Source organism: Sanguibacter sp. Z1732 (assembly GCF_051020515.1).
GTDB lineage: Bacteria > Actinomycetota > Actinomycetes > Actinomycetales > Beutenbergiaceae > CALKWS01.
The window spans coordinates 3,209,733-3,266,658 of the sequence record NZ_CP194857.1; the positions used below are offsets into that span (position 1 = coordinate 3,209,733).

The following is a 56,926-nucleotide window of genomic DNA, read 5'->3' on the forward strand; positions in this document are numbered from 1 at the left end:
GGCCGGGGAGGGGGTCTGCTTCGTCAACGCACCTCCCGGGTACGCGCAGCGACCGGTCAACACCGGCTGGTTCGCCGCCTTCGATCACCTAGCGGACAGCCCGGGCACGGGATCGAGGGGCGTCACGTATGCCCGGGGCGGGCAACGGTTGGCGGGATCCACGTTCGACCCCTCGGGGTTATTCCGGTTCAACGCGGTGCAGCGCTGGCTCGACGACCTCGGCGTGGGCGTGGCCGAGATCCACGGGCACGTGTCCGGACTGCAGGACAGGGTGCTGGCCGGCCTGGTGCAGCATCCGGGCATCCTCGCCGGAGCCGAACTCATCCCAGCGGCCGGGTGCGACCGTGGGCACTTCCTCACCTACCGCACCCCGGCAGCGGGCCAGATCGCACGCACCCTCGCCGAACGGGGTGTGTTGGTGGATCACCGCGCCGACCGGTTGCGCCTGGGACTGGGGGTGTACCACGACGAGGAGGACGTGGACCGGCTGATCAAGGAGTTCGGCAGGGTCTGAGGCGCTGAGCTTCTATGCTTCGGTTGCGCTAATCGTCCGCCAGCCTTATCGCCACCTCTGTTCGCCAGTGCGATGGGTCGGGGTCATCGTCCGGTCCATCAAGCATGGACTCGACGCGTCCGCCAAAGACATCCCGATCCTTGCCCTCCTCGCGATCCATCCGGAGTCCCTGTCGCGCGATCCAATCGATCAGCGCCCCATTCCCTTGAGTACCGTTCTCCACACCGGTGAAGAGCAACGAGGCGTACCGCCCCGCGGGCAGCACCCCGGCGACGATGCGTTCATCGCCCCGCTCAGGCCCGGGCACCGGAAAACCGACGGTGATGTCGAGGTCGGTGTCCATATCAATGACGTGATAGCGGACCAGGGGGGCTCCGGTCGCCTCCATTCCCCGCGTCGCCAGCCATGCCGCCGCCTCGTCCACGCACGGGGGTATCACCGAGCCCAGTTCCTGCATGGGAACCCGGGTGCGGACTCCCACGTAGTACTGCTCATCGCGCTGGGCAATCGTTGGTTGTGTGAACCGCATGATCTGCTCCCTCGGGTCAGTCGGAGCGCTCATGGCTCGGGCGGAATCAGCCCGGGAACCGGAATCGGGTCTGGCTGAACGGCGTGCCTTTGCTGAACGCGAGAATTTTTGTGGGCCGGACAGCGAACACCAGAACCGGTTCGGTTCCGGGCTCCGGGTCGCTCCCCGGGTGGGCGAAACCGCCGCTCACCACGTCGTAGGGCCAGTCGAGCTCGGCCAGCCAGCGGTCCGCGAGCCGGTGCAGCGTGGTGGGGTCGGCGACGCGCTCGGCGTCGCCCTCCACGGCTACGTCCAGCCCGGAGTTCATATCAGCGGTTCCGGTGCTCAGAACGCAGGTGGGGGAGCGGGCCAGGTTGACTGCCTTCTGCTCGGTGACGCCGGTGGCGAAGTAGAGGACCCGCTCGTGCCAGATCGCCGGCAACGGCACCGCATGTGGTCGCCCGTCCGCGCGCGTCGTGGAAAGCCAGAACATCTGCCGTTCCTGCAACACCGCGCTCACCTCACGCCAGGACGGAGGGCGGGCATCGGCATCGGAGTAGCGGCGGTCGAGTTCGGGTGCGGGCGTCGATTCGTTCATCCAGGTCCTCCGCGTTGTGATGGGGTGATGTGGTACTGACCCTGGCACGGGGCAGAACTCATCGCACTGACGAGAACAAGCCCGAGCCGGCCGACGTGGCTGGGCTGTTCGGTCGAATAGAATGTAGGTGGATGAGTCGGCCAGGCGGTCGCGTTGCGGAGAGATCCGTACCGAGGAACGTCCGGGCTCCACAGGGCAGGATGGTGGGTAACGCCCACCCGGGGTGACCCGCGGGACAGTGCAACAGAAAGTAAACCGCCGCATCTTGATGCGGTAAGGGTGAAACGGTGGTGTAAGAGACCACCAGCACACCGGGTGACCGGTGTGGCTAGGTAAACCCCATCCGGAGCAAGACCAGACAGGAAACACCTGAGGGCTGCCCGCCCGAGTTTCCGGGTAGGTCGCTGGAGGCCTGCGGTAACGCAGGTCCTAGATGGATGGCCGCCCCCGGGCGCACGCCCCGGCGACAGAACCCGGCGTACCGGCCGACTCATCCGCCCTCCGAGCCACCTGGTTCCGGCCCGCTCCGTTGTGCAGCGACCGGGCGTGCTACTCCACCGGCACATCGGTGATGCCGCTCCACAGGGTCGTGGTCGCGACCACGGCATCGACCTCGGCGCTCCGGTCCGGTTCCTCATCGTGGGCGTCCGGGCTGCGTCGTTCTCCGGCCGCGGCGTCATCGCCGGAATCGGGAGGAGTCTGCGGATGCTGCATCGGCGGTTCGGCAGGTTCGTCCGGATTGCTACAAGCCGCCGCGAGCAGGATCGCGGCCAGCATCACCGAGATCACGTTGCGGATGGAACGCTTCACTAGCACTGCCCCCTGAGAGTATTTGACCCCTGATCAGCGGAGCAGCGGCTCCGCGGCGCCGCAGTCTACCAACCGGGGACTACGGCGGGATCAGGGAGCCCCTCACACCGGCGCCCGCCCAACCCGTCGCTGCGGGTAGTGCGGCAGAGTTCCTCAGGCCTCTGCTTCGGCGGCCATGATCGCCGCCCCGATGATGCCGGCCTTGTTCCTCAGGTGAGCCGGCACGATCGGGGCATTGGTGGTCAGCAACGGCACGAACTTCTTGTGGTCCTTGCTGACTCCACCACCGAAGACGAACAGGTCCGGGGAGAAGAGCAACTCGACGTGGGTCATGTAGCGCTGCAGGTTCACCACCCACTGCTCATAGGACCACCCCATCTTGTCCTTCACACCGGAGGAGGCGATCTTCTCGGCGCTGTCGCCGTCCATGATCAGGTGGCCCAGTTCGGTGTTCGGCACCAGTACGGAGTTATGGATCAGCGCGCTACCGATCCCGGTGCCCAGCGTCAGCACCAGCACCACCCCGGGCACATCCTTGGCAGCCCCGTACCGCATCTCCGCGTACCCGGCGGCGTCCGCGTCATTGATGATGTGTGCTGCGCGGCCCGTGTGGGTTTCGACCACCTCGGCCAGGTTGGTGCCGACCCAGTCGGAGTGCATGTTCGCCGCGGTCGCGATCACGTCGTGCTGGACGACGCCCGGAAAGGTCACTCCGACCGGAACCTGCTCGGGCAGGTCGAATCGCTCCACGATCGTCCTCAGGATCAGCCCCACCGCCTCGGGTGTGGACTCCTTCGGGGTGGGGAGGCGGAACCGGTCCGTCAGGAACCTGCCGGTGTTCAGGTTGACGGGAGCGCCCTTGATTCCCGAACCGCCGATGTCGATACCGAAGCCGATGGCGTCCGCCTCGAGGGAATGTTCCATGGAGAGGTTCATGGTGGCCTTGTCGGTTCCTTTGCTCACGTGTGAAGGGAGCGTGCGTGGCAAACGCTATCCAGGCATCGCCGGTCCATGCCATAATCTAGCTTGCCATCAAAGGAGGTCGGTCGTGGCTGAGCACGCAGACGACTCCGTGGAACGCAAGTACTACTTCAACGTCAGCACCGGTAAGGTCGAACAGGGCTATGTCAGTGGCGTAAGCCACCGAATGGGGCCCTATGACACACCGGAGGAAGCCGCCCGTGCACTGAAGATCGCACGGGAGCGTAACGCTGAGTGGGAGGCCGAGGAGGAGCGTGAGCGCGCCTGGGCCGAAGGTGAGGATGATGACGGAGTGTAATCAGGCCGACCGGGACGGGATGCCCAGGCTGGGTCGGGCCATCGCGTTGCTGTGCGCGTTGGTGCTCGGTCTCGGCTTTGCCGCGCCCGCGCTCGCCGACCCCGGCGATGACGGTGGGCTGGACCTGAATCGGTACAGCAAGTGGACTCGCCCCCTCCAGGGCGTGGTGGTTGCACTGGACCCGGGGCACAACGGCGGCAACTTCGGCGATCTGCGCGCCATCTCCCAACGAGTCTCCGACGGCCGTGGCGGTTTCACGACCTGTGACACGCTCGGAACCTCCACCATGGACGGGTACACCGAACACGAACTCGCCTACGACGTGGCGCAGGTGCTGACCGAGCGGCTGGAGTACCTGGGCCGACGGTGCTGTCCACGCGTACCGACGACCACAGCATCGGGCCGTGCGTGGACGTGCGCGGGCGGTTCGCCGAGGACAACGACGTTGACATCCTGTTGTCGCTGCACGCCAGCAGCAACCAGGACCGCACCCGATCCGGGTTCCACGTGGCGGTGGCTGACCCGGCGCTCTCGCCGTCCCAGGACGGGCCCAGCCGGCAGCTCGCCGAAGCCGTCGTCGAGGGCATGGGTGCGGCCGGCCTACAGCCACACCCCGGGCTTGACGACGCCATCGCCGAACGCTCCGACCTGGCGACTCTGAACTTTGCGCGACGTCCCGCGGTGCAGGTGGAACTGGGCGAGATGCAGAACCCGGCCGATGCGGAGTTGATGACCTCGGCGCAGGGCCGACTCGCTTATGCCGAGGCACTGGCCGAGGGCGTGCTGCTCTGGCACGAGGGCCTCGACGCCGGTCGGAACTGAGCCCCGGAGGTCCGAGCCGGTAGGCTCTACTCCCAGTAGGTGTGCTCGGCCGCCGGGAACGACCCGTCCCGGACTTCAGCGGCGTAGGCCTGGGCCGCGTGCTTCAACTCGGTGCCGATCTGGGCGAACTGCTTGGAGAATCGCGGCGCCCAGGAACCCATACCGGCCATGTCCAACCAGACCAGCACCTGGCCGTCACACCCCGCACCGGCACCGATGCCGATGGTGGGGATGCGCAACTGGTCACTGATCCGTTGCGCCACCGGGGCCGGCACCATCTCCAGCACCACACCGATCACGCCGGCCTCCTGCAGGGCCAGCGCGTCGGCCAGCAGCGCCCCGGCGGCGTCCTCACCACGTCCCTGCACCCGCTTGCCGCCCAGGATGTTCTCCGACTGCGGCGTCAGACCCAGGTGCCCGAAGACGGGGATGCCGCCGTCGGTGAGGAGTTTGGCGTGGGCGGCGACCCGTCGTCCTCCTTCGATCTTCACCGCATGTGCTCCGCCTTCCTTGAGCATGCGCACGGCGGACTCCCACGCTTGCGTGGGAGAGGCCTCGTAGGAGCCGAACGGCAGATCGGCCACCACCATGGGGCGCGCGGTGGCCCGGGTCACCGCCCGGACGGCAGGGATGAGTTCGTCCATGGTGACCGGGATCGTATTGGGGTGGCCGAGCATATTGTCGCCGATGGAATCACCCACGAGCAGGATGTCGATCCCGGCCTCGTCGAAGATCCGAGCAGTCATCGCGTCGTAGGCGGTCAGCATGGTCAGTCGCTCACCGGCTGCCTTGGCGGCCTCCAGATGCTGCACCCGCACCCGCCTGGGGCGTCGGGCGTTCACCGCGGGCAGGGCAGAGGTGGGCTCGGTCGGCTCAGGCATGACGCCAGCCTACCGGGGTGCTTGCTCCCGGAAGCCGCCGGTGACGGGCAACCGTCGGTCCCGGCCGAAGGCCATCGAGGTCACCTTCGGTCCCAGGGGATACTGACGGCGCTTCCACTCCGCCTGGTCCACCAGCCTGACCACCAGGTCGACCACCTCGACCGCGAATCCCTCCTGCACGAGTCGGGCACGGCTCTGGTTCCGCTCCACATACGCTTCCAGCACCGCGTCGAGGACGGCGTAGTCGGGCAGGGAGTCGGTGTCGCGCTGATCGGGGCGCAATTCGGCGGAGGGTTCCTTGGTGATGGTGTTCTCCGGGATCGGTTCCACCTGCCCGTCCCGGCGGGCACGTTCGTTGCGGTAGCGGGCCAGTTCCCACACCCGCGACTTCGATACGTCCTTGATCGGCGCGAACCCGCCCACCGCGTCGCCGTAGATGGTGGAATAACCCACCGCGAGCTCGCTCTTGTTCCCCGGCGCGAGCACCAGATGATGCTCGCTGTTGGACACCGCCATCAGGATCAGTCCCCGAATGCGGGCCTGCAGGTTCTCCTCGGCCACCCCCTCCAGGCGCAGTTGAGCCTGGAAGGCATCGAAGAGGTCGACGATGCCAACCGTGCGGAAGTTCTGCTCCGGCATGCCCAACCGCTGGGCCAGGTCGGCGGCGTCGTCGCGGGAGTGCTCCGAGGAGTAGGCCGAGGGCATCGAGATCCCCACCACCGCCTCAGGGCCGAGTGCATCGGCTGCGATCGCGGCCACGAGTGCCGAATCGATGCCGCCGGACAGGCCCAGCACCACCGAGGCGAAGTTGTTCTTGCGCGCGTAGTCACCCAGGCCGAGCACGAGAGCCTGGTACATCTGATCCGGGTCCGAACCTGCGGGCGCCACAGCCTGCCCCGGACCCCCGGCCAGATCCACGGTCACGACCTCCTCACGGAACATCGAGGCCCGGGACAGGACCTGCCCACCGGCATCCACAGCGAAGGAGCCGCCGTCAAAGACCAGGTCGTCCTGACCGCCGATCAGGTTGACGTAGACCACCGGGCAGCCGAGCTCACCGGCTCTCCGGCCCACCAGTTCGGCGCGCTGATCGGTCTTGCCCCGTTCGTACGGGGAGCCGTTGAGCACCAGCAACCCGGCCAGGTCCGCTCCGGCCAGGTCCCCGATGACGTTGCCGTCGCGCCAGATGTCCTCACAGATCGCCAGACCGAGCCGGTGCGCACCGACCCGGATGATCCCCGCCTGCGTCCCGGGTGCGAAGATGCGGTACTCATCGAACACCCCGTAATTGGGTAGGTGCTGCTTGGTGTAGGTGTACTCGATCCCGCCGTGATGCAGCACCAGGGCGGTGTTCGTAGGCCGGCCGTCGGGGGCGGAGCCCAGGGACCCGACGACGACGGCGACCTCGCCCAAACCGTCGGCCTGCAGGTCCCGGGCCAACTCGGCCGCGCCGGCCTGGGCAGCCTCGCGAAAGGACGTGCGCAGCGCCAGGTCCTCGATCGGGTAACCCGTCAGGGCCATCTCCCCGAAGACCACCACGGTGGCGCCCTGGCGGGCGGCCGTGGCGGTGTGGGCACGCACCAGGGCGGCGTTGCCGTCCAGGTCCCCCACAGTCGGATTGACCTGGGCCATAGCGACGCGTAGTGCACTCATGCGGCCCATCGTAGAACGCATGAACCCGCGATGACCTGCCATGATGTAAACCCGCACGGTGGCCGACCCGGGCGGGCGGCCCGATCCGAGTGGAGGTGCCCCAACGATGGACCAGCAAGCCGAGCACGTCCTGCGGGTGGTGGAGGAACGAGACGTCCGATTCATCAGGTTGTGGTTCACCGACGTGCTGGGCACGTTGAAGTCGGTGGCGATCGCGCCGGCGGAGTTGGAGAACGCCTTCAGCGAGGGCATCGGATTCGATGGCAGTTCGATCCAGGGCCTGGCCCGGATCTCCGAATCGGACATGCTGGCCAGGCCGGATGCCTCGACCTTCCAGTTGCTTCCCGGCAGGGACAGCCCGCACACCGCACGGATCTTCTGCGACATCCTCACCCCGGAGGGGGAGCCGGCGCCGGCCGACCCACGAGCTGTCCTCAAGCGCGCTCTCGGCGTGGCCGCCGAGGACGGATTCACCTTCTACACCCACCCCGAGATCGAGTTCTACCTGTTCCACCTGAACGAGGACGAGACCGCACCGCTGGTGCCGGTGGATACTGCCGGGTACTTCGACCACGTGGCGCGCGGCCAGAAGGGGCACGACTTCAGACGTGAGGCGATCTCGCTGCTGGAGTCAATGGGCATCTCGGTGGAGTTCTCCCACCACGAGGCCGGCCCGGGTCAGAACGAGATCGACCTTCGCTATGCCGATGCCCTGTCCACGGCGGACAACATCATGACGTTTCGGACCCTGGTGAAGGAACTGGCCCTGGAACGAGATTTCCAGGCCACCTTCATGCCCAAACCGCTTCAGGGCGAGCCCGGGTCCGGGATGCATACGCACCTGTCCTTGTTCGAGGACGATGTGAACGCCTTTCACGCCCCGGGGGCCGAGTACCAGCTCTCGCCCACCGCGCGCTCCTTCATGGCCGGACTGCTGCGGCACAGTCACGAGATCGCGGCGGTGACCAACCAGTTCGTGAACTCCTACAAGCGCCTCTGGGGTGGGCGCGAGGCACCCAGCTATGTCTGTTGGGGTCACAACAATCGTTCGGCGCTGGTGCGGGTGCCGATGTACAAACCCCTCAAGGGCCAGTCGGTGCGGACCGAGTACCGCGGCCTGGACGCCGCCGCCAACCCATACCTGGCCTTCGCGGTGCTGTTGCGCGCGGGCCTGAAGGGGGTACAGGAGAAGTACGAGCTGCCCGAGGAGGCCGAGGACAACGTCTGGGCCTTGTCCGACGGGGAACGCCGAGCCCTCGGGATCGATCCGCTGCCGGGCAGCCTGGAGCAGGCCTGCCGGGTGATGGAGTCCTCCGAACTGGTGGCCGACACACTCGGGGAGTCGGTGTTCCAGTACTTCCTGGAGAACAAGTACCACGAGTGGGATGCCTACCGGGCCCAGGTCAGCCCGTTCGAGTTGTCCCGGATCGGGCTGATCTGACCGGGGGCAGTATCGGCTCGTCGGCGTCATCGCCACGGGACCGATCGCCTGCCCCGGTGGATAAGGAGATGTGATGCGCACGGAGTCGCCCACGCGGCTGCTGGCGCGTGCAGGGTTCACCGATATCGGGCGTGCCCGGCAATTGTTCGCAGACCCGGTACTGGCACCGCTGCTGGAGCGTGGCGCGGAACCTTCCGCGCCCGACGCCGGTGCCCTGGCTGATTTGGTGGCCGAACTGGGCAGGGTGGCGGATCCGGATCTCGCCCTGCTCAGTTTGGTGCGGCTGGTCGAGGCGGCGGCCGAGCGGGAACCGTTGTATGAGCTGCTCTCGGAGGCAGCGCCGGTGCGATCGCGATTGCTCGCCGTGCTGGGTGGGTCGGCGGCTCTGGGGGACTGGCTGGTGGCGCACCCGGTGGCGGTGCAGATGCTCAGCGGCGCCGGTGAGAGATTGCAGATGCCCGCAGAGCGGGTCCGACGGCGACTACTCACCGCAGCCGGCGCCGACCCCGACGATGCGGTCCCCGTGGGCGCCAGCCCGGGGGAGGGGGCACTGGATTCCTGGCGCGGCGTGCCTACCGGCGCGAACTCATGCTGATCGCGTCCGAGGACCTGACCGCGCCGGATCCCGAGGCCCTGCAGCCCCAGGTGTCAGCGGCATTGAGCGACCTGGCCGCCGCCGCGTTGGAAGGCGCGCTGGCGCTGGCCCGGGCCGAACTGGGGGACCAGGCCCGCGATGTCCGCCTCGCGGTGCTGGGAATGGGAAAGTCCGGGGGGCGCGAGCTCAACTACGTCTCCGACGTGGATGTGATCTACGTGGTGGAACCGGCCGGGGACCGCACCGAGGACGACGCGGTGCGGGTCGGCGCCAAACTGGCCGCCGCGCTGGCGAAGATGTGCTCGCGGCCGGCGAAGGAGCCACCTCTGTGGGAGGTTGATGCCGCCCTGCGGCCGGAGGGTAAGAACGGGCCGCTGGTGCGCACGCTGGCCTCGCACGTGACCTACTACGAACGGTGGGCGAAGACCTGGGAATTCCAGGCCCTGCTCAAGGCACGCCCGGCGGCCGGGGATGCCGAGCTGGGCCGGGCGTACGTGGAGGCCCTGGCACCGATGGTGTGGGAGGCGGTGAACCGGGAGAACTTCGTGGAGGATTCCCAGGCGATGCGTCGCGGGTGGAGGAGCACGTACCTGCCGCGGAGGCGGACCGGCAGATCAAGCTGGGCCGCGGGGGGCTGCGGGACGTGGAGTTCACCGTTCAGTTGCTGCAGTTGGTGCACGGGCGTCTGGATCCCGACCTGCGCTCGGCCAACACCCTGGAGGCGTTGGCCGAGTTGTCCGCGGCTGGGTACGTGGGCCGCGATCACGCTGTGGAACTGGGGGAGTGTTACCGCTTCCTCCGGCTCCTGGAGCACCGGATCCAGTTGCACCGGATGCGACGAACACACCTGTTTCCCACTGCGGAGGAGGATCTGCGCCGGCTGGCCCGGTCGCTGGGACACGGCGGCACCGGGGTGGAGGAGTTGACCGAGCGGTGGCGCACCACGCGGGTGCGGGTGCGACAACTGCACAAGGAGTTGTTCTACCGGCCGCTGCTTCCGGCCACAGCACGGCTGTCGGCCGATGAGGCGGGGCTCTCACCGGAGTCGGCCGCGGCCCGCCTGGCGGCGATCGGCTACCGCGACCCTGCCGGTGCGCTACGGCACATCGCCGCGCTGTCCACCGGGTACTCCCGTCGCGCCAAGATCCAACGGCAATTGCTGCCGGTGCTGCTGGGCTGGTTCGCCGAGGGCGCCGATCCGGACCAGGGACTGTTGTCCTTCCGGAAACTCTCCGAGGAACTGGGTGCCACCCACTGGTACCTGAAGATGCTGCGCGATTCGGGCGTGGCCGGTAAGCGCCTGGCCCAGTTGCTCTCGGGTAGTAAGTACGTGGCCGCGAATCTCATCCGCTCACCCGACTCGGTGGCCTGGCTGGGCGACGACGCCGAGTTGCGCCCCCGTTCACTGGAGTCGCTCTGGCAGAGCCTGGACGCGATGCTGCAGCGACGGGAGGACCCGGAGGGCGCCACCAGAACGGTGCGTTACATCCGTCGGCGGGAGCTGACCCGGGGCGCGATCGCGGACGTGTTGCACGGCGTACGAGTAGAGGCGATGAGTGAGATCATCGCCCCCGCGGCGGATCTCGCCCTTCGAGGTGCACTACGGATCGCCACACTGGAAACCGCACCGCAGATGGGCCTGGAGACCGACCCCGGCGAATTCCTCATCGTGGCGATGGGCCGCCTCGGTGGCCAGGAGGTGGGGTATGCCTCCGATGCCGATGTACTGTTCGTCCACGAGCCGCACCCGGGCGTCGATGAGCAGTTGGCCCAGAAGTGGGCCCTGACCGTTGCCGGTCGCGTCCGCAGCCTGCTCGGTTCAACCGAGTCCGAACCAGCACTACCGGTCGACGCCGCCTTGCGCCCGGAGGGCAAGAACGGGCCGATGGTGCGCACACTGTCCTCCTACGCCGAGTACTACCAGCGCTGGGCCCAGGGGTGGGAGCGCCAGGCGCTGCTACGCGCCCGCCCCCGGTGGCAGGCAACAGCGAGCTCGCGCGAGCCTTCACCGACATGATCGACCCGTTGCGCTATCCCGAGGGAGGCCTGGATGGGTCCGAGGTGCGCGAACTGCGCCGGATCAAGGCCCGGGTGGAGGATGAGCGAATGCCCCGGGGGGTCTCCTCCGCCCACCACCTGAAACTGGGCCGCGGTGGCCTGTCCGACGTGGAGTGGACGGTGCAGTTGTTCCAACTCCAGCACGGCCACGCTGTCTCGGGCCTGCGCGAGACCGAGACGCTCGGGCCGCTGCGGGCCGCCCGGGACGCGGACCTGATCAGCCCTGGCGATGAAGCCAGGATGCGCGAGGCCTGGGAGTTGGCCTCACGCCTGCGCAACGCGAACGTGCTGGCCACCGGCCGGCCGAATCTGCAGCGGGTCGACGTGTTTCCCGCTGGTGAGGAGCTGACCGTGGCCTCTCGATTGATGGGATACAGCCCCGGTCACGCGACGGACCTGGAAGCCGATTGGCTACGCGCGCGCCTCCCGACGATGCCGCACGGTGGTGGAGCGCCTCTTCTTCGGCTGAGCCGGCCGCCGTCGCGGTCAGAGCCCGTATTCCTCCAGGAGCCGCAGCCACACCTCACTGATCGTGGGGAAGGCGGGGACCGCATGCCATAGCCGATCCAGCCCCACCTGTCCCACCACGGCGATGGTGGCGGCGTGTAGGAGATCGGACGCAGCCGGGCCCACAAATGTCGCGCCCACCACCACTCGGCGCTCCGGATCGATCACCAGGCGGGCAGCACCGCTGCCTGCGGCCTGGCCCGCACCCGCCAGGGAGGCTCCGGCGACCTGGTCCATCCCCACCGTCACCACTTCGGTGGTCAAGCCTGCTCGCTGCGCCTGTTCCTCGGTGTACCCCACGGCGGCCACCTCCGGGCGGGTGAAGATCACCTGGGGCTCCCCTGCGCCGGCGGATCTGGCCCGCAGCGGGCTCCATGGAGCGACCGGCTCGGCGTCGGAGCCGGCGCCGGGGCTCGGCGGCACCGAACCGGTGGGCGATCACGTCTCCGACCACCCGGGCGACGTACTTGCCCTGGTGGGTGGTGTGTGTGGCGCCGGTGACGTCCCCGGCGGCGTACAGCCAGTCGCCCTCGATGCGGCGAACCCGCCCGGTCTCATCGGTGGCGAGTGTCTCGTGCTCGGCCAACCCGATGCTGTCCAGGCCCAGGCCACCGGTGCGCGGCCGGCGCCCGGTGGCTACGAGAACCTCAGCAGCCCGGACCCGCCCGGCAGCATCGGTATCCAGCAGCACGCCGTCGTCGGTTCTCTGCACACCGGTCACGGAGGTATCCAGATGCACCCGTACACCCATAGCGCCCAGGCTCTCCGCGACTGCGGCGCCGGCGAACGGTTCGGTACCGGACAGCAGCCGGCCGCCCCGCACCAGCATCGTGACCTGGCAACCCAGATCCGCCAGCGCGGTCGCCATCTCGGCGGCGACCACGCCCCCACCGATCACCGCCACGGAGTCGGGCACCTCGCGTAGTTCAGTGACTTCCCGATTCGTCCACGGACCGGCGCTCCGCAGGCCCGGGAGATCCGGGACGAAAGGACCGGAGCCGGTGGCGACTACCACGGCGTGGTTGGCCTGCAGGATGAGGTCATCCGCACCACCGCTGCCACCGACACGGACCCGGCGGACCCCGTCGATGCTGCCGTGCCCCCGGACCAGATCCAGCCCGGCATCGGCAAGCCACTGCACATGGGCCGCATCGTCCCAGTGCTGGGTGAACTCATCACGGCCGGCCAGCGCTGCCCGCACGTCCACCCCGCCGGTGATCGCCTCCGTGGCCCCCGGGACCGATCGGGCAGCCGCCAGCGCCGCACCCGGTCGCAGCAGTGCCTTGGACGGCATACACGCCCAGTAGGAGCACTCGCCGCCGACCAACTCATGTTCCACCACGGCCACGCTCAAGCCGGACCGGGCTGCCCGGTCGGCGGCATTCTCACCGACCGGGCCGGCCCCCCCACGACGACGTCGTAGGTTCTGTGCTCTGGCATCGCCAGCCTCCAAGGGGTGCTCCCACCCCATGATGGTCCAGGTCACGGCGCTCCGCGCGGTCAGGCAGCGGGCTCGCTGCGCTCACTCCTCACAGGTGGTGCTTGGTCGCGACCTGTGTGCGGGGCTCGCTGCGCTCACTCCTCACAGGTCGTAATACAGGGCGAACTCGTGGGGGTGGGGGCGCTGGCGCAACGAATCGATCTCCTCGGTGCGCTTGTATTCGATCCAGGTCTCGATCAGGTCCGGGGTGAAGACGTCGCCCTCGGTGAGGTAGTCGTGATCATCGGCAAGTGCGGCGAGGGCGCCCTCCAGGGAGGCTGGAACCTGGGCGATCGCGTTGTGCTCCTCCGGCGGCAGTTCGTACAGGTCCTTGTCGATGGGCTCGGGGGGTTCGATGCGGTTGCGGATGCCGTCCAGACCGGCCATCAGCATCGCCGAGAACGCCAGGTACGGGTTCGCTGAGGGTCGGGCACGCGGAACTCCACGCGCTTGGACTTCGGGGAACTACCCGTGATCGGGATGCGGATGCAGGCCGAGCGGTTGCGGGCCGAGTAGACCAGGTTCACCGGTGCCTCGAAGCCGGGGACCAAGCGGCGGAAGGAGTTCGTGGACGGGTTGGTGAAGGCCACCAACGACGGTGCGTGGGACAGGAGCCCGCCGATGTACCAGCGGGCGGTGTCCGACAGGCCGCCGTATCCCTGTTCGTCGAAGAACAGCGGTTCGCCGTCCTTCCACAGCGACTGGTGGGAGTGCATACCGGACCCGTTGTCCCCATACAGGGGCTTGGGCATGAACGTAGCGGACTTACCGTTGTGCCAGGCGACGTTCTTGACGATGTACTTGAACTTCATCAGGTCATCGGCTGCAGCACGCAGCGTGTTGAACTTGTAGTTGATCTCCTGCTGTCCGGCGGTGCCGACCTCGTGGTGGGCGCGTTCGGGGACCAACCCGACCTCGCGGAGCATCGAGACCATGGAGTCACGCAGGTCGGCGAACTGGTCGTTCGGCGGCACCGGGAAGTACCCGCCCTTGTAGCGCGTCTTGTAGCCGAGGTTGCCGCCCTCCTCCTCGCGACCGGTGTTCCACGCTGCTTCGACGGAGTCGATGTGATAGAAGCCGGAGTGCTGGGTGGTGCCGTAGCGGATGTCATCGAACAAGTAGAACTCCGCCTCCGGCCCGAAGAAGACCGTGTCGGCGATTCCGGTGGAGTTCAGGAAGGCCTCGGCCTTGGCGGCGACGTTGCGGGGATCGCGGGAGTAGGGCTCATCGGTGAACGGGTCCACGATGGAGAAGTTGACCACCAGGGTCTTGTGCGTCCGGAACGGGTCCACGAATGCGCTGGAGACATCCGGGACCAGTTTCATGTCGGACTCATGGATGGCCTGGAACCCACGGATGGAGGACCCGTCGAACATCAGGCCATCGGAGAAGGCGCCCTCCTCGAACGCTTCCACCGGGATGTTGAAGTGCTGCATCACCCCCGGCAGGTCGCAGAACCGGACGTCGACGAACTCCACGCCTTCGTCCTTGGTGAATGCGATGGCTTCTTCAGCGCTGCTGAACATGCGGGCTTCTCCTTGATTGATGAGACCCATACGGGGTGCTTTACGGCAATGCGAGTGTTATGGCTTGGGCATTATATTCACATGGTGCGGTGTTTAGGTATAGCAGGCGTGGCGTTGAGGTTGGTCGGGTCAATCTGCCGGGTCCGTGCAGGTGGAGGAGGTAGCCGGAGGGGTCGTACTACCGTGGAGCGGTGACGAGCGAGCCTACTGAGCATCAGAACCTGGAGCGCCCCCCGGCGCGGAACTTCTGGGGCCGTCGGGTGCTGGCGATCCTGGTGGACTGGTTCGCCTCGATGGCCGTCGCGCTGGTGTTCTTCGCAGGGGATCCGCTGGCGAACCTGGTGATCTTCGCCGTCACCACGTGGGTGCTGCAGGCCACCCTGGGCACCACCATCGGGCACCGACTGGTGGGCGTGGCCACCCGGACCGAGCAGGGGACCACACCCGGATTCCGGCGCGCCCTGATCCGCACGGTGGCCCTCTGCCTGTTGTTCCCGCCGATCGTCACCGATGCGCACGGCCGCGGCTTGCACGAACGCTGGTCCGGGACCCACATCGTGCCGTTGCGCTGAGGTCGCAGCCAACAGGTGCGCGACCGAGGGGGGAACGGCCGGCGGGTCGCAGGCGAAGTCCGGACAGGTAGCGCGCCAGGACCGACGACGAGGAGTCGCCTCGCTGGTGATCCCGGCCGCCTGCGCGATGTTATCTGCCTCGCATCCCCTTGCGGTCCGGCCGCATCTTGGTGATGTCGACGCCCTTGGGTATGGGCAGGCGGCCTGAGCGCAGTGCCCGCAGCCGCTTGGACACCTCCGCCACCTCGACCTTGGTCAGTTTCGGCTTCTGCCGCTGGACCTTCTTGGCGATCTTGGGCAGCGGGATCTGGCCCTCCTCGCGGCCGCACTGCAGCAGGATGATCGGGACGTTCGGCAGCACCCGGGCCACCTTGCGGCGCTCGGCCTCGAGCAGCCGCTTCAGCCGGTGCGGCGGGCCCTCTCCGATCAGCACCACACCGGGACGGCCTACGGCGCGGAAGACCAGGTCCTGGCTGCGCGGATCCACCGCGATCGGCTCCTCCTCGATGTTCCAGCCGCGACGGATGGTGCCGAGCGCGGAGCCGGTCGCGCCGGGCCGGCCCTCGATCCGCCCATAGGCCACCGACTCGGCCCATCTGGAGAGCAGGAACATCGCCCCGAGCAGGGTGAAGGGGAACACCAGCACCGGGACGTAGATCGGGAATCCGATCAACTGCCCCAGCACGGCGCCGACGGCGGTGCCGCCCACGATGATCAGCAGGATCCACCAGGTGATCGACGGTCGCGCCTTGCGAACCATCGTGAAGATCTCCCAGAGCTGGTGGTACCAGCGCCGCTTCTTCACCTTCGGCGTCTTATCGGATGCGTCTTTCTTGGCCATGATGCCCCCAGCCTAGTGCTCCGCGGAGCCCGGCCGGGCGCGGCGCTAGTGAGGTCCGCTCACTACTTGTGGATAACCGGAACGGGGACGGCACCGATTGTGGTTGCCTGAGCAGCATGCAGGTCCCCGGCTACCGGATGAACGGCCCGATCGGCTTCGGCGCCGACGGCGCCACCTGGCTGGCACGCAATGATGACGGGGACGCAGTGGCCGTACGGATGCTGGCGCAGGTACCTCCCGAGCGGCACCGCCACCGGCTGGACCGGTTGGAACGGCTGGCCGGGGTAGAGCACCCGCACCTGGTCAGATTGCGGGAAGTCATCAGCACCGGGCCTGCGCAGGCAGCCCTGGTCACCGAGGCCGTCCCAGGACCCACCCTGGCCACCCTGCGAGTGGGGCGGGGTGGCCTCGGTGTGGACGAAGCCACCGGCATCGGTGCACAACTCGCCTCGGCGCTGGTAGCGCTGCACGAAGCCGGGATCATCCACGGTGATGTCTCCCCGGCCAACGTGGTGCTGAGCCCCGGGGAGGGAGCCGTCCTGGTGGATCTGGCCGGGGAACCCTCCCGAGAGATCGGGACCGGGGGTTTCGCCGCCCCGGAACAGGATCGGGGCGAGGTACCGACCGCGGCTGCCGACATCTACGCCCTGGCCAGGCTGGTGGCCTGGCTGGTGCCCGAGCACCACCAGACCCACGTGCGGGAACGGCTCGCCCCGGCATTGGCCGCCGAGCCGCACCAGCGCTGCACCGCGCAGGAGCTCCACGCGACCCTGGGCAACTATCCCGTCGCACCCGTCAGCGTCCCGGACCTGCGTTCCCTGGCCGGCGTGAGCGTGCGGGAGCACGCCCAGCGAGACGTGACCCGCCGCAGACACGATCACCGACCGCGCCACCGGGCCGATACCGGTAGCCGCCGGGTGGTGGTCGCCGTGCTGCTCGCCGTCGTGCTGGCCGTGGGCCTGGTCTGGATGCTGCCGCGCACCACAACCCTGCCCGGGGCGGATGCGGAGGAGACGGTCACCCCCATCGGTATGTCCACGACCACGCAAGAGGCGGCACGTCCCGGCGAGCACATCGATCGTGTCGAGGCAGCGGGTGATCCGGTCGCGGCCGTCCGGGCGCTGACCCTGGCACGGGACGAGGCCCTGAACACCGCCGATTCCCGCGCCCTCACCAGGCTGACCATCCCCGGGTCGCCCGCAGCCGCCCAGGACTCGGCCCTGGCCGATGCGCTGAATGAGGGAGACGTGCAGGTGACGGGGCTGGCGACCGAGGTGGTCCGTGCCGAGGAGATCACCACTCCCGCGACCGGGGGTGCCGGGGCGCAGGAAGCCGGGGACGCCTCGAGCCCGTGGCCGGGACCGGCCGACGACGAAGGCGCGGCATCGGCGTCGGTACGGGCGGTTCTGCACACGCGCGAGCACAGGCTCACCACGCCGGAGGGCACCGCCACCGTCCGCGCCGAACGCACCTGCGTGGTCTTGGATCTGCGAGCCGGGAGCGACGGTTGGCAGGTGGCGCAGGTGGGCCGGTGCTGATCAGCCCAGCAGCTGCTCGGCAGCGAGGGCGATCGTGGGAGCGGTGAACGTGAATCCGTCGTCGACCAGGACGCGGGGTACCATCCGCTGCGATGCTGTGATCTCGCGGGCGAACTCACCCAGCACCAATCGGATCCCGAAGGCCGGTGCCGGGACGAACGCCGGCCGGCCGAGCTGGCGGGCCAGCGTCGTCGTGACGTTCTTGTTGCGTTCGGGCGTGGGCGCGGACACGTTCACCGGTCCGGTCACCCCCGAGCCCAGCAGGTGCACCATCGCCCGGACATGGTCGGCGCGGGTGATCCATGCCCACCACTGGCGTCCCGAGCCCAACGGTCCGGCGAGTCCGAGGCGCAACAGCGGCATCATTCGGGCCAGCGCCCCCGCGGCGGGGTCCAGCACCAGCCCCGTGCGCAGGAACGCGACCGGTACCCCGGCCCGCACCGCCGGGTCCGCCGCTGCCTCCCACGCCTGGCACACGCTCGGCACGAATCCCTCCCCGTTGGGGGAGTCCTCGGTGAGTTCCTGCTCTCCACCGTCGCCGTAGTAGCCCACCGCGGAGGCCTGCAGGAACCGGATCCGTTCCCCACCGCGCGCGCGCTCGGCGAGGGCGTTGGCCAGTAGTGCCGTGCCATGCACCCGGGAGGTGATGATCAGCCGCCGGTAGCGGGCGTTCCAACGACGATCGCCCATGCCCGCCCCACCCAGGTTCACCACGGCGCTGGCATCCTCCAAGGCAGCCTGCGGCAGGACGCCCGCGTCGGGATCCCACTGCACCTCGTCGGGGCCGCGGGCGGGGCGGCGCACCAGTTGGCGAATCGTGTGGCGCTGTTCGGTCAGGGCGTGGGCCAGTGCCGAGCCCAGGAAGCCGGAGGCCCCGGCCAGGACGGTTACGCTCACAATTCAGCGTCCTTTCCGGTCGGGGCCCTCGGCGGCCGGCTGGGCCGGCATCGGTTGGGCGGTCAGAGACCGAGAGCGGCCTCGAACGCGCCCTCCTCCAACCGGTTCTTCACGGCGGTCAGGAAGCGCCCGGCGTCGGCGCCATCGACCAGTCGGTGGTCGTAGGACAGCGACAGGTAGACCATTGACCGCACCGCGATCACCTCGGCACCGTCGATCACGTCCACGACGGGGCGCTTGACGATCGTGCCGATGCCCATGATGCCCACCTGCGGCTGCAGCAGGATCGGGGTGTCGAACAGCGCACCACCCGACCCGGTGTTGGTGATGGTGAAGGTCCCGCCGGACAACTCGTCCGGGGTGATCTTGTTCGCCCGGGTGCGGTCTGCCAGGTCCGCGATGCTGCGAGCGATCCCGGCGATGTTGAGGTCACCGGCGTCCTTGACCACCGGCACCACCAGGCCGCGCTCGGTGTCCACCGCGATACCCACGTTCTCGGCGCCGTGGTAGACGATCTCCTCACCCTCGATCGAGGCGTTCAGGTTCGGGTAGGTCTTGAGCGCCTCGGTCGCCGCGAGCGTGAAGAACGGCAGGTAGGTGAGCTTGACGCCCTCGCGGCGTTGGAACTCCGCCTTCGCCTTGTCCCGCAGTCGCGCCACCCTGGTGACATCCACCTCCACCACGGTGGTGAGCTGGGCCGAGACCTGCAGGGACTCCACCATCCGCTTGGCCACGATCTTGCGCAACCGGGACATCTTCTCCCGCGTGCCGCGCAGCGGCGAGACCTCCCCAGCCGCGCTCGGCTCGGCCTTCTTCTCCGCCGGGGCCTCCTTCGGCTCCTCTTCCTTGGCCTGGGCGGCCTTGGCCGCCGCCTCGGCGGCGTCGAGCACGTCCTGCTTTCGGATGCGCCCACCGACGCCGCTGCCGCTCACGTCCGCCAGGTCCACGCCCTTGTCGGCAGCGAGTTTGCGCACGAGCGGGGTCACGTAGGCGACCGGCTCATCGCCCGAGTCCGCCGTGGGAGCGTCCTCTTGCTTGGGCGCCGGCTCGGACTTGGCTGGTTCGGGCGTTTCCGGTTCGGGTTCGGACTTCTCCGGCTCGGGTTCGACGTCCTCCGGGATCTGGGCCTGACCGGTCTCCGGTGTTTCCTCACCCTCGGCCTCCGCGGCGTCGGAACCCCCGGAGGCGTCCACCCCCTGCTCGGGCTTGCTGGGCTTCTCGTCCTGCTCGGGCTCGCTGGGCTGCTCAGCGCTCTCACTGGGCGCCTCGGCCCCGGAGTCGCTGCCGGCGTCACCGGAGCCGACGTAGGCCAGCGCAGCGCCCACCTCGACGGTCTCGTCCTCCTCGACCACGATCTCCAGCAGTGTGCCGGCCACGGGCGAGGGGATCTCGGTGTCGACCTTGTCGGTGGAGATCTCCAGCAGCGGCTCGTCCACCTCGACCTCATCGCCCACGGACTTCAGCCACTGGGTGACGGTGCCCTCGGTGACGCTTTCGCCCAGTTCGGGCAGGTTGACGGCGGTGCGCTCACCGCCGCCACCGGAGTCCTGCGACTTGGGTGCGGAGTCGGACTCCCCACCCTTGTCGTCGGCTTCCGGCTCGGGCTCGGGCTCCGGCTCTTCCTCGGCGGCCGGGGCCTCATCCTCGTCGGACCCGGCGTCGGCCGGGCTCTCCTCCTCGGAGGCACCCTCGTCGTCGGAGGCGCCCTCCTCGGCGTCGTCCCCGCCTGAGGCACCCTCACCGCTGCCGATGACGGCCAGTTCGGCCCCCACCTCGACGGTTTCGTCCTCCTCGACCAGGATCTTCTCCAGCACTCCGGCCACGGGCGAGGGGATCTCGGTGTCGACCTTGTCGGTGGAGACCTCCAGCAAGGGCTCGTCCACCTCAACTTCATCACCGACGGACTTCAGCCACTGAGTGACAGTGCCTTCGGTAACGCTCTCGCCCAGAGCGGGCATCTGCACGGATTCGGACATGACCTTCTCAGTCTCCTTCGTCGGGTCAGTGATTCGAGTGCAAGGGTTGACCGGCCAGAGCCAGCGCCGCCTCGCCGAGCGATTCGTTCTGTGTGGGGTGAGCGTGAATGAGCGGTGCCACGTCCTCAGGGTATGCCTGCCAGCCCACCATCAACTGCGCTTCACCGATGAGTTCGCCCACACCTTGACCGATCAGATGGGCGCCCACGATCGGTCCATCGTTCACCCGCACCAGTTTGACCAGCCCCTGTACGCCCTGGATCTGGCTGCGTGCGTTGCCGGCGAGGTTGAACTCACCGGTCTGCACCGACTCCTCGCCGTGCTCCTGCCGGGCCTGTGTCTCGGTCAGGCCGACGGCGGCAACCTCGGGGTCGGAATAGGTCACCCGGGGAATGGTGTCATCCGCGACCGGCACGGGGCGCAAACCCGCGATCTCCTCGGCGACGAAAATGCCGTGGGCGAATGCGCGATGGGCTAGTTGCGCGCCGCGCACCACGTCCCCGACGGCGTAGATCCCTTTGCGGCTCGTGCGCAGTCGCTCATCGGTGGCGACGAAACCGTCTGCGAGGTCCACCCCGGCGTCTTCCAGCCCCAGGTGAGCGGTCACCGGTGTCCGGCCCACACTGACCAGCAGCACCTCGGCCGTGACCTCGGTGCCGTCGGCCAAGGTGATGGAGACCTGGTCGCCCTGATCGTCCACGTGCTCTACCCGGGCCTCGGTCCGGACGGTGATCCCGCGCTTCTTGAACGCCCGCCGCAGCCCTTTGCTCAGGTCTTCGTCCTCACCGGGTAGGAGGTGGGGCAGGGCCTCCACCACCGTGACCTCGGTGCCGAGCGAGCGCCACATACTGGCGAACTCGACACCCACCACCCCGCCACCGATCACGATCGCCGAACTGGGGATCCACTCCAGTTCCAGCGCCTGGTCCGAACTCAGCACCCGTCCGCTCAGGGAGGCCCCGGGCAGGCTGGCTGGCCGGGAACCGGTAGCGACAACGACATGGCGGCCCCGCACGGGCGCGTCGTTGACCATCACGGTGTTGGCATCGGTGAGCATGCCCCGACCTGGGATGAGCTCGATGCTGCGGGCCGACACGAGCGACTGCAGCCCCTTGTACATCCGGTCCACCACGGTCCGCTTGCGGTGCTGCATCACGGCCATGTCCAACCCCTGGAGCGATGCGAGCACACCGAAGTCCTCGCCCTGGCGCACCACGTCGGCCACGTGCGCCGACTGGAGCAGCGCCTTGGTGGGGATGCAGCCGCGGTGCAGGCACGTTCCGCCCACCCGGTCGACCTCCACCATGGCTACCGACAGTCCGAGTTGGGCTCCGCGCAGAGCCGCTGCGTAACCGCCGCTACCGGCGCCGAGCACGATGAGGTCGTACGGGACGGACTCCTCGTCGTTCACGGGCTGCTCCTCGATCGCGTCGGTACCGAATGGCGCGGGGTGCCACCATCTTGGCACTGGTTGGGCCTTCGCCCCAATCGAGCCGGCCGGTGCGGTCCGATCGGATGCGCCCCGGGCCGGCTCAGGCGTTCGCGGCGTCCTCGAGCAGGCGCAACATCGTGCGCACACCCACCCCGGTGCCGCCCTTGGGAACGTAGTGGCGGGGAGAGGCTTCGTTGAAGGCCGGTCCGGCGATGTCCAAGTGCGCCCACGGGGTGTCGCCGACGAACTCCTGCAGGAACAGCCCGGCGGTGAGCATCCCACCGAAGCGGTCCCCGATGTTGGCGAGGTCGGCCACGGTCGACTTCAGCGACGGGCGCAACTCACCCGGCAACGGCATCGGCCAGAACTGCTCACCGCTGGTGCTGGCTGCGGCCACCACCTGCTCGCGCGCGTCGTCGGTGCCCATCACGGCGCTGACCTGGTTGCCCAGGGCCACCATCTGAGCACCGGTGAGGGTGGCGATGTCCACGATCAGATCCGCCTTGGCCTCGGTCGCGGCGACCAGCGCATCGGCAAGCACCAACCGGCCCTCGGCGTCGGTGTTGAGGACCTCCACGGTCTTACCGCCGCGGATCTCGATCACGTCCGAGGGCCGTTGGGCGGTGCCTGAGGGCATGTTTCGGCCAGCGCCAGGTAACCGGTCACGGCGATCGGCAACTTGAGCTCGGCGGCCGCCAGCACGGTGTGCAGCACGGCGGCGGCGCCGGCCATGTCCAACTTCATGGTCTCCATGCCCTTGGCGGGCTTGATCGACAGACCGCCGGAGTCGAACGTGATGCCCTTGCCGACCAGGGCGTAGTGGGTCTTGGCCTTGGCCGGCTTGTAGGTCAGGGTGACCAGCCGGGGCCCGCGGTCCGAGCCCTGGCCCACGCCGAGCAACCCGCCGTAGCCGCCGGCCCGCAGAGCCTTCTCATCCAGCACCTCGATCCCCACCTTGGTGCCCTTGACGAGGCCGCGGGCGGTCTCGGCGAAGGACTCCGGGTACAGGTCCTTCGGGGAGGTGTTGACCAGGTCCCGGGTGGCGTTGACCCCCTGGGCGAGGATCCGTGCCCGCTCCACCGCGTCCTTGACCGCCTTCTGCTTGGCGGCTCCGCAGATCACCACGATCTGGGCAGGGGTCGGCACGTCCTTCTTGTACCGCGTGAAGCGGTAGGCCCCGAGCAGGGCCCCCTCGGTGACGGCGCCGGTGGACTCGGCGTCCTCCAGCCCGAAGAGGAGGGCGATGTTCTTGGCGCCCTCCAGTTCGCGCACCGCGGAACCGGCGGCGCGACGGATCTGCTCGGCATCGGGCTGCCCATCCACCTCGCCCAGTCCGGTGAACGCCACGGTGGTTGCCGCCAGCTGCTCCGGGGCGGGCACGCGGGTCACCTTGCCCGGCTCCCCGGAGATGTCCAGCAGTTCGATGGTGCCGGCGAGCGCGGCGCGCACCTGGTCATCCAGGGCTGGGTTGGCCAGCAGGGAGGCGGATCCGCCATTCTCGTACACCGGGATCACCAGGGCGTCGGCAGGCAGGCGGACAGGGCTCTTGGAAGTCAGCGTCAGTTCAGTCACGTACGTCATGGTACCGACCAGCGACTACTGTGCTGCCTGTGCTGATCCTGACATGGTGCATCATCGGCGCTTCCCTGGTTCTCGCCGGGTGGGCGGGCATTCGCGGCCTCCGCGACCGTCCGGTGATCTTCATCCAACTGATCGGCGGCGCGTTGGTGGTCCTGGCGATCATCGCGCAGATGGTGGTGACCGGCATCGCCCTGGGGTCGGCGGAGCACACGGTCGACACCGTGCTGCTGTGGGGCTACCTGATCACGGCGCTGGTGCTGCTGCCGGCCGCCGGCTGGTGGGCGGTGCTGGACCGATCCCGCTGGTCCTCGGTGGTGCTGGTGGTGGCGGCCTTCACGATCGCGGTGTTGCAACTGCGGATCTGGCAGATCTGGGTGATCGGGTGAACACGGCACTGACCCCGGCTGAGGACACCCGCCGACCCGCCTACGGCGCCGGGCGCGCTTTGATCGTCGTCTACGCCGTTTTCGCGATCTCGGCGACCGCCCGCTCGGGAGTGCAGTTGATCAGGGACGCCGGTGAGGCACCGCTGGCCTACGGCCTGTCCGCCTTTGCCGCGGTGGTCTACCTGGTCGCGACCATCGCACTGGCGCACAACGGCCGGCGGTGGCGGCGGGTCGGCTGGCTCGCGGTGCTGATCGAACTGGTGGGAGTGGTGCTGGTGGGGTTGCTGACCCTGACCGATCCCGGACTGTTCCCACGGGAAACCGTGTGGTCCGGTTTCGGGGCGGGTTACGGCTACCTGCCCGCAGTGCTGCCGTTCCTCGGCCTGAGCTGGCTGTGGTGGTCACGACCGGGCCGGGTCGCGGCGCAGTGACCGCCCACGTGCGAGGGTGGACCCGATGACGACGCGCCCACCGGATCCGTGGTCCGGCCGAGCCCTCGAGCCCCCGGAACGGACTGTGCCGCGCCCGGGCCCGGCCGCGGCCGCCTACCGGGCGGTCTTCGCCCGCGTGCTGGCCAGGAGCGACCCGGAACGGGCCCACCACCTGGCGGCCACCGCGATCGGGCTCGCCGGCCGGCTGGGTCCCGTGCGGACGGCGGTGTCGCTGCTCAGCGGCGCTTCGGCGAATCGGCGGGCACTGCGCGCCGCGGCCGCCGATGGCCTCCGGCGCCGGGCGCCCACGGCGGGCGGCTCCGTACCGCAGCCCGCACCGACGCTGTTCGGCAGAGCCACCGGTGGCCCGCTGGGTCTGGCCGCAGGTTTCGACAAGAACGCCACCATGGTCGCCGGATTGGCGGCCCTCGGGTTCGGGTTCGTCGAGATCGGTACCGTCACCGCACGCCCCCAGCCCGGCAACGAACGTCCGCGCTTGTGGCGCGTTCCCGAGCGGGCCGCCCTGGTGAACCGGATGGGGTTCAACAATGACGGCGCCGCCGTGGTGGCCGAGCGCCTGCACCGGTTGCGTCGCACCGCGGCCGGGCGGCGCGTGGTGCTGGGTGTCAACATCGGCAAATCCAAACTGGCCCCGGCCGCCGAGGCGGTCGCCGACTACGCCTACAGCGCGCGCATGCTCGCCCGCTACGCCGACTACCTGGTGGTGAACGTCTCGTCGCCGAACACCCCGGGCCTGCGGGACCTGCAGCAGATCAGTTCGTTGCGCCCGATCCTGACGGCCGTGCAACAGGCCGCCGATGCCGGTGCGGCCCGCCCGGTACCGGTACTGGTCAAGATCGCCCCGGATCTGGCCGATGACGACGTCGATGCGGTGGCGGACCTGGCCGCCGAACTGGGCCTGGATGGTGTGGTGGCGGTGAACACCACGATTGATCACGACCACGGCCCCGGTGGCATGTCCGGAATACCGGTACGTGCCCGCGGCCTGGAGGTGGTCGCCAGGTTGCGGCGACGATGCGCCCCCGGGCAGGTCATCATCGGCGTCGGCGGAATCAGTTCACCGGCCGACGCGCGCGCCTATCTCGCGGCCGGCGCCGACGCGGTCCAGGCCTACACCGCCTTCATCTACGCCGGCCCCACCTGGGCGGCCTGGATGAACCGGTCGTTGCTGCAGCGCTGAGCCACGCCGTACCCGCTGGGTCACACCGGCATCGAACCGCGGCCAGGCAGCCGCGTCCCCAGCGGCAGCGGTCGGCTCAGACCGGGAACTGGCCGCGCTTGACGACCGGGCGGGGCAGCCGCATGCGCCGCAGGTAGAAGGCGCGGAACACCACGTACATCAGCGGCCCACGGCCGAGTCTGTCCGCGCCGAACTTCGCGCGAGCCTTGTTGCGCACCCGCACCGCCAGGATCACCGCATCGATGATCGCCAGCAGCACGAAGACGTAGGCCACCAGGATCGCGGTGATAATGACCTCGATGAAGGCCGGGAACAGGTTTCCGGCGAGCAGGACCAGGATGATCAGGATCGCCGCCGGCAGGAACAGCTCACCCGGGGACCAGCGGGCATCGACGTAGTCCCGCATGAACCGGCGTGCCGGTCCGCGGTGCTGCGGGGGCATTCTGTCCTCGTCGCCGGAGAGCATCGCCTCCTGCTGTTCACGGCGGGCCCTGGCGAACTTCTCCCGCTGGCTGCGCCGCGCAGCGCCGCGATCGTTGGGGACCAGGGGTCGCCGGTTGGCGGCCTCGGCGTCCTTGCGCTTGGGCGTGGGCCGACCCTTGCGGCCGTCCACCGACGTCGGCGGTTCCGGTTCGCTGGGCTGAGGCTGCGGAGGATTCTTCTGGCGTCCGAACACCCCACCAGGGTAGCCGCTCCGTCACCGGCGCCCGGCCCCGCCCCACAGTCGGCACCGGCACCGCGGTCGGCACCGCCGCACCAGCCGGGCGTGACACCCAACTGCGGTGGTGGGGGACAATGGCAGCGTGCGTGTGCTGATCGCCCCGGACCACTTCGGTGGCACCCTGACCGCTGCCCAGGCCGGGCAGGTCCTGGCCCGCCCCTGGGACGGGGGCGGGCACGAAGTTCTCACGGCCGCGATGAGCGATGGCAGCACCGGCCTTATCGACGCCGTGCAGGCCGCCCGTGGCGGCACGCTCACCCCGATCGAGGTGCGTGGTTCGCTCGGCAGCCCGGTACCGGCCGCTGTGCTGCACGTGGGTGGGGACGGCGGCGGCACCGCCTACATCGACGGTGCGGCCCTCCTGGGGTTCAGCGCTGACGGGAGCAGCCCCGAGGACGCCCGCGCCCGGGCCGTCGAGGGTTCCAGCGCCGGGCTCGCCGACCTCCTGCAGGCAGCCGTGGCCGGTGGCGCCACCCGGGTGGTGATCGGACTGGGTCCCAGCCCCACCCATGACGGCGGCGCCGGCCTGTTGCGCAGGTTGACCGAACTGACCGGCCTCGGAACTGGCACCGACGCGCCTGCCTGGTCTGCACTCGCCGGGTTGCGCGAGCACCTGGCCGGCGTGGATCTGGTCGTGGCTGCGGCGACGGACACCCCGTTGGTGGGGCTGCACGGGGCGGGTGCAGGACTGCAACGGTTCGGCATCAACGCCCTTGAGGCGCAGCAGATCGAGTCCGCCACGTCCGTCTTCGCTCATGACGCCGCCGGCCACGCCCGGGCCCTGACCCCGCTGCGGCCGGTCCTGGCGGGACATGCGCACGTGCTGGAACCGAGCAGTTCGCACACCGGCGCCGGGGGAGGCGCGGCCTTCGCACTGGGACTGCTCGGCGCACGGGTGCTGCCCGGTGCCGCCGTCGTCGGCGAGGAAGTCGGGTTGCGCGATCTGATGTCACGGGCGGACCTGGTCCTGACCGGGACTGCCTCGCTGGACGCCGACGCGATGCATGAAGGAGTCGTGGCCACGGTCGGGTCACTGGCGGCCGAACGCGGGCTACCGGTGGTGGCAGTGGCTCACGAGGTCTACGTCAACCGCCGGGAGATGGCCACCGTCGGGATCAGCGCCGCGTATCCGCTGATCGACCAGCCACTGGTACCCGGGAACCGGCCCGCGGCTGCCCACCCGGCCGATCCGGTGCAGGCCCTGGGCGCTCGTTCGGTGCGGGTGATGCGCAACTGGGCGACCGCCTGAGGTCACCCGCCGCCGAGGCTGCCCACCGCCGTCGGATGCGCCCGGGCCTCAGCGGACGGGTCACCGCCCACGTGCCGAACCGTCCCGCGCACCCGAATCGCGCAGAACCCGGGATCGGAATCTGGGCCAGTGCGGGTTACAGTTGACGCAGAAGTCGCGAGGCGACCGAGCACAACCCCGAGCCGGAGAGACGACGATGAGCCAGACCACCGAAAACGATGTCACCCACGAGGTGCTGCTGACCGACGTTGCAGCGGCCAAGGTCAAGGCCCTGCTGGAGCAGGAGGGTCGGGACGACCTCCGCCTGCGGGTGGCCGTGCAACCCGGTGGTTGTTCCGGGCTGATCTACCAGCTCTACTTCGACGAGCGCCTCCTCGACGGAGACGCCGTGCGCGGCTTCGACGGCGTCGAAGTGATCGTGGACAAGATGAGCGTGCCGTACGTGAGCGGGGCGACCATCGACTTCGCCGACACGATCGAGAAGCAGGGGTTCACCATCGACAACCCCAACGCCGGGGGATCGTGCGCCTGTGGGGACTCCTTCCACTGAGCGCGCAGTGGCGGCGGGGCCTGCGCGGCGCCGCGGCGATAGGTGCTGCGCTGGTGCTTCTGGTCGGCTGCGCCGGCGACCCTGATCCAGGATCGCAGGAGGGTTCCGACGGCGATCCCGGAACGACGCAGACCGACGACGACGCCGGTGCGCCCGGCGATGAGATGCCGCAGGTGTCGGCCGAGTTCGGCTCCTCCGCGGAGATGACGTTCCCCGATTCGGGCGCTCCGGCGGGCCTCCGGGTGGAGGTGCTCGAGGAGGGCGACGGTGAGGTGGTCGCCGAGGAGGCGCCGGTGCTCGCCGACTACGCCGGGCACGTGTGGGGACAGGCCGAGCCATTCGACTCCTCCTTCGAACGGGGTGCCCCGGCCATGTTCGCGCTCAGCTCGGTGGTGCAGGGCTGGTCCCGGGGCATACCCGGCCACCCCGTTGGATCGCGGTTGCTGATCTCGATACCTCCGGAACTCGGCTACGGGGCCTCCGGCAACCCCGACGCCGGGATCGGCGGTGAGGACACCATCGTGTTCGTGGTCGACGTCATCGACACCGCCGGGCCTGATGCCGCCGGGGCCGCCGATGCCACCCCGGTTGCCGAGCCTGAGGACCTGCCGGTGACCATCGAGGGCGAACTCGGCTCGCCGGCCCTGCCGACCGTGCGTGAGGACGCACCGGAGCCGCCGGAGGCGACGGTGCAGGTCATCGCCGAGGGTGACGGTGACGTACTGGCGCCGGGGCACACCGTGGCCCTCGCCTACTCGGTGGTGTCCTGGACGAACGAGGAACGGGACAGCACCTGGCCCGAGCACGAAGGTTCCCAAAACGGTCCGTGGGTCGCCCGGATCGGTCAGGGACAGTGGGCCGACCTGCTCGTTGACGTCCCGGAAGGCTCCCGGGTGCTGATCACGATGCCGCAGGGCGAGGGGGCCCCGGGTGTGGCGATCCTCACCGACATCATTCTGACCCACGGAGCCTGATCCGGCCCCGTTCGGAGCCGATGACACGACGCTCAACCGGGGCCGTGTCAGAACCTGACAGCATGTCACCTCGGATGTGTTCTCGCAGGTGGGGATGGGGCGAGTTGGCGTGCTCGCATCCCGGCGGAGGGGCTAGGCTTGGGGCAGTTCATCCATGAGATCGGAAGGCGTCCGCATCGTGTCCGTCCCTCCTGTACGGAGATCACCGTCACGCAGAGCCAGGCCAGTGGTACTGGGCTTGATCGGCCTGCTCGTTCTGGCAGGCTGCTCGACCGAACAGGTCCAGCGTGGCTGGCTGCCCGGCCCTGAAGGTATGACCGAACACACCGACACCTTGGTGCAGTTCTGGGTGGACACCTGGATCGCGGCCCTCCTGGTGGGTGTGCTGGTCTGGGGGCTGCTGATCTGGTGCGTCATCGTGTACCGCAAGCGCAAGCACGACAACACCCTGCCGGTGCAGTTGCGCTACCACCTGCCGCTGGAGTTGCTCTACACCTTCGTCCCGCTGGTGATGGTGGGCGTGCTGTTCTACTACACGGCCGCTATCCAGGACGAGCAGACCGACGTGACCGGTGAGTACGACCTGCAGATCGAAGCGATCGGACGGCAATGGGCGTTCGACTTCAACTACGTCGACGAGGACGTCTGGGACACCGGGGACCCGTGGGACAACGACTTCACCCCCGAAGAGGTGGTGACCAGCGCTCCGGAGGAGGTGCCGACCCTGGTGCTTCCGGTGGACCAGACCGTGGAGTTCGTGGTGCTCTCGCGCGATGTCGCGCACTCCTTCTGGGTGCCGGCCTTCCTGTACAAACTCGACATGATCCCGGGCGAGCGCAACGTCTTCCACATCACCCCCGGGGTGGAGGGCACCTATATCGGCAAGTGCGCCGAACTGTGCGGTGAGTTCCACGCGAACATGCTCTTCAACGTCGAGGTCGTCTCCGAAGCGGAGTTCGAGGAGCACATCGCCGCGCTGCGTGAGGCCGGGCAGACCGGTCAATTGGATTCCAGCCTGGACCGGATCTCGATTCCGTCCGGTCAGCGGACCCCTGGCCAGGGAGAGGATGACTGATGGCTATCGACGAACGTGACACCAGCACCGGGCATGCCGTCGACGCGGTGCCGGGACTCACTCCGGACCGTCAGAGCCTGGGCACCTCGGTGGTCAAGTGGATCACCACCACCGACCACAAGGTCATCGGCAACCTGTACATGGTGACCTCCTTCATCTTCTTCGCCTTCGGGGGCCTGCTGGCCCTGGTGATCCGGGCCGAACTGTTCGCGCCGGGCATCCAGGTGGTCACCAGTGCCGAGCAGTTCAACCAGTACTTCACCATGCACGGCACGATCATGCTGCTGCTGTTCGCGACACCCCTGTTCGCCGGGTTCGCCAACGCCATCATGCCGTTGCAGATCGGCGCCCCGGACGTGGCGTTCCCGCGGCTGAACATGTTCTCCTACTGGTTGTTCACCTTCGGTGGACTGATCGCCGTGTCCGGGTTCCTCACCCCACGTGGTGCGGCCAGTTTCGGTTGGTTCGCCTACACGCCGCTGTCGCTGGAGACCTACTCGCCCGGACTCGGGTCGGACCTGTGGGTCACCGGGCTGATCATGACCGGATTCGGCACCATCTTCGGTGCAGTCAACTTCATCGCCACCATCCTGTGCATGCGGGCGCCGGGGATGACGATGTTCCGGATGCCGATCTTCACCTGGAACGTGCTGCTCACCTCGATCCTGGTGCTGATGGCCTTCCCGCTGCTCGCGGCTGCGCTGTTCGGGCTGGCCTCGGACCGGATCCTCGGGTCACAGGTCTTCGCCGCCGAGAACGGCGGTGCACTGCTGTGGCAGCACATGTTCTGGTTCTTCGGCCACCCGGAGGTCTACATCATCGCGCTGCCCTTCTTCGGCATCGTCTCCGAGGTGCTGCCGGTGTTCTCCCGGAAGCCGATCTTCGGCTACAAGGGCCTGGTCTTCGCCACCTTCGCCATCGCGGGGCTGTCGGTGACGGTGTGGGCGCACCACATGTACTCCACCGGGCAGGTGCTCCTCCCGTTCTTCGCGGTGATGACGATGCTGATCGCGGTTCCGACAGGCGTGAAGTTCTTCAATTGGATCGGCACGCTGTGGCGCGGGAAACTGACGTTCGAGACGCCGATGCTCTGGTCGCTCGGCTTCCTGGCCACCTTCCTGTTCGGTGGGCTCACCGGCGTGATCCTGGCCAGCCCGCCGCTGGACTTCTTCCTCACCGACACCTACTTCGTGGTGGCGCACTTCCACTACGTGGTGTTCGGCACCGTGGTGTTCGCGATGTTCGCGGGCTTCTACTTCTGGTGGCCCAAGTTCACCGGGAAGATGCTGGACGAACGCCTCGGCAAGGTCCACTTCTGGCTGCTCTTCTTCGGATTCCACGGCACCTTCCTGATCCAGCACTGGCTCGGTGTGATGGGCATGCAGCGGCGGATCCCGGACTACCTGCCTGAGGCCGACTTCGTGTGGATGAACCAGTTGTCGACGATCTCGGCCGTGGTGCTGGCGCTGTCGACGCTGCCGTTCCTCTACAACGTCTACAAGACCTGGCGCAAGCACCCGAAGGTCACCCTCGATGACCCGTGGGGCCACGGCGCCTCGCTCGAATGGGCCACGTCGAGCCCGCCACCACGGCACAACTTCGTGACGCTGCCGCGAATCCGCTCCGAGCGTCCTGCGTTCGACCTGCACCACCCGGAGGTTGCCGCGATGGACCACATCGAACCGGACCCGAATGTGCTGGAGAAGATCTACGGTGACGCCGAGAGTTCGGCGGAGACCTCCGTGAAGAGAGGGGACGCCCGATGACCGATACCCACACCGGGGACGCGGCCGGCTCCACCGTGAACCGGCCCAACACCCGCCGCCCGATGGGCGTGGAGATGTGGTCGTTCATTGCGCTGGCGGTCTTCTTCCTTCCCGTGTCCGTCGTCTACGGCCTCTGGTCGGACTGGGAGCCCGTCGGCACCACCGCCCTGGCCCTGCTGATGGGCATGTGGGGGATGGTGGGGTTCTTCCTGGTGCTGCAGAGCCGCAAGATCGATGCGCGGCCCGAGGACAATCCCAGCGCCACGATCGAGGACAACCCGGCCGGCGACTACGGTCATTTCGCGCCCTACAGCTGGTGGCCGTTCGTGCTCGGTATCGCCGTCTCGCTGGTCTTCCTCGGCCTGGCGGCCGGCTGGTGGGTCTTCGGCCTCGGGGTGGCCGTCGCCGTCGTGGGCCTCATCGGCCACGTATTCGAGTTCAGCCGCGGCCCGCACGCGCACTGATCACCGGCAGGCGGTAGGTCGCCGCCCCCGCTGCCGGTACGTGGCACCGACGGCACCTTACGACGACAATAGGCATCTACGACGAGGCCGCAGACCCCGCCTCCGGGGCAGGGTCTGCGGCCTCGTCGTGTGCGCGCTCGTGTCTGGCTCGCGCGTCGTGCCGTCCGGCCCGGGTCAGCCAGTCAGGCCGGCGCTGTTGGCCTTGGCGCGTTCGAGGCGAGCGGCCACATCCTGCCAGTTCACGATGTTCCAGAACGCCTTGACGTAGTCCGCCTTGACGTTGAGGTAGTCCAGGTAGAAGGCGTGCTCCCACATGTCGAGTTGGAGCAGGGGAGTGATTCCCACGGGGATGTTGCCCTGTTGGTCGAAGAGCTGGAAGATCAGGGCGCGCTGGCCCAGGTCGTCCCAGCCCAGGATGGACCAGCCCGAGCCCTGGATGCCGGTGGCGTTGGCGGTGAAGTGGTCCTTGAACCCGGAGAAGGAGCCGAACTGATCCTTGATGAACTCGCCCAGCTCGCCTTCGGGCTCGCCACCGCCGTCGGGGGAGAGGTTGTTCCAGAACACGGTGTGGTTGATGTGGCCACCGAGGTTGAATGCCAGGTTCTTCTCCAGCATGTTGACCGTGGCCAGGTCACCGGACTCACGCGCCTCGGCCATCTTCTCCAGCGCGGTGTTGGCGCCGGATACGTAGGTCGCATGGTGCTTGCTGTGGTGCAACTCCATGATCTTGCCGGAGATGTGCGGCTCGAGCGCTGCGTAGTCGTAGGGAAGGTCTGGGAGCGTGTACTGCGCCATGAATTACCTCCTGGTGGTGGTCGGTGCGGCCCTTCCGCACCGATTGGTGGCGACTGCGGATCACCCGCCGAGTGCGGGTTCCGCGGCCCTTCCTCCACCGTATCGCCTGAGCCTGCCGTGTGCTCGAGCAGGAACAGGGTCCACGATGGGACTTCGAAGCCGCGGCCCGGTGCGCGGGTAGTGCGCGCCGGCCGCGGGCTCGCGAAGGGTGGTTGAGCGTGCTTCAGCCGTGCGTGCTGGACCCGGGAGGGCCGGAACTGGTGATGCCACTGCCGACGCTTTCTTCGTCCCGCTCGTGCCCGGCGCGCTCGGCTGCTTCAATGCCCTGCTCCGTGGCGATCTCCTCGGCGTCCACAGCCGCGTGGTGGTCGTGGTGGCGGTTTGCCGCAGCGAGTTCGGCGGGCGTGACCGGCTCCACCCGGTCCTCGTAGAAGAACCGGGAAATCCGCTGGCGCAGCCGGTCCTTGTGGTAGCCCGGGCGGCGTACTCCGGCGGAGTCCTCCGGCGGGTCGATCTCCAACGGCCGGCCCGGCTCGTGGCCCACCAGGATCCAGCGCTCGTGCTCGTCGAGGGGCCTGTGCACCTCGATGTACTCACCGGAGGCGAACCGGACGATCTGCCCGGTCTCGTGACCGTGCAGCACCAGGTTGCGGTCGTTGCGCTGCAGCGCGAGGCAGATGCGTTTGGTGATGATGAAGGCGAGCACCGGGGCGACGAAGAACGCCACTCGGAGCACATGGGTGATCGTGTTCAGACTGAGGTCGAAGTGCGTCGCGATCAGGTCGTTGGCGCCGGCGAAGTTCAACACCATGAAGGCGGTGATGAAGGCGACCCCGAGACCGGTTCGCACCGGGACGTTGCGGGGCCGGTCCAGCACGTGGTGTTCGCTGTCGTCCTTGGTGACGGACCGTTCGATGAACGGGTACAGCGCGAAGAACGTGAACAGCAGACCAGGAATGATGGCCCCTGGTATCAGGATGTTCAGCGGGATGAGGTATCCGAAGACAGAGATCTCCCAGACCCCGGGCATCAGGCGCAGCGCGCCTTCGAGGAAGAGCATGTACCAGTCGGGTTGAGCGCCCGCATTGACCAGAGAGGGATCATACGGGCCGTAGTTCCAGACCGCGTTGATGCCCATCGTGGCGCCCATGAGCGACAGGAACCCGAAGACGATGAAGAAGAAGCCACCCGCCTTGGCCATGTAGACCGGGAAGAGCGGGTAGCCGACCACGTTCTTGTTCGTGCGGCCCGGACCGGGGTACTGGGTGTGCTTGTGCCAGAACACCAGGAACAGGTGCACCGAGACGAGCGCGAGGATGAGCGCTGGGATCAGGAGTACGTGGAAGGTGAACATGCGCGGGATGATGTCCACACCCGGGAACTCCCCGCCGAAGATCATCATCGAGAGGTAGGCACCCAGAACGGGAATACTGCGCGCCACGCCTCGAGAATGCGCAGCCCGTTGCCGGAGAGCACGTCGTCGGGCAGGGAGTATCCGGTGAGGCCGGCCAGCAACCCGACGATCAGCAGCGTGAACCCGATCAGGTAGTTCAGTTCACGCGGCTTCCGGAACGCGCCGGTGAAGAACACCCGCAGCATGTGCACCACGATCGCCGCCATGAACAGCAGCGCCGCCCAGTGGTGGATCTGGCGCATCAACAGGCCGCCGCGGACGTGGAAGGACATGTATGTCGTGGAGGCCATTGCCTCGGACATGTACACGCCCTGCATGGTCTCCGGGAGCGCGTCCTCGGGGTAGTACACGTGCGCCATGGAGGGCACGAAGTGCATGGTGAGGAAGACGCCGGAGATGATCAGCACGATGAAGCTGTACAGCGCGATCTCGCCGAGCAGGAAGGACCAGTGATCGGGGAAGATCTTGCGCAGCAGGCCCTTACCGATCTTCGCCGCGCCGACCCGGCTGTCCAGCAGGTCTCCGGCGGCAGCGGCGCGCGAGGGCTTCTTCGGCACACCGGTGGGGGCGGTGGTGGTGCTCATACTCGGTCACGCTCCCAGAAACTCGGGCCGATCGGCTCGGGGAAATCATCGGCCGCGTACAGATAACCCTCGTCGTCGACGGCGATCGGCAACTGTGGGAGCGGCCGGGTCGCCGGTCCGAACACGACCTTGGCCTGGTCGGTGATGTCGAACGTTGACTGATGGCACGGGCACAGCACGTGGTGGGTCTGCCGCTCGTACAACGCCACCGGGCAACCCACGTGCGTGCAGATCTTGGAGTAGGCCACGATGCCCTCGTAGGACCAGTCCTGACGATCCTCGGGTTCGGTGAGTTCGCGCGGGTCCACGCGCACCAGGATCGCCACGGCCTTGGCCTTCTCGTCCAAGTAGTGCTCGTAGTTCTCGGTGAGTTCGTACGGCATCACGTGCACGATCGAGCCCTCGGTGATGTCTGCGGCGCGGATTCGGCCGCCACCGGGGTCGTGGGCCAGGTAGACGAACTCGGTCCCGCCGGCGTCGTTCGTGCGGGGAGCCCACGCGGTACGGCGGAACCGGTCGATGTTCCAGTCACCCCCCAGACCACCGATGAAGGGGACCAGGAAGGTCAGCGGGGCCAACAGCACCGCCCCGGCCAGGGTGCCCTTCAACAGGGGCCGGCGGGCGATGTTGGACTCCCGGGCACCGTCGCGCAGCATGCCGGCGATGGTCGCGCGGGTCTCCTCGTCGCTGCGCTGCTCCTCGCGGGGCTCACTCTGCTCCACGTCCGACATCAGCGACTTGGCCCAGTGGATCGCACCGACGCCGATGCCGAGCATGCCGACACCCAGACCGAGGCCCAGGCTCAGGTTCGACAGGCGGATGCCGCCCAGGGACACGCCCTCGTCCACGGGGAAGGCGTAGAACCCGACGACGCCGCCGATGGTGGCCAGGATCGAGATCCCGAAGATCAGGACCACCTGCCACTCGGACCGCTTCGCCGCGACCGGGTCCTCATCGCCCAGGCGTGGGCGGTGCGGCTCGATCCCGGGGTTCTCGAACCTCTCCGGCATGGTGCCGTGATCAGCCGGGACGACCTCGGCGCGCGACTGCTTTTGCTCGATGCTCATGAGGACCGTGCTCCGATCCAGATAGCGAAGCCGATGAGGCCTCCGATCCCGACCACGAAGACCCAGACACCCTCGGGCACCGTGCCGAGCGATCCCAGGGTCAGGCCCCCGGGATTGGGCTCACGCTGGGCGTACAGGTAGGCGATGATGTCACGCTTCTCCTCCGGCGTCAGGGTGGCGTCGTTGAAGACCGGCATCGACTGGGGACCGGTCAGCATCGCCTCGTAGATCTCCACGCCGGTGGACTCCCACAGCGCCGGGGCGTACTTGCCCTCGGTGAGGGCTCCACCGGCGCCGACGGCGTTGTGACACATGGCGCAGTTGGTGCGGAACAGCAGCATGCCGTTGGGGGCGTCACCGAGTTCGGGGTCGACCTGGCTGGGGCTGGGGATCGCCGGGCCCGGGCCCATGGCGGCGATGTAGGCCGCCACGTCGAATGCCTGCTGCTCGGTCAACTGTGGGGGCTTGGCCTCCGCCTGCGGGGTATTGGCCGCCATCGGCATCCGGCCGGTGACGATCTGGAAGTGCACTGATGCCGCACCCACGCCGATCAGCGAGGGGACTTCGTCACTTCCCTCGGCGTCCATGCCGTGGCAGGTGGCGCAGTTGGTGATGAAGATCCGTTCCCCGTTGGCTGCGTCGGCGTTGATCTCCTCCTCTGCTTCGGCTGCCTGTGGAGCGAAGACGGTGAACAGACCGCCCATGACCACGAGCGCAAGCATCATGAGGACAACGGGAGCCGCCCGGTGCCTTCTCTTCGCCGCGAGTGCCTTCACGATGTGTGATTCCTTCGACGTATTTCTAGTGCCAGATGGGGTGTTGCTACCTGATGAAGTAAATGGTGATGAACAGGGCGATCCAGACGACGTCGACGAAGTGCCAGTAGTACGACACCGCGTGCATGGCCGTCTCCTCGGCCTGGGTGAAGCGCTTGACGGCGTAGGAGCGACCCAGCACGAACAAGAAGGCCACCAGCCCGCCGAGCACGTGCAGTCCGTGGAAGCCGGTGGCGATGAAGAAGACCGAACCGAAACTGGAGTTGGCCATGGTCAGCCCGTGGTCGACGAGCGTGGCGTACTCCAGGATCTGCCCGGCGATGAACGCGGCGCCCAGGACGTAGGTGATGATCAACCACTCGTTCATGCCCCACTTGGTGAGCTGCCAGATCTTCCCGGTCCGCGTGCGGCGATGTTCCGCGGCAGCCCAGACGCCGAACTGGCAGGTGAACGAGGACGACACCAGGATGATCGTGATCGTCAGCGCGTAGGGGACGTCCAGGAAGCCGGTGCCCTCGGCCCACATCTCGGGGCCCGCGACGGACCTGTGCGTGAAGTACATCGCGAACAGGCCGGCGAAGAACATCAACTCGCTGGCAAGCCAGACGATGACACCGATGACGACGACATTGGGACGCTTCACGCTCACATGCGTGGTGGAGGAAGCGGTAGTTGCAGACGACACCCTGTCATTATGGCCGAGCCGGGAGCTGCGTGGCGACACACACGCCCCCGAATTGGGACTTTACGCATGACTGCGCGCGAAATCCGCCCGTGCGGTGCCTGACCTGCGGGAACGTCGTGACGAAGGGCCCGGTAACCGTCACCATCTGCTGGTCCGGCGGGCCGTCCCCGTGGGCCGCGCACCGGGACCCGACGCACTACGATGTGGGGTGACCACGGGCCGCTGTTCGGCTCACCGACCACGGGAGGATCTCGATGACCGTCGTTGCACAGGACAGCCAGCGGAGCGGTCCGCAGCCGCGGGCCCAGATCCTGCTCTACAGCGACAACTACACCACCCGCGGCAAGGTGCGGACCGCGATCGGGCGCCGGGCCTCGGTCGACACACCGCTGATCGAGTGGACCGAGGTGGCCACCCCCGAGGCTGCCCAGGAGTACGTGCACAACCGCCACTTCGACCTGCTCGTGCTGGACGGCGAGACGCCCAAACACGGTGGGATGGGGCTGTGCCGCACCCTCAAGTCCGAGGTGTACAACTGCCCCCCGGTGCTGTTGCTGATCGCCCGGGCGCAGGACGCCTGGTTGGCCTCGTGGTCCGAAGCCGAGGGCGTGGTCGGATACCCCCTGGACCCGTTCGTGGTGCAGGAGGCGGTGGCCGACCTGCTGCGCGAGCACGCCACCGCCACCCAGGGCTGACCGGCCCGGCGGTCCAGGCGATGGCAGCCTTTACTTTCCCTGCGCTGATCTCCCGGCTCATCAGCGGCGAGGACCTCTCGCTGGCCGAAGCCGAGTGGGCGATGGATGAGGTGATGGGGGGCAACGCCACTGCGGTGCAGTTGGCGGCGTTCTTGGTGGCCTTGCGCGCCAAGGGGGAGTCGGTCTCGGAGATCCGGGGGCTCGCCGCCTCGATGCTGCGGCACGCGGTGACGATCGAGGTGCCCGGGCCATGCGTGGATGTGGTGGGCACCGGTGGGGACCGGCACCACAGCGTGAACATCTCCACCATGGCCGCCCTGGTGGTCGCCGGCGCCGGTGCCCTGGTGGTCAAGCACGGCAACCGGGCGGCCACGTCCTCATCGGGATCGGCCGACGTCCTCGAGGCACTCGGGGTGCGCCTGGACCTGCCGCCGCGCCGGGTGGCCGAGATCGCCGGCGAGGCCGGCATCACCTTCCTGTTCGCCCAGGTGTTCCATCCCGCCTTCCGGCATGCCGCTCCGGCCCGCCGGGAGTTGGGGCTGCCCACGGCCTTCAACGTGCTGGGCCCGCTGACCAACCCGGCCCGCCCGGAGGCCTCCGCGATCGGCGTCGGGCACAAGGAACTGGCTCCGGTCATCGCCGGGGTGCTGGCCGAGCGCGGCGACCGGGCCCTGGTGTTCCGTAGCGAGGACGGCCTGGACGAACTCTCGCCCACGGCACCGCGGTGATCTGGCAGGCCCGGGATGGCGCGGTGACCGAACACCGACTGGACCCGGTGACAGACCTCGGTCTGGCCCCGGCCACTCTGGCGGATCTGCGCGGTGCGGACGCGGCGTACAACGCCCAGGTTGCCCGCGACCTGCTGCACGGCAAGCGCGGGGCGGTGCGCGACGCCGTCGTCCTCAACGCCGCTGCCACCCTGGTGGCCGCGGCCCAGATGCCGGGCACCGCCACCGGAGACCTCACCGATCGGCTGCGTGCCGGGATGGCCCTTGCTGAGAAGTCGATCGACCAGGCCGCCGCGGCCGGCGTCCTGGAGCGTTGGGTGCGGGCCTCCAACGCCTGACCCACGACCTGATCCACCCGTGGCGTGCCAGGGGGGTCCGGCTCAGTCCTGCATGCCCAGGGAGAAGGCCGATTCCAGGTCGTGGCGGGAGTAGGTCTGGAACGCGATGTAGGTCTGCGTGCGTCGCACGCCCGCGACCTTGCTGATCCGGTCCGCGATGACGCCGGCGAGTTCCTCGTGCCGGCGCACGCGCACCACCGCGATCAGATCGATGTCCCCGGTGACGGAATAGACCTCGGAGACGCCTTCGATCTCCGCGACCTCGGCGGCGGCCTCGGGGATCCGGTCGGCTTCGGTGTCGATCATCACGATCGAGGTCAGCATGTTTCCTCCAGAGCGGTGCGGGGTGGCGAGGGTAGGTCCATCATGCCTGCTTCGATCCCGGACCGGGATGCCGGATCCGCCACGCCGACGCCCAGGGAGCGGTGCTCGGTTTCGCGTGGATCGCGGAAGGCCGCCGCGCCCAGGTCCTGCAGATAGGCCGAGGCACCGGCCACGGGCATCGACCACCCTCCGGGCCGGTGGTGGGCATCCAGCCAGTCCACCAGTCGCACTCCGTCCTGGGCCAGCCACGCGGCGAGCAGTTCGGTCTCCTCGGCGCTGGCCGCACCCCCGAGATCCTCCGGGACGGGCACCGCGGCACCGGTGGCGCGCAACGCCTCGATCAGGGGCCGGGGGTCCTCGCCCGGCCGGCTGCGAGCTGATCCGACCATCCGTCCGTACCGGACCACCAGGACCTCCCACCCCGACCCCGGTCCGCCCGGGCGCCGGGCGGCCACGATCTCGGCGGCGCGTTGCAGGGGTGCCAGCCGCTCGGTACGGGCGGCCCCGCGCAGGAACGCGGACAGACGGTCCCGCACCTGTGCGGCTTCTTCGTAGCGCTGCTGGTGGGCCAGGGCGCTGATGGTGCGGTGCGCGCCGGCCACCACCACACTCACGCTGCCACCGAGCACCTGCCGGGCAGTCTCGGTGATCGCCTCATAGCCGGTGTCGATCTCGGCGCAGGGGGCCACGCACCGGCCCAGCTCGGCCTGCACGCACGCACTCGCCCCGGCCGGGGGCGTCACCGGCAGTCTCAGCGTGCAGGTGCGTAGCGGCACCGCCGCCACGATCGCCTCCTGTGCCTGGCGGGCCGCCGAGTGGGAGGGGAACGGCCCGATCGCCGGACCGGCCGTGGGGGCGGCGCGCACGATCGACAGGCGTGGATGAGCCTCGCTGGTCAGCCGGAGCCAGGGCTGGCGCTCAGGCGCGCGGGATCGACGGTTGTAGGGCGGTTTGTGCTCGGCGATCAGTCGCAGTTCCCGCACCGAGGCCTCCAGGGCCGTGGCGCACTCGATCACGTCCACCTCCACCGCGAGGTCGACCATCTCCCCGATCCGGGGGCGCGCTTCTCCGCAGCGGTGAAGTAGGTGCGGACCCGGCGGCGCAGGCTGGTCGCGGTGCCGATGTAGAGCACCTGTCGGTTCGGTCCGATGAACTGGTACACCCCCGGACCGGTGGGTAGGTCCTGGGCGAGGTGGGCCTTTCGCCGTCGCGCCGGAGGCACCGGGTCGGCTGCGGTGGCCAGATCCTCCAGGTGTGTCACGCCCAGGGAGGCCATCCGGCCCAGGAGCGCGTGCAGCACGTCGACCGTGGCCCGGGCGTCGTCCAGGGCCCGGTGCGTCGGCTCCGTCGCGGCGCCGAAGAGTCCGGCGAGTGTGGCGAGCTTGTGGTTGGGCGCCTCCTCCTTGGTCACCACCCGGCGGGCGAGCCGGACGGTATCGACCACCTGCGGAGCGGGCCAGACCAGATCCATCGACCGGGTGGCGGCCTTGAGGAAGCCCACGTCGAATCCGGCGTTGTGGGCCACCAGGACCGCGCCGTGCGCGAACTCCAGGAACGCGGGCAGCACCTGGGTGACCGGTGGGGCCGTGATCACCATCGCGGTGGTGATGCCGGTCAGCACGGTGATCACCGGGGGGATCGGGACGCCCGGGTTGATCAGGGACTGGAACTCGCCGAGCACGCGCCCCCCGCGGACCTTCACCGCACCGATCTCGGTGATGGCCGACGACGACGGCGATCCGCCGGTGGTCTCCAGGTCCACCACCACGAAGGTCACCTCGTGCAAGGGCACACCCAGGTCGGCGAAACTGGGCTGCACCGGCGCACCGTGGGTCGGTGCAGCCAGCAAGCGGCGTCCCGGGATCGCGTGGTGCGACAGGTTCTCGGCCATCACCGCCCAGGCTAGGCCGCAGCACCGACAGCGCCCGGTTGCGACACCTAGCCGGGCGTGGTCCCGGCAGGCAGGTCACCGGGCGCCGCTGAACGGCCGGGCCAGGCAGCCGCCCAGCCCGGCCGGGACTCACATGGCTTCGCGCTCGGCGCGGGCCTTGGCGTAGAGGTCCTCGACCTCGGCGGCGTAGTCGTTGAGGACGGCGGCGCGCTTGACCTTCATCGACGGCGTGAGGTACTCGTTCTCCACCGTGAAGTCATCGGTGAGGATCTCGAACCGGCGGATCGACTCGGCCCTGGAGACCTTCGCATTGGTGCCATCGACGGCCCGCTGCAACGCCTCGCGCACCTTGGGGTGCTGCGCCGCCGCGGTGACGTCCATCTCCGGCAAGTCGTTGTTGGCCAACCAGGTGGGCAGCATCTCCGCGTCCAGGGTGATCAGCGCGGCCACGAACGGCTTCTGGTCTCCGACCACCACGCACTGGCTGATCAGCGGGTGCGCCCGCAGGGAGTCCTCCAACTGCGATGGCACCACGTTCTTACCGCTGGCGGTGACGATGATCTCCTTCTTGCGTCCGGTGATCGTCAGGTAGCCCTCGGAGTCCAGAGCACCCAGGTCTCCGGTGTGGAACCAGCCGTCACTGATCGCCTCGGCGTTGGCCTCGTCGTTGTTGTGGTAGCCCACGAAGTTGGCGATGCCCTTGGTCAGGATCTCGCCATCCTCGGCGATCCGCAGACTCACGCCGGGAAGTGCTTTGCCGACGGTGCCGATCTTGGTGCGCTCGGGCAGGCCCACCGACACCGGGGCAGTGGTCTCGGTAAGCCCATAGCCCTCCAGAACCGTCAGGCCCACGCCGCGGAAGAAGTGCGCCAGTCGCGGACCCAACGGGGCCCCACCGGAGATCGCGTACTCGGCCTGGCCCCCCAGCGCGTCCTGGATCTTGTGCAGTACGAGTTTGTGCGCGACCTTGTGCTTCATCCGCACGCCGAAGGGGACCTTCCCGGTGTCCAGGGCCTCGGAGTAGGCCTGGGCGGCACCGGCTGCCCAGCGGAAGATCTTCTCCTTGCCACCGGCGGCGGCTTTCTGCTCGGACGCGTTGTAGACCTTCTCGAACACCCGGGGCACCGAGAGGATGAACGTGGGCCGGAATCCGGCGATGTCACGCATCAGCTGGGTGGTGTCGGCGGTGTGCCCGGCGGGTGCTCCGGCAGCGATGCACAGCACCTCCACGAACCGGGCGAACACGTGCGCCAGCGGCATGAACAGCAGCGTGCGGGCGCCATCGGCCAGGATCTTCTCACCCAGGGCGGCGATTCCGTTGCGGCTCAGTTCCACGAAGTTGCCGTGGGTGAGCTCGGCACCCTTGGGCCGGCCGGTGGTGCCGGAGGTGTAGATGATGGTGGCCAGGTCGGAGGTGCGCAGTGCGTCGTAGCGGGCGCGCAGATCCTCATCCGAGACGTCCTTGCCGGCCTCGGCCAGGGCGTCCAGACCGCCGTCGGTCATCGTCCACACGTGCTCGACGGCGGCGGCCTCCTTGCGGGCCTCCTCCACGACGCCGCGGTGGTCGGCGTGCTCGACGATCACGGCCTTGACGGCGGCGTCACTGAGGATCCAGGCGGTCTGATCGGCCGAGGAGGTCTCGTAGACCGGTACCGTCACGGCGCCGGCGTACCAGATCGCGAAGTCGGTGATGGTCCAGTCCGCGCTGGTGCGCGACATCAGCGCAACACTGTCACCGGGGTTGATCCCCGAGGCCATCAGTCCCTTGGCGATGGCGCTGACCCGCTCGTGCATTGCGGCGGCGCTGATGGGGGTCCACACGTTGCCGTCGGTGGTGGTCTCCAGCAGGGTGCGGTTGGGCTCCTTCCTCGCCCAGTCCACCAGCAGATCCGGGATCGACATCTCGGCCGGGGTCTCGACGAGCAGGGGAGTGGTGGATTCGTCCATGCTGGCTCCTGTGGCAGTGGCGGGATTGCTGGCACCAGCATACCGGCCCGCATCGACGTGCCGCGCCGGTAACGGCGCGGCGATCACGTCACGATCGGGTCGCCGGTGTCCCCATGGTCACCGGAGTCGACGGGCTCGGCACAGGCTCACACGACCGCGCCGTCGTCGTCATCGTCTCGCCGGTGTACCGGCAGCCGCCACCACAGGGTCAGCAGCCCCGCCATCGTGACCGCCATCGCGGTCAGGTAGGCCGCCGGGGGTGCGCCTGGCCACAGCACCAACATCAGCAGCACCGCGATCGGGCCCCCGACGGCGCCGGCCCAGGGCAGCGTATTGCGCGTCGGAGCACCCAGGACCGGGCCGGGGTCGGGTGCGGTGAAGTCACCGTCGTCGTCCTCGGGGCCGGGGCCGTCGTGATCGCGGGGGCCAAGGGGCGCCGGTGCAGACGCGGCCCACCTCGGAGGTGTGGGCTCCGTCGCCTCCCGGATTCCCGGCGAGTCATCGGTCCCGGGCTCGGTGAACTCGGCCGGCAACCCAGGGTCCAGCGGTCCCAGCCTGGCCGTCAGGTCGGCCCACTGGGCGTCGAGGTCATCCGGTGGATCCGGTGGTCCATCCTCCGTGCCGGCCATGACCGCCACTCTAGTGCGCACTAGAGTGGGCAGCGCCGGTCGCTCTCGGCTCCGTCCTTGTACTTCTCATCCGAAGGAAGGCCACACGCATGTCCACCACTCCCATCCGACGGGTCGCGTTGCTCACCGCTGGCGGCTTTGCGCCGTGCCTGTCCTCGGCGGTGGCCGGGTTGGTCAAGCACTACAGCGACGAGTTGCCGGAGGCGGAGATCATCGCCTACCAGTACGGCTATCACGGCCTGCTGACCGGCACCAAGATCGTCATCGATGACGAGGCCCGCGCCAAGATCGATGTGCTGTACAACTTCGGGGGCAGCCCGATCGGCAACTCACGGGTGAAGCTGACCAACTCCGAGGACCTGGTCAATCGCGGCCTGATCCAGCAAGGCCAGAGTGCGCTGACCGTGGCGGCCGAGCAGTTGCGCACCGATGGGGTGGATGTGCTGCACACCATCGGCGGGGACGACACGAACACCACAGCCGCTGACCTGGCCGCCTACCTGGAGGCGAACGGTCACCACCTGACCGTGGTGGGCCTGCCCAAGACGATCGACAACGACATCATCCCGATCGTCCAGTCCCTCGGTGCCCACACCGCAGCCGAGCAGACCTCGGTGTTCGCCCAGAACATCATCGGCGAACACCGCTCCAACCCGCGGATGCTGATCGTGCACGAGATCATGGGCAGGCACTGTGGTTGGCTCACCGCCGCCGCGGCCGCGCGTTACCGGACCTGGCTGGACGCCCAGGACTGGAACCCGGCGCTGGGCCTGTCCCGGGAGCGCTGGGACGTGCACGCGGTGTTCCTGCCCGAACTCAAGATCGACCTGCCGGCTGAGGCGCAGCGGTTGCGGGGGATCATGGATGAGATCGGCAACGTCAACATCTTCCTGTCCGAAGGCGCCGGAGTGCCGGAGATCGTCGCCGAACTCGAGGCCGCCGGCGAGACGGTGGAGCGCGACCCCTTCGGCCACGTCAAGCTGGACACCATCAACCCCGGGGCGTGGTTCGCCAAGCAGTTCGCCGACCTGATCGGGGCGGAGAAGACCATGGTCCAGAAGTCCGGGTACTTCTCTCGCTCCGCCGCCTCCAATCCCGAGGACCTGGACCTGATCGAGCGGATGACGGCGCTGGCCGTGCAGGCCGCCCAGCGTGGTGAATCCGGTGTGGTCGGGCACGACGAGGAGGCAGACGACGAACTGTCCGTGATCGCCTTCCCGCGCATCGCCGGTGGCAAGGCATTCGATGTCTCCGTCGACTGGTTCGGCGCCGTGCTCAGTGGCATCGGCCAGGAGCTGGTGCCGGCCCGGCCGTCCGAGCACTGAGCGCCGGAGCCCGGCGGCGGTGACCGGGCGTATCCTGAGCGGGTGAGCACTCTGTCTGAACCCCTCGCCCCCGAAGGCCTGGACGCGTGGCGCCGGCTGCCCGTCAAGCAGCAACCGGAGTGGCCCGACGCCGACGCGCTTGCCGACGTCACCGCCGACCTGGCCGCCCAGCCACCGCTGGTCTTCGCCGGTGAGGCTGACACCCTGCGGGAGCGGCTGGCGGCTGCCTCCCGCGGTGAGGCGTTCCTGCTCCAGGGGGGCGACTGCGCCGAGACTTTCTCCGAGTTGTCCGCGGACAACATCCGGGACAAGATCAAGACGATCCTGCAGATGGCGGTGGTGCTCACTTACGGTGCCTCGATGCCCATCATCAAGATGGGCCGGATGGCCGGGCAGTACGCCAAGCCGCGCAGTTCGGGCACCGAGACCCGTGATGGGGTGAGCCTGCCCGCCTACCGCGGTGACATCATCAACGGGTTCGAGTTCTCCCCCTCCTCACGCACCCCGGATCCCCGGCGGCTGCTCGAGGCCTACCGGAACTCGGCCTCCACATTGAATCTGATCCGGGCCTTCACCTCCGGGGGTTTCGCCGACCTGCGCCTGGTGCACGAGTGGAACCGGGGCTTCCTGCGCAATCCCGCTTACGCCCAGTACGAGGCGTTCGCTGCCGAGATCGACCGGGCGATCCGCTTCATGCATGCCGCCGGTGCCGATTTCGATGGTCTGCGTACGGTCGAGTTCTTCTCCAGCCACGAGGGCCTGCTGCTGGACTACGAACGGCCACTGACCCGCGTGGACTCACGCACCGGTGACGCCTACGACTGCTCGGCCCACTTCCTGTGGATCGGGGAGCGCACCCGGGAGCTGGACGGCGCGCACGTGGACTTCTTCTCCCGGGTGCGCAACCCCATCGGCGTCAAGCTTGGACCGACGGCCACCGGCCAGGACGCGATCGATCTGATGGATTCGCTCAACCCGGACGGCGAAGCTGGCCGGCTGACCTTCATCACCCGGATGGGTGCGCCGAAGGTGCGCGAGTTGCTTCCGGACCTGATCGAGGCGGTCCGGGCGGACGGTCGCCCGGTGACGTGGGTGTGCGACCCGATGCACGGCAACGGGTTCACCTCCTCCAACGGATACAAGACCCGTCGCTTCAGCGATGTGATCGAGGAGGTGCGCGGCTTCTTCGACGTGCACCGCGAGCTGGGCACCGTTCCCGGTGGCCTGCACGTGGAATTGACCGGCGACGACGTGACCGAGGTGCTCGGCGGCGCCGAACACATTGACGACCACTCCCTGGGCAGGCGCTACCAGACCCTGGTGGACCCGCGGCTGAACCACCAGCAGTCCCTGGAGATGGCGTTCCTGGTCGCGGACATGCTGCGCGTCTCCTGAGCACGCTCGGCGCGGCGGTCGTGGACCGTGCGGCAGGGGAGGATCAGACCACGGTGAGGCTGATCACGGTTCCGCGCGGCACCATCGACCCGGGCTCGACATCCTGAGCCCGGACGGTGTTGAAGTACCCACCCAACACGTCGTCGCGGGCCACCTCGAAACCAGCCTCGGTCAGGGTCTGCGCCGCATCGCGGTAACTGGTCCCGACCACATCGGGCACCTCGAACAGTTCCGGGCCGAGCGAGACCACCAGTGCCACGGTGTCCCCCCGCAGGGCATCCCCCTGGGTGTCCTGGGAGATCACCAGGCCCTCGGAGACCTCGTCGGAGTGCACCCGCTCGCCCACCTCCGCCACCGCACCGGCGGCCTCGAGTTCGGCGATCGCCTCGTCCTCGGCCGCACCGACCACCGAGTGCACGGTGATCGGTTCGCGCCCGTTGGAGACGGTCAGGGTGACAGGGGTGTGGTGTTCCACCTGGGCCAAGGGTTCGGGGGAGGCCTCCATCACTTCGCCTTGATCCACATCGGCGGAGTAGTCGGTGCTCACCTGCGTCTCGGTGCTGAAGCCCGCGTCGGTGATCGCGGCGACTGCTTCCTCCTGGCTCATTCCGGCCACGTCGGGCATCGTGACCGTGCGGACGCCGAGGGAAACCGTGACCGTGACGGTGCTCTGCCGCGCCAACTCGGCACCCGCCTCGGGGTCCACGCTGATCACGTGGCCCTCGGCGACATCGTCGTGATGGGCCGTGGCACTCACCGGGCGAAGATCCGCGGTCTCGATCTGGCTCAGCGCCCGGGCCTGTTCCTGACCCACCACATCGGGCACCGGCGTATAGGACCCCGGGCCGAGCATGAGGTACCACCACCCCGCGGCTCCGGCCCCGAGCAGTAGCAGCAGCGTGATCACCACCGCGGTCACCCGCCGTCGTCTGCGGCGTCGACGGGGCCGGTCCACCTCACTTCGGGGCTGGGCGGCCGTCACCGCACCGATCGGCAGCGAGATAGTTCCCGAGTGATTGGTCGGGCGCACCGAGCGTGTTGCAGCGGTGGCGCCGTGATCGGACGTTGCGGCGTCATCGCTGTCCGGCCACGGTCCCGGCTCCGCGCCGGGTACGTCGGCCCTGATCGTCAGTTCCTCCGGGCTCAGCCCGGCGCGCACGTGGCGCAGCATCGCCACCGCGGCGCCGGCGTGGGGGAGGCGCTCCTGGACGTCCCGGGCGCTCAGCGCACCGATGAGCTCCTCGACCTGCACAGGGATGCCCGGTACCCGTTCGCGGACACCGGGCAGGTCCTCGTTGACGTGTTGGTAGGCAATCTGGATGGGGGTCTCGCCGGAGAAGGGCGGGGAACCGGTGAGTAACTCGTACAGCAGCACCCCGGCGGCGTAGACGTCGGCCCGGGCGTCGGCCATCCCGGAGGTGACGATCTCCGGGGCCAGGTAGGCCACCGTGCCCAGCAGCGTGCCGGTGGTGGCCGCGGTGGCCTCGGTGACCGCTCGAGCGAGCCCGAAGTCGGCGACCTTGATCCGCCCGTCGTCAGCCACGAGAACGTTCTCAGGTTTGATGTCGCGGTGGACCAGGTCGGCGCGGTGGGCCGCGGCCAGGGCGTCCAGGACATCGCCGACGACGTCGAGTGCGTCGCCCACAGCGAGGGCACCCTCGGCCCGCAACACCTTGCGCAGATTCTGTCCGCGCACGTACTCCATGGTCAGGTAACTGGTCTCACCCTCACTGCCCTGGTCATACACACCCACGACACCGGGGTGGGTGAGCCGGGCCGCCGCGCGGGCCTCCCGTCGGAACCGGGCGGCGACGTCGTGGCCCTCGGCCAGGTGGGGGTGCATCACCTTGATCGCGACCTGCCGGTCCAGGCGCCGGTCGAGAGCCAGGTACACGGTGGCCATCCCGCCGCGAGCGATGCGGGAGGTCACCTCGTACCGGCCGTCGACCATGCGCCCGAGCATCGGGTCGGTCAGGGTGGTGGCCATGGCCGGAGTCTAAGCGCGGGCGCGCTGTGCCGCGGGAATCAGCCGAAGCGTGTCATCAAAGTCTGCACACTGGCCACATACCGGCGGGTGTCGGAGTACATCCCGTTGTTCCGCACCGAGCCCTGCCCCTGATAGTAGGAGGCGATGGCCGTGGGCAGATCATCGCTGGTGCGCTGCAACGCGCGCAGGATGGCCACACCGGCCACCACGTTGTCGCGGGGGTCCAGTAGGTTCAGGTTGCGTCCGACCAGGTCGTTGGCCCACAGCCCCGAGGAGGGGATCACCTGCATCGTGCCCACCGCGTTGGCGGGGGAGACCGCGCGGGCGTCGAAGCCGGACTCCTGGTGGGCGATGGCCAGCGCCAGGGCCGGGTCCACGCCCATGTCCCGGGCGGTCTGGCGCACGATCTGCTCCATCTCGTTTCGGCTCGGCACGTTCATGGCCAGCAGCGAGCGCTTGTTCTCGTTCGCTGCCGCGACCACGTCATCGGAGTAGGTGTAGTGCAGGAAGGTGTTCGGGATGAGGTCGTCTCCGGACGACGTCGGCGCCGGGATGGTGAGTCGCTGGCCCACCCGGATCATGGAGCCGGTCAGGTTGTTGGCCGAGACGAGGCGACCGATGGAGATGTTGAACTGACGGCCGATGCTGGTCAGGGTGTCCCCGGACTTGACCGTGTAGGTCGTGGCTGTGGCGTTGCCGGAACCCGAGGAGGACCCGGTCGAGCCGGAGGAGGATCCACCTGAGGAGGAACCGCCGGAGGAGGATCCGGACGAACCGCTCGAGGAGGACCCGGGGATGGTCAGGCGCTGGCCGATGCGGATCAGGGCGTTGGAGCCCAGGCTGTTGGCCGAGACGATCGAGCTGATGCTGGTGCCGTAGCGGGCGGCCAGGTGGCTGACGGTCTCACCCGCGCGCACGGTGTGCGTGCGGGACGAGGAGGAGCCCGAGGAACTCGACGAGGAACCTCCTGCGGAGGACCCGGTCGAGCCGGAGGAGGATCCACCTGAGGAGGAACCGCCGGAGGAGGATCCGGACGAACCGCTCGAGGAGGACCCGGGGATGGTCAGGCGCTGGCCGATGCGGATCAGGGCGTTGGAGCCCAGGCTGTTGGCCGAGACGATCGAGCTGATGCTGGTGCCGTAGCGGGCGGCCAGGTGGCTGACGGTCTCACCCGCGCGCACGGTGTGCGTGCGGGATGAGGAGGAGCCCGAGGAACTCGACGAGGAACCTCCTGCGGAGGACCCGGTCGAGCCGGAGGAGGATCCACCTGAGGAGGATCCACCTGAGGAGGAACCGCCGGAGGAGGATCCGGACGAACCGCTCGAGGAGGACCCGGGGATGGTCAGGCGCTGGCCGATGCGGATCAGGCCGTTGGAGTTCAGGTTGTTCGCAGAGATGATCCTGCTCACGCTGGTGCCGTGGCGATTCGCCAGTGCCCAGACCGTATCCCCGGCACGCACCGTGTGCGTGGTACCCGCGGACGAGGACGAGCTGCTCGAGGACGAACCGTTCGACGACGACGACGAGTTCGAGTTCCCTGAACTGCCCGAACCGGACTGACCAGGGATCCGCAACACCTGGCCCACGCGGATGAAGGCCCTCGAATTCAGGTTGTTCTCCGACACGATCGCCGAGACCGAGGTTCGGTAGCGCGCGGCGATGTGACCGACGGTGTCGCCCGAACGCACGGTGTAGAGGGTGTCGCTGTTGCGTTGCGGGGCGGGCGCCACTCCGAGGGCCGATCCCGACCGGCTCGCGGCCAGACCGGACTGTGCCTGCGCGCTGAGGTGCCCAGGAGCGCGCAGCGCCGCCAGTGGGTCGGCGGAGGCCGCTGCCTGCGCCTGGGCCGGGCCCGGCACGCCGGCCAGGCCGACTGCGGTGGCCGCTCCGAGCGCGCCGACGGTCGTCAGATTCAGCCGGCGGGCGGCCCGGTTCGGGGTAGTCCTGGGGCTCATTCCTCGGTTTCTCCCGTGATCGGTGTGTCACAAGTTCATACTGTGAGCACTGTGATAGATGTGAACACTGTGACAGTAGCGTGATGTGAACGTTTCCCACAAGTAGGGGCATCTCGGCTTGCTCGCACGGGCGCGCCCCGGGTGCCGGGCTGCGCACGTTAACCTTGGCCACGTGGCAGCAGTGGAAGAGAACGGACGGTCCGGAACCGACGTCGAGGTGCAGTGGTTACCGCTGCCCGATGTGGCCGAATTGCTCGGGGTGCAGTTGCGCGAGGTGCGCGGCATGCTCACCGAGCAGCGACTGCTGGCGGTACGCCGCCTCCCCGGAGCGGTGTGGACGGTCCCGTCCACGTTCTTCACCGAGGCAGCCGATGGTGAGGGGCCTCAGCCGGTGCCCGGGTTGCGCGGCACCCTGATCCAACTCGCCGACGCCGGCATGAACAGCGAAGAGGCGTTGGCATGGCTGCACACCCGGAACGAGCAACTGGGCACTGCGCCGATAAGCGTGCTCCGGACCGGGGCAGTTCACTCGGTGCGCCGTGCCGCGCAGGTGCTGGCCTGGTAGCAGTCGCTCACCACGGCTGGCTGAGGACCCGTTCCGCTGACCGGTCGGTGGCTGCGGGTCTGCGAACCGGCGGCCCCGGATCCCTAGGTGCTGCGGGTGATTGCCGCTTCGGCCAAGTGCTGGGCGAGGTCGCGGGCGGCAGAGGGCCAACCTGACTGCTGGATCGCGGTCAGTGCTTGCTCCGCGCGGGCGGCGATCAGGCTCTCCACCGCGTCGACCGCACCGCAGGAGGTCAGGATCCGGCGGATGTCGGTGATGTCATCCTCACTGATGGGCCCGCCCAGGGATCGCCGGATCCGGTCCGCCTGATCCGGTTCGGCCAGGGTCAGCGCCGTGGTGATCAGGACGGTGCGTTTACCCTCGCGGAGGTCATCGCTGCTCGGTTTGCCGGTCACCTCCGGGTCCCCGAACACCCCGAGCAGGTCGTCGCGCATCTGGAAGGCCTCGCCGATCGGTAGGCCGATGGCGCTGGTGGTGGACAAGTCCTCCGGGCCCGCTCCGGCGATGGCCGCTCCCAGCAGCATCGGGTGCTCCACGCTGTACCGCGCCGACTTCGATCGCACCACTCGGTGCGCCCGCTCCAGATCCTGTTCCGGATCCGTCGACCACGCCGCGGACTGGGCGTAGATGTCCAGGTACTGGCCCATCGTCACCTCCGACATCATCTCGGTGACGAGATCGCGCACGCGCGCGCCCGCCTGGGCCGGCAGCGGCGCGGCGGCCGCGCTCAGCTCGCCGCCCGCCATCGCCACGAGCAGATCGCCGAGCAGGATCGCTGCGGCGGTACCGAAGTCCTCGGGATCGCTGATCATCTGCGCCAGTTCATGGTGCCGGGCGAACTGGCGGTGCGCGGCGGGCTGGCCACGGCGCTGGTGGGAAGCGTCGATGACGTCGTCGTGCACCAGCGCCGCCAGGTGGAACAGTTCCAACCCCACACCGGCACGCAGCACCTGGGCCGGGTCGGGTGTGTCTGTGTACCCGGTCCAGCCCAGGTAGGCGAACGCCGCGCGCAGCCGTTTGCCCCCGGCGGCCAGTCGCTCAGCGACCTCGAACGCCTCGGCGGTCTCCGGCCCGATGTGGGCGGTGCCGCTGCGCCGGTGCTGCAGGGCCGAGGTCAACTCCGTCGACACCTGCTGGCGGAGCCAGGACAACGTCGCGGCCGGATCATCATGGGGCAAAGGGGGCGCTGTGGTCACCACCTGACCCTACCCACGTGTGCCACTGAGCCCGCCTGCTTGCGTCCGACCCGAGCGCTCGGGCCGTGCCTTGCCCCGTCACCAGGATCGAGCGGCCCGCCGCACCCCCACAGGGCCCGGCGCTGCCGACCCGGCATCCACAGCACCATCTCAGGACGATCCTGTGTCAACACCGGATGGCCCGGGGCCCCCGCGATCGTGAGGTGCTGCGCTGACATGTGGCGTTATGGATACCGCGAACAACACCCCCGTCGTGCTTCGCCTGGACGACCCCGTAGAGCTGCTGGCGTATCTGCCCTACCGGCTCGGGTTCTGGCCCGAGGAGTCCGCAGTCTTCTTCGCGGTCCGCTCCGCAGCACACGAGCCGGACCCGGAGGTGCGATGGCGCCCGGGCCTGGTGGCCAGGGTGGACCTGGTGGATCTGGCCGACCCCGCTCCGGACGGTGGTGCCCGGTTGCGCCGAGACATGCTCGGACACCTGCGGGCAGACGGGGCCGAGATCGTCTTCATGGTGCTCTATACCGGTGCGGCACCCGCGCATGCAGAGGCCGGTGACCGATGGCCCACTGGTCCGGCGGGAACCGTCACGCGGTGGTGGCTGCGCGAGGGGTCCGGTGCCGACCCCTCCCGGGTCTGGTTGGTCTCGGGGGAGCGATACCGCTGCCTGGAGTGCGACGCCCAGCCGTGTTGTCCACCCGGGGGACATCCACTGGCAAGGATCCGGCAGAGCCGCATCGGGGCCGAGATGGTCTTCGGCGGCATGACCTATGCCCCCAGCCGGGCCGACCTGTTGCGCCACGTCGAGGTCGGTGCCGCGCTGCGGGCCTCCGCGGTCCGAGCCGCAGCCCGGTGGCGTCGCAAGCAGGTCCGGGCCGGGGGCAGCCGGATGGCCTGGTTGAGCACGCTGGCGGCACGCTGGGACCAGGCGCTGGTCAGCACCGGTCCCCTCCTCGACCGTGCCACGGGGGCGGACCTGGGCGCGCTGCTGGTGGGGCTGGAGGAACCCCTGGTGCGCGATGCGGTGCTGCTCTCGGTGGCCTCCGGAGCACCCGTGCTACAGGTATTGCACGACGACGGCGAGGCCCTGCTGGCCCAGGTGTTCAGCCCGGGCGGGGAGCCTCCGGAGCGCGATCTGGCCGCACGGGCCACCGATGTGCTGCACCATCTGGTCGCGGTGGCCGCCCGTGGACGTACCGCGCAGGTGTGGGCGGTCCTGGCCTGGCTTGCCTGGTACGAGGGCAACGGTGCGCGCGCCGACCTGTGCCTGCACCAGTGTCTGGAGCAGGACCCTCAGCATCGGCTGGCGTCGTTGATCCGGCGCGCGGTGGATCACGGAATACCTCCCGGCTGGGCGCGGGCCCGCAGTGTTGCCTGAACCGTGGAGGTCCGAGCCGCTTCCGGTCACGCCGGTCCCGCTCCCGCGATAGTCTCGGGGGAACAGTCGAGGCCGATGAAGGAGCGAGTCAACATGGCAGTTGTTGTGGGTTTCATCGCCACCGCGGAGGGACGCGCGGCCCTTGAGGCAGCGATAGAGGAAGCCAAGTTGCGCTCCCAACGTCTCCTGGTGCTGGTACACGGCGGGCGGGACGCCGAACCGGATGCGATCGAGGAAGCGATGGACGAAGCCCGGAGCACCATCGACCCCAGTGGTGTGGGTTACGAGGTTCGCCATCTGCAGCGCGGCAAGGACGTGGCCGAGGCACTGGTACACACTGCGATCGATACCGACGCCGAACTGATCGTGATCGGCATCCGGCGCCGCTCGCCCCTGGGCAAGTTGATCCTGGGCTCCAACGCGCAACGCATTCTGCTCGAGTCGCCCTGCCACGTACTGGCAGCCAAGCCGCAGGAGTGACCAACTCCGGGGAGGACCCCATGAGCGAGGGCACCTTGCACACCAGCCCACTGCACCAGGTTCACCTCGACGCCGGCGCTCGGATGACCGACTTCGCGGGCTGGTCGATGCCGTTGCGGTATACCGGGGACCTGGCCGAGCACCACACCGTGCGGGAGCACGCCGGCCTGTTCGATCTGTCCCACATGGGTCAGATCGAGGTGAGTGGCCCGCAAGCGGACCAGGCGCTGGACCACGCGCTGGTCTCGGCCTGCTCCCGGCTGAAGAACGGGCGCGCCCGCTACACGATGCTGGTCGATGCCGACGGCGGCATCCTCGACGACCTGATCGTCTACCGGCTCGGGGAGATGGAGTTCCTGGTCATCGCCAACGCAGCGAACCGGATCACCGTACTCGACAGCATCACTCACCGCAGCCGGGGGTTCGCGGCCTCGGTGGTGGACCGAACACCCCACCGGGCTCTGATCGCCGTGCAGGGCCCGCAGGCCGCCGGGATCCTGGCCGGTCAGTTCCCGGTGGACCTGGAGGAGTTGCGCTACTACTCCGCTGTGCTGACCAACCTCGGGAACGTGCCGGTGCTCCTGGCCCGCACCGGGTACACCGGAGAGGACGGTTTCGAGTTGAGCCTGCCTGCTGACGCCGCCGTCGGGGTCTGGCAGCGCTTGGCCGCGGCCGGTGAGGGCACGCTCGAACCCTGCGGGCTCGCCGCTCGGGATAGTCTGCGCCTGGAGGCCGGTATGCCCCTGTACGGCCAGGAACTGGGCACCGAGGTCACCCCGTACGAAGTCGGTTTGGGCCGGCTGGTCCACACCGACCGGGAGTTCGTGGGCAGCACCGCCCTCACCCATCGAGCCGCCGAAGGGCCGCGCAGTTTCCTGACCGCGCTGACCGGGACCGGTCGGCGGGCCGCCCGCACCGGTTACGACGTCCTGGACGGTGAGGAGGTGGTCGGGCAGATCACCTCCGGGGTGCTCTCGCCCACCCTGGGGCACCCGATCGCCCTTGCCCGCACCACGTCTGCCTACGAGTCCGGCCAGGTGGTCGGCGTCGACGTGCGCGGTAACCTGCAGGAGATGACCGTGGCCGAACGACCCTTCTACACACGGCCCGCTTGAAACCCGAGGAGCACTTCTGATGAGCACCCCTACCGACAGGCAGTACACCGCAGAACACGAATGGGTGGTCATGGACGAGGATGTGGCCACCGTCGGGGTCACCGCCTACGCGGCCGAGTCCCTCGGGGACGTGGTCTACCTGGATCTGCCCGAGGTGGGCGCCGAGATCACCGCGGGGCAGTCCTGTGGTGAGATCGAGTCCACCAAGTCCGTCTCCGAGCTCTACGCGCCGGTCTCCGGTGAGGTCCTGAGCATCAACTCCGAGGCGGTGGACAACCCCGAGGTGGTCAACTCCGATCCGTACGGCGAGGCCTGGCTGTTCACCGTGCGCGTCACCGGGACCGGGGAGTTCCTGGACGCCGCCGGCTACGACGCCCTGATCGCGGACTGACCGGGCGGATCGACTTGACTGAGCACGCTCCGGAGTTCCTGCGCCGTCATATCGGCCTGTCCGCGACCGACCGGGACGCGATGCTGGCCGCGATCGGGCAGGACAGTCTCGAGGCGTTGATCGACGCCGCGATGCCGCCGGCGATACGCACCGACGATCTCACCGAGGTGCCGTTCGCGGACACCGAGGCCCAGGTCCTGGCAGAGCTGGCCGCGATCGCGGCCAAGAACACGGTGCGCACCTCGATGATCGGCCGGGGATACTTCGACACCCACACCCCCTCGGTGATCACCCGGCACGTGCTGGAGAACCCGGGCTGGTACACCGCCTACACGCCCTACCAGCCGGAGATCTCCCAGGGCCGGCTGGAGGCCCTGCTGAACTTCCAGACGATGATCTCCGACCTCACCGGCCTGGACATCACCGGGGCCTCGATGCTCGATGAGGCCACCGCGGTGGCCGAGGCGATGCTGCTCGCGCGCCGGGTGGTGCGCGACACCGACAGGTCGGTGTTCCTGGTGGACTCCGACACCCTGCCCCAGACCAAGGCGGTACTGGCCACCCGTGCCCGTGCGGTGGGTATCGACTGGCCGAGTTCGACGTGACCGCCGATCCGGCCGGACTGGCCGGCGCGTTCGGGATCCTGCTGTCCTACCCCCAGGCCAGCGGCCGGGTTCCGGCCCTGCGCCAGCTGCAGGCCTGGACCCACGCGGCCGCCGAGGCCGGTGCACAGGTGGCGGTCGTGGCGGACCTGCTCGCCCTGACCCAACTGCGCGAGCCCGGCTCCTGGGGCGCGGACATGGTGGCCGGCAGCGCGCAACGGTTCGGGGTGCCGATGGGCTTCGGGGGGCCGCACGCGGGTTTCCTCTCGGTGCGCCAGGGACTGCAACGACAGCTGCCCGGCCGACTGGTCGGCTTGAGCAAGGACGCCGACGGCGCACCA

49 protein-coding genes, 1 other RNA gene and 7 pseudogenes (2 of these 57 only partly in view) are annotated in these 56,926 nt (G+C 68.7%); 29 read left to right on the forward strand and 28 right to left on the reverse strand.

Annotated features, from left to right (window positions below):
* Positions 1-514, forward strand: partial view of an aminotransferase class V-fold PLP-dependent enzyme gene (locus tag ACRRRO_RS16785; protein WP_424796036.1) — the final stretch only. It extends 653 nt beyond the left edge of the window; 514 of the gene's 1,167 nt are visible here — the last part of the coding sequence; its start codon lies beyond the left edge, outside the window; the stop codon is at positions 512-514.
* A gap of 28 nt (positions 515-542) precedes the next feature.
* Here ACRRRO_RS16785 and ACRRRO_RS16790 read toward each other — a convergent pair whose 3' ends face one another.
* The gene (locus ACRRRO_RS16790) at positions 543-1,043 is read right to left on the reverse strand and encodes a GyrI-like domain-containing protein (protein WP_424796037.1); all 501 of its coding nucleotides are present in this window, start codon (positions 1,041-1,043) and stop codon (positions 543-545) included.
* A 46-nt stretch (positions 1,044-1,089) separates the two neighbouring features.
* The gene (locus ACRRRO_RS16795; RefSeq protein ID WP_424796038.1) at positions 1,090-1,620 is read right to left on the reverse strand and encodes a pyridoxamine 5'-phosphate oxidase family protein; all 531 of its coding nucleotides are present in this window, start codon (positions 1,618-1,620) and stop codon (positions 1,090-1,092) included.
* A 132-nt stretch (positions 1,621-1,752) separates the two neighbouring features.
* On the opposite strand from ACRRRO_RS16795, the gene rnpB reads away from it, so the two are divergent.
* An RNA gene (rnpB, locus tag ACRRRO_RS16800) (RNase P RNA component class A) lies at positions 1,753-2,117 on the forward strand.
* Positions 2,118-2,169: 52 nt separating this feature from the next.
* On the opposite strand, the gene ACRRRO_RS16805 is transcribed toward rnpB, so the two are convergent.
* A complete protein-coding gene (locus tag ACRRRO_RS16805; protein WP_424796039.1) occupies positions 2,170-2,430 on the reverse strand; it encodes a hypothetical protein in 261 nt (86 codons plus the stop codon).
* Positions 2,431-2,583: 153 nt separating this feature from the next.
* The gene (gene ppgK / locus ACRRRO_RS16810; RefSeq protein ID WP_424796040.1) at positions 2,584-3,393 is read right to left on the reverse strand and encodes a polyphosphate--glucose phosphotransferase; all 810 of its coding nucleotides are present in this window, start codon (positions 3,391-3,393) and stop codon (positions 2,584-2,586) included.
* An 85-nt stretch (positions 3,394-3,478) separates the two neighbouring features.
* On the opposite strand from ppgK, the gene ACRRRO_RS16815 reads away from it, so the two are divergent.
* Positions 3,479-3,709: an SPOR domain-containing protein gene (locus ACRRRO_RS16815; protein ID WP_424786099.1), complete on the forward strand. Its 231-nt coding sequence runs from the start codon at positions 3,479-3,481 to the stop codon at positions 3,707-3,709.
* A gap of 366 nt (positions 3,710-4,075) precedes the next feature.
* Entirely contained in the window at positions 4,076-4,531 is a 456-nt protein-coding gene (locus ACRRRO_RS16820) for an N-acetylmuramoyl-L-alanine amidase family protein (protein ID WP_434080618.1), read from the forward strand.
* A 26-nt stretch (positions 4,532-4,557) separates the two neighbouring features.
* Here ACRRRO_RS16820 and panB read toward each other — a convergent pair whose 3' ends face one another.
* Complete coding sequence (gene panB, locus ACRRRO_RS16825; RefSeq protein ID WP_424796042.1) at positions 4,558-5,412, reverse strand: 3-methyl-2-oxobutanoate hydroxymethyltransferase; 855 nt, start codon at positions 5,410-5,412, stop codon at positions 4,558-4,560.
* Positions 5,413-5,421: 9 nt separating this feature from the next.
* Positions 5,422-7,065: an NAD+ synthase gene (locus ACRRRO_RS16830; protein WP_424796043.1), complete on the reverse strand. Its 1,644-nt coding sequence runs from the start codon at positions 7,063-7,065 to the stop codon at positions 5,422-5,424.
* Between the two features lie 106 nt (positions 7,066-7,171).
* Here ACRRRO_RS16830 and glnA (ACRRRO_RS16835) point away from each other — a divergent pair, with 106 nt between their 5' ends.
* Complete coding sequence (gene glnA, locus ACRRRO_RS16835) at positions 7,172-8,506, forward strand: type I glutamate--ammonia ligase (RefSeq protein ID WP_424786095.1); 1,335 nt, start codon at positions 7,172-7,174, stop codon at positions 8,504-8,506.
* Positions 8,507-8,579: 73 nt separating this feature from the next.
* Positions 8,580-11,628: pseudogene (locus ACRRRO_RS16840) on the forward strand (bifunctional [glutamine synthetase] adenylyltransferase/[glutamine synthetase]-adenylyl-L-tyrosine phosphorylase).
* A gap of 17 nt (positions 11,629-11,645) precedes the next feature.
* Here ACRRRO_RS16840 and ACRRRO_RS16845 read toward each other — a convergent pair.
* The 3 genes and pseudogenes from ACRRRO_RS16845 to glnA (ACRRRO_RS16855) form a co-directional block, all read right to left on the reverse strand.
* A complete protein-coding gene (locus tag ACRRRO_RS16845; RefSeq protein ID WP_434081601.1) occupies positions 11,646-12,089 on the reverse strand; it encodes a hypothetical protein in 444 nt (147 codons plus the stop codon).
* Positions 12,090-12,204: 115 nt separating this feature from the next.
* Positions 12,205-13,137: pseudogene (locus ACRRRO_RS16850) on the reverse strand (FAD-dependent oxidoreductase); the annotation flags it as partial.
* 111 nt (positions 13,138-13,248) lie between these two features.
* A pseudogene (gene glnA, locus ACRRRO_RS16855) lies at positions 13,249-14,672 on the reverse strand (type I glutamate--ammonia ligase).
* A 191-nt stretch (positions 14,673-14,863) separates the two neighbouring features.
* Between glnA (ACRRRO_RS16855) and ACRRRO_RS16860 the strand changes: the two are divergent.
* On the forward strand, positions 14,864-15,244 hold the full coding sequence (locus ACRRRO_RS16860) for an RDD family protein (RefSeq protein ID WP_424796047.1): 381 nt from the start codon (positions 14,864-14,866) through the stop codon (positions 15,242-15,244).
* A 130-nt stretch (positions 15,245-15,374) separates the two neighbouring features.
* Here ACRRRO_RS16860 and ACRRRO_RS16865 read toward each other — a convergent pair whose 3' ends face one another.
* Positions 15,375-16,085: a DUF4191 domain-containing protein gene (locus ACRRRO_RS16865; RefSeq protein ID WP_424786090.1), complete on the reverse strand. Its 711-nt coding sequence runs from the start codon at positions 16,083-16,085 to the stop codon at positions 15,375-15,377.
* A gap of 116 nt (positions 16,086-16,201) precedes the next feature.
* On the opposite strand from ACRRRO_RS16865, the gene ACRRRO_RS16870 reads away from it, so the two are divergent.
* A complete protein-coding gene (locus tag ACRRRO_RS16870; RefSeq protein WP_424796048.1) occupies positions 16,202-17,623 on the forward strand; it encodes a serine/threonine-protein kinase in 1,422 nt (473 codons plus the stop codon).
* Here the strand turns inward: ACRRRO_RS16870 and ACRRRO_RS16875 are convergent, their stop codons facing one another.
* The 4 genes and pseudogenes from ACRRRO_RS16875 to ACRRRO_RS16890 all read right to left on the reverse strand — a co-directional run bounded on the left by ACRRRO_RS16875 (position 17,624) and on the right by ACRRRO_RS16890 (position 23,509).
* On the reverse strand, positions 17,624-18,520 hold the full coding sequence (locus tag ACRRRO_RS16875) for a TIGR01777 family oxidoreductase (RefSeq protein WP_424796049.1): 897 nt from the start codon (positions 18,518-18,520) through the stop codon (positions 17,624-17,626).
* Between the two features lie 62 nt (positions 18,521-18,582).
* Positions 18,583-20,496 (reverse strand): 2-oxoglutarate dehydrogenase, E2 component, dihydrolipoamide succinyltransferase, encoded by a 1,914-nt coding sequence (sucB, locus tag ACRRRO_RS16880; protein WP_424796050.1) that lies wholly within the window; start codon positions 20,494-20,496, stop codon positions 18,583-18,585.
* A gap of 25 nt (positions 20,497-20,521) precedes the next feature.
* Positions 20,522-21,907, reverse strand: a complete 1,386-nt coding sequence (gene lpdA, locus ACRRRO_RS16885) for a dihydrolipoyl dehydrogenase (RefSeq protein WP_424796051.1) — start codon at positions 21,905-21,907, stop codon at positions 20,522-20,524.
* 121 nt (positions 21,908-22,028) lie between these two features.
* Positions 22,029-23,509, reverse strand: a pseudogene (locus ACRRRO_RS16890) (leucyl aminopeptidase).
* Between the two features lie 29 nt (positions 23,510-23,538).
* Between ACRRRO_RS16890 and ACRRRO_RS16895 the strand changes: the two are divergent.
* The 3 genes from ACRRRO_RS16895 to ACRRRO_RS16905 are packed head-to-tail and all read left to right on the forward strand — an operon-like array spanning position 23,539 to position 25,527.
* Positions 23,539-23,895, forward strand: coding sequence for a hypothetical protein (locus tag ACRRRO_RS16895; RefSeq protein ID WP_424796053.1), 357 nt, complete (start codon positions 23,539-23,541; stop codon positions 23,893-23,895).
* A complete protein-coding gene (locus ACRRRO_RS16900; protein ID WP_424786083.1) occupies positions 23,892-24,326 on the forward strand; it encodes a hypothetical protein in 435 nt (144 codons plus the stop codon). Before ACRRRO_RS16895 ends, ACRRRO_RS16900 begins: the two co-directional genes overlap by 4 nt.
* Before the next feature lie 25 nt (positions 24,327-24,351).
* Positions 24,352-25,527: a quinone-dependent dihydroorotate dehydrogenase gene (locus ACRRRO_RS16905; RefSeq protein WP_424796054.1), complete on the forward strand. Its 1,176-nt coding sequence runs from the start codon at positions 24,352-24,354 to the stop codon at positions 25,525-25,527.
* Positions 25,528-25,603: 76 nt separating this feature from the next.
* Here ACRRRO_RS16905 and ACRRRO_RS16910 read toward each other — a convergent pair whose 3' ends face one another.
* The gene (locus ACRRRO_RS16910; RefSeq protein ID WP_424786081.1) at positions 25,604-26,203 is read right to left on the reverse strand and encodes a DUF3043 domain-containing protein; all 600 of its coding nucleotides are present in this window, start codon (positions 26,201-26,203) and stop codon (positions 25,604-25,606) included.
* 127 nt (positions 26,204-26,330) lie between these two features.
* Here ACRRRO_RS16910 and ACRRRO_RS16915 point away from each other — a divergent pair, with 127 nt between their 5' ends.
* From ACRRRO_RS16915 to ACRRRO_RS16940, 6 genes are all read left to right on the forward strand, one after another.
* Positions 26,331-27,497: a glycerate kinase gene (locus tag ACRRRO_RS16915; protein WP_424796055.1), complete on the forward strand. Its 1,167-nt coding sequence runs from the start codon at positions 26,331-26,333 to the stop codon at positions 27,495-27,497.
* Positions 27,498-27,693: 196 nt separating this feature from the next.
* The gene (locus ACRRRO_RS16920; RefSeq protein ID WP_424786079.1) at positions 27,694-28,047 is read left to right on the forward strand and encodes a HesB/IscA family protein; all 354 of its coding nucleotides are present in this window, start codon (positions 27,694-27,696) and stop codon (positions 28,045-28,047) included.
* Positions 28,048-28,100: 53 nt separating this feature from the next.
* Positions 28,101-29,021: an FKBP-type peptidyl-prolyl cis-trans isomerase gene (locus tag ACRRRO_RS16925; protein ID WP_424796056.1), complete on the forward strand. Its 921-nt coding sequence runs from the start codon at positions 28,101-28,103 to the stop codon at positions 29,019-29,021.
* A 154-nt stretch (positions 29,022-29,175) separates the two neighbouring features.
* Positions 29,176-30,096: an aa3-type cytochrome oxidase subunit II gene (gene ctaC / locus ACRRRO_RS16930; protein WP_434080619.1), complete on the forward strand. Its 921-nt coding sequence runs from the start codon at positions 29,176-29,178 to the stop codon at positions 30,094-30,096.
* Complete coding sequence (gene ctaD / locus ACRRRO_RS16935) at positions 30,096-31,862, forward strand: aa3-type cytochrome oxidase subunit I (protein ID WP_424796058.1); 1,767 nt, start codon at positions 30,096-30,098, stop codon at positions 31,860-31,862. Before ctaC ends, ctaD begins: the two co-directional genes overlap by 1 nt.
* Positions 31,859-32,326, forward strand: coding sequence for a cytochrome c oxidase subunit 4 (locus ACRRRO_RS16940; protein WP_424796059.1), 468 nt, complete (start codon positions 31,859-31,861; stop codon positions 32,324-32,326). Before ctaD ends, ACRRRO_RS16940 begins: the two co-directional genes overlap by 4 nt.
* A gap of 174 nt (positions 32,327-32,500) precedes the next feature.
* Here ACRRRO_RS16940 and ACRRRO_RS16945 read toward each other — a convergent pair whose 3' ends face one another.
* The 5 genes and pseudogenes from ACRRRO_RS16945 to ctaE form a co-directional block, all read right to left on the reverse strand.
* Entirely contained in the window at positions 32,501-33,121 is a 621-nt protein-coding gene (locus ACRRRO_RS16945) for a superoxide dismutase (protein WP_424796060.1), read from the reverse strand.
* A gap of 223 nt (positions 33,122-33,344) precedes the next feature.
* Positions 33,345-35,119: pseudogene (qcrB, locus tag ACRRRO_RS16950) on the reverse strand (cytochrome bc1 complex cytochrome b subunit).
* Positions 35,116-36,186, reverse strand: coding sequence for a cytochrome bc1 complex Rieske iron-sulfur subunit (gene qcrA / locus ACRRRO_RS16955; protein WP_424796062.1), 1,071 nt, complete (start codon positions 36,184-36,186; stop codon positions 35,116-35,118). The pseudogene qcrB and the gene qcrA overlap by 4 nt, the downstream one beginning before the upstream one ends.
* Entirely contained in the window at positions 36,183-36,962 is a 780-nt protein-coding gene (gene qcrC / locus ACRRRO_RS16960; protein ID WP_424786071.1) for a cytochrome bc1 complex diheme cytochrome c subunit, read from the reverse strand. Before qcrC ends, qcrA begins: the two co-directional genes overlap by 4 nt.
* Before the next feature lie 46 nt (positions 36,963-37,008).
* A complete protein-coding gene (gene ctaE, locus ACRRRO_RS16965; protein WP_424786070.1) occupies positions 37,009-37,647 on the reverse strand; it encodes an aa3-type cytochrome oxidase subunit III in 639 nt (212 codons plus the stop codon).
* A 254-nt stretch (positions 37,648-37,901) separates the two neighbouring features.
* Here ctaE and ACRRRO_RS16970 point away from each other — a divergent pair, with 254 nt between their 5' ends.
* Positions 37,902-38,342, forward strand: a complete 441-nt coding sequence (locus ACRRRO_RS16970; RefSeq protein ID WP_434080620.1) for a hypothetical protein — start codon at positions 37,902-37,904, stop codon at positions 38,340-38,342.
* Positions 38,339-39,408 (forward strand): annotated as a pseudogene (gene trpD / locus ACRRRO_RS16975) (anthranilate phosphoribosyltransferase). Before ACRRRO_RS16970 ends, trpD begins: the two are co-directional and overlap by 4 nt.
* 42 nt (positions 39,409-39,450) lie before the next feature.
* On the opposite strand, the gene ACRRRO_RS16980 reads toward trpD, so the two are convergent.
* The 5 genes from ACRRRO_RS16980 to ACRRRO_RS17000 all read right to left on the reverse strand — a co-directional run bounded on the left by ACRRRO_RS16980 (position 39,451) and on the right by ACRRRO_RS17000 (position 44,199).
* Complete coding sequence (locus tag ACRRRO_RS16980; protein WP_424786068.1) at positions 39,451-39,732, reverse strand: Lrp/AsnC ligand binding domain-containing protein; 282 nt, start codon at positions 39,730-39,732, stop codon at positions 39,451-39,453.
* Positions 39,726-40,775 (reverse strand): hypothetical protein, encoded by a 1,050-nt coding sequence (locus tag ACRRRO_RS16985; RefSeq protein WP_434080621.1) that lies wholly within the window; start codon positions 40,773-40,775, stop codon positions 39,726-39,728. Before ACRRRO_RS16985 ends, ACRRRO_RS16980 begins: the two co-directional genes overlap by 7 nt.
* On the reverse strand, positions 40,745-41,623 hold the full coding sequence (locus ACRRRO_RS16990; RefSeq protein ID WP_434080622.1) for a DEDD exonuclease domain-containing protein: 879 nt from the start codon (positions 41,621-41,623) through the stop codon (positions 40,745-40,747). Before ACRRRO_RS16990 ends, ACRRRO_RS16985 begins: the two co-directional genes overlap by 31 nt.
* A gap of 129 nt (positions 41,624-41,752) precedes the next feature.
* Positions 41,753-43,570: an AMP-dependent synthetase/ligase gene (locus ACRRRO_RS16995; RefSeq protein ID WP_424786066.1), complete on the reverse strand. Its 1,818-nt coding sequence runs from the start codon at positions 43,568-43,570 to the stop codon at positions 41,753-41,755.
* A 146-nt stretch (positions 43,571-43,716) separates the two neighbouring features.
* Complete coding sequence (locus tag ACRRRO_RS17000) at positions 43,717-44,199, reverse strand: hypothetical protein (protein WP_424796064.1); 483 nt, start codon at positions 44,197-44,199, stop codon at positions 43,717-43,719.
* 89 nt (positions 44,200-44,288) lie between these two features.
* Here ACRRRO_RS17000 and ACRRRO_RS17005 point away from each other — a divergent pair, with 89 nt between their 5' ends.
* Positions 44,289-45,524, forward strand: a complete 1,236-nt coding sequence (locus tag ACRRRO_RS17005; protein WP_424796065.1) for a pyrophosphate--fructose-6-phosphate 1-phosphotransferase — start codon at positions 44,289-44,291, stop codon at positions 45,522-45,524.
* Between the two features lie 42 nt (positions 45,525-45,566).
* Positions 45,567-46,919, forward strand: coding sequence for a class II 3-deoxy-7-phosphoheptulonate synthase (locus ACRRRO_RS17010; protein WP_424796066.1), 1,353 nt, complete (start codon positions 45,567-45,569; stop codon positions 46,917-46,919).
* A 43-nt stretch (positions 46,920-46,962) separates the two neighbouring features.
* On the opposite strand, the gene pknB is transcribed toward ACRRRO_RS17010, so the two are convergent.
* Positions 46,963-48,906, reverse strand: a complete 1,944-nt coding sequence (pknB, locus tag ACRRRO_RS17015; RefSeq protein WP_424796067.1) for a Stk1 family PASTA domain-containing Ser/Thr kinase — start codon at positions 48,904-48,906, stop codon at positions 46,963-46,965.
* Between the two features lie 38 nt (positions 48,907-48,944).
* Positions 48,945-49,823, reverse strand: coding sequence for a lytic transglycosylase (locus tag ACRRRO_RS17020; RefSeq protein ID WP_424796068.1), 879 nt, complete (start codon positions 49,821-49,823; stop codon positions 48,945-48,947).
* A 7-nt stretch (positions 49,824-49,830) separates the two neighbouring features.
* Here ACRRRO_RS17020 and ACRRRO_RS17025 point away from each other — a divergent pair, with 7 nt between their 5' ends.
* The 3 genes from ACRRRO_RS17025 to ACRRRO_RS17035 all read left to right on the forward strand — a co-directional run bounded on the left by ACRRRO_RS17025 (position 49,831) and on the right by ACRRRO_RS17035 (position 51,426).
* Positions 49,831-50,049: a hypothetical protein gene (locus ACRRRO_RS17025; protein ID WP_434080623.1), complete on the forward strand. Its 219-nt coding sequence runs from the start codon at positions 49,831-49,833 to the stop codon at positions 50,047-50,049.
* A 45-nt stretch (positions 50,050-50,094) separates the two neighbouring features.
* Positions 50,095-50,466: a hypothetical protein gene (locus ACRRRO_RS17030; RefSeq protein ID WP_424796069.1), complete on the forward strand. Its 372-nt coding sequence runs from the start codon at positions 50,095-50,097 to the stop codon at positions 50,464-50,466.
* 567 nt (positions 50,467-51,033) lie between these two features.
* Positions 51,034-51,426: an Rv2175c family DNA-binding protein gene (locus tag ACRRRO_RS17035; protein WP_424796070.1), complete on the forward strand. Its 393-nt coding sequence runs from the start codon at positions 51,034-51,036 to the stop codon at positions 51,424-51,426.
* 83 nt (positions 51,427-51,509) lie between these two features.
* Here the strand turns inward: ACRRRO_RS17035 and ACRRRO_RS17040 are convergent, their stop codons facing one another.
* The gene (locus ACRRRO_RS17040) at positions 51,510-52,622 is read right to left on the reverse strand and encodes a polyprenyl synthetase family protein (protein ID WP_424796071.1); all 1,113 of its coding nucleotides are present in this window, start codon (positions 52,620-52,622) and stop codon (positions 51,510-51,512) included.
* A gap of 226 nt (positions 52,623-52,848) precedes the next feature.
* Between ACRRRO_RS17040 and ACRRRO_RS17045 the strand changes: the two genes are divergently transcribed.
* From ACRRRO_RS17045 to gcvP, 5 genes and pseudogenes are all read left to right on the forward strand, one after another.
* Positions 52,849-53,997, forward strand: a complete 1,149-nt coding sequence (locus ACRRRO_RS17045) for a DUF4192 domain-containing protein (RefSeq protein WP_434080624.1) — start codon at positions 52,849-52,851, stop codon at positions 53,995-53,997.
* A gap of 75 nt (positions 53,998-54,072) precedes the next feature.
* Positions 54,073-54,477: a universal stress protein gene (locus tag ACRRRO_RS17050; RefSeq protein WP_434080625.1), complete on the forward strand. Its 405-nt coding sequence runs from the start codon at positions 54,073-54,075 to the stop codon at positions 54,475-54,477.
* Between the two features lie 20 nt (positions 54,478-54,497).
* Positions 54,498-55,592, forward strand: coding sequence for a glycine cleavage system aminomethyltransferase GcvT (gene gcvT / locus ACRRRO_RS17055; RefSeq protein ID WP_424796074.1), 1,095 nt, complete (start codon positions 54,498-54,500; stop codon positions 55,590-55,592).
* Positions 55,593-55,611: 19 nt separating this feature from the next.
* Positions 55,612-55,983, forward strand: a complete 372-nt coding sequence (gene gcvH, locus ACRRRO_RS17060) for a glycine cleavage system protein GcvH (RefSeq protein ID WP_424786054.1) — start codon at positions 55,612-55,614, stop codon at positions 55,981-55,983.
* An 80-nt stretch (positions 55,984-56,063) separates the two neighbouring features.
* Positions 56,064-56,926 (forward strand): annotated as a pseudogene (gene gcvP / locus ACRRRO_RS17065) (aminomethyl-transferring glycine dehydrogenase) (it continues 1,934 nt past the right edge of the window).

Coding starts and splice junctions, on each gene's coding strand:
- ACRRRO_RS16790 (WP_424796037.1), bottom strand. CDS start 1,043: ATGCGGTTCACACAACCAACGATTGCCCAGCGCGATGAGCAGTACTAC.
- ACRRRO_RS16865 (WP_424786090.1), bottom strand. CDS start 16,085: ATGGCCAAGAAAGACGCATCCGATAAGACGCCGAAGGTGAAGAAGCGG.
- ACRRRO_RS16795 (WP_424796038.1), bottom strand. CDS start 1,620: ATGAACGAATCGACGCCCGCACCCGAACTCGACCGCCGCTACTCCGAT.
- ACRRRO_RS16945 (WP_424796060.1), bottom strand. CDS start 33,121: ATGGCGCAGTACACGCTCCCAGACCTTCCCTACGACTACGCAGCGCTC.
- ACRRRO_RS16980 (WP_424786068.1), bottom strand. CDS start 39,732: ATGCTGACCTCGATCGTGATGATCGACACCGAAGCCGACCGGATCCCC.
- ACRRRO_RS16870 (WP_424796048.1), top strand. CDS start 16,202: ATGCAGGTCCCCGGCTACCGGATGAACGGCCCGATCGGCTTCGGCGCC.
- ACRRRO_RS17005 (WP_424796065.1), top strand. CDS start 44,289: ATGTCCACCACTCCCATCCGACGGGTCGCGTTGCTCACCGCTGGCGGC.
- ctaC (WP_434080619.1), top strand. CDS start 29,176: ATGAGATCGGAAGGCGTCCGCATCGTGTCCGTCCCTCCTGTACGGAGA.
- ACRRRO_RS17050 (WP_434080625.1), top strand. CDS start 54,073: ATGAAGGAGCGAGTCAACATGGCAGTTGTTGTGGGTTTCATCGCCACC.
- ACRRRO_RS16995 (WP_424786066.1), bottom strand. CDS start 43,570: ATGGACGAATCCACCACTCCCCTGCTCGTCGAGACCCCGGCCGAGATG.
- glnA (WP_424786095.1), top strand. CDS start 7,172: ATGGACCAGCAAGCCGAGCACGTCCTGCGGGTGGTGGAGGAACGAGAC.
- ACRRRO_RS17045 (WP_434080624.1), top strand. CDS start 52,849: ATGGATACCGCGAACAACACCCCCGTCGTGCTTCGCCTGGACGACCCC.
- ACRRRO_RS17000 (WP_424796064.1), bottom strand. CDS start 44,199: ATGGCCGGCACGGAGGATGGACCACCGGATCCACCGGATGACCTCGAC.
- sucB (WP_424796050.1), bottom strand. CDS start 20,496: ATGTCCGAATCCGTGCAGATGCCCGCTCTGGGCGAGAGCGTTACCGAA.
- ACRRRO_RS16970 (WP_434080620.1), top strand. CDS start 37,902: ATGACCGTCGTTGCACAGGACAGCCAGCGGAGCGGTCCGCAGCCGCGG.
- gcvT (WP_424796074.1), top strand. CDS start 54,498: ATGAGCGAGGGCACCTTGCACACCAGCCCACTGCACCAGGTTCACCTC.
- ACRRRO_RS16990 (WP_434080622.1), bottom strand. CDS start 41,623: ATGGCCGAGAACCTGTCGCACCACGCGATCCCGGGACGCCGCTTGCTG.
- ctaD (WP_424796058.1), top strand. CDS start 30,096: ATGGCTATCGACGAACGTGACACCAGCACCGGGCATGCCGTCGACGCG.
- pknB (WP_424796067.1), bottom strand. CDS start 48,906: ATGGCCACCACCCTGACCGACCCGATGCTCGGGCGCATGGTCGACGGC.
- ACRRRO_RS16830 (WP_424796043.1), bottom strand. CDS start 7,065: ATGAGTGCACTACGCGTCGCTATGGCCCAGGTCAATCCGACTGTGGGG.
- ACRRRO_RS16905 (WP_424796054.1), top strand. CDS start 24,352: ATGACGACGCGCCCACCGGATCCGTGGTCCGGCCGAGCCCTCGAGCCC.
- ACRRRO_RS16985 (WP_434080621.1), bottom strand. CDS start 40,775: ATGGTCGACCTCGCGGTGGAGGTGGACGTGATCGAGTGCGCCACGGCC.
- ACRRRO_RS16920 (WP_424786079.1), top strand. CDS start 27,694: ATGAGCCAGACCACCGAAAACGATGTCACCCACGAGGTGCTGCTGACC.
- gcvH (WP_424786054.1), top strand. CDS start 55,612: ATGAGCACCCCTACCGACAGGCAGTACACCGCAGAACACGAATGGGTG.
- panB (WP_424796042.1), bottom strand. CDS start 5,412: ATGCCTGAGCCGACCGAGCCCACCTCTGCCCTGCCCGCGGTGAACGCC.
- ACRRRO_RS16940 (WP_424796059.1), top strand. CDS start 31,859: ATGACCGATACCCACACCGGGGACGCGGCCGGCTCCACCGTGAACCGG.
- qcrA (WP_424796062.1), bottom strand. CDS start 36,186: ATGAGCATCGAGCAAAAGCAGTCGCGCGCCGAGGTCGTCCCGGCTGAT.